The organism is Legionella micdadei (assembly GCF_000953635.1).
GTDB lineage: Bacteria > Pseudomonadota > Gammaproteobacteria > Legionellales > Legionellaceae > Tatlockia > Tatlockia micdadei.
This window is the reverse complement of the sequence record NZ_LN614830.1, coordinates 346,028-403,698: the sequence shown is the minus strand read 5'-3', so window position 1 is coordinate 403,698 and position 57,671 is coordinate 346,028. Positions and strand designations below refer to the sequence as shown.

The following is a 57,671-nucleotide window of genomic DNA, read 5'->3' as shown; positions in this document are numbered from 1 at the left end:
TACCTGATTAGGGTAATCACTTCGTCCAGTTGCAATGATTAGATCATCACGAACACGGCGGGCAACCTCAGGTCTTATTTCCGGATCGGGATTAGATAAAGCGAAAATGATGGGTCTAGGTGCCATCAATTGCAAAAGGTCAGCGTTTAGTAAATCGGGTTTTGCCACCCCAATGAAGACATCAGCATCCACTAGCGCATCTGCAAGCGTACGCTTATTTGTGGTTCGGGCAAATGCGAATTTATAGGCGTTTAAATCTTCTCGACCAGTATGGATAACCCCCTTTGTGTCCAGCAACAGCATTTTCTCTTTATCTGCTCCAAGCGCAACTAACAAGCGCATGGAAGCAATTCCTGCAGCTCCGGCGCCGATACAAACAATGTTGACGTCTGAGAGTCTTTTATCCTGTAAATCAAGCGCATTTAACAAGCCGGCAGCAACAACAATTGCTGTACCATGTTGATCGTCATGGAAGACAGGGATATTAAGCTGTTCAATCAAGGCCTGTTCTATCTCAAAACATTCTGGCGCTTTAATGTCTTCTAAATTAATACCACCGAAAGTAGGTGCAATTCGCTTGGCAGTGGCCACAAAAGCTTGGGGATCGTCAGCATCAATCTCGATATCAAAAACGTCAATGTCAGCAAACCGCTTGAATAATACCGCCTTTCCTTCCATTACTGGTTTACTTGCTAAAGGCCCAACATCTCCTAAACCAAGAACTGCTGTCCCGTTGGTCATCACCGCAACTAGATTGGCTTTAGCTGTGTATCGGAAAACATCATCCGGGTTTTCAGCAATAGCGAGCACTGGCTCAGCAACGCCTGGAGTATAAGCAAGGGATAAATCGTCTTGCGAATTTGTTGGTTTAGTTATTTGCACTGCAAGTTTTCCAGGAGCTGGAAACTCGTGATAGTACAGTGCACGTTGCTTTAATACATCTTTGTCCAAAGTGCTTACTCTCTTTTCAAACAACCCGGCGAAAAATCATATAGAAAAATGCCAGAGATGAACAGCCATTTTTAAAAAAATAGGCGCATGTTTATTGCGCCCACTGCTATTTCTTTACCTAAAAAGGTCAATTTTTATATTTCAGTCCGGCTCTGCCTAACAAGAGCAAAACTTAAAGGAGGGGTTTAAGCCATATTCGGCAGAAAAATAAGAACTAAGTGACGAATTAGGTCCTATTGATGATAATTCTTATTCGCCGCGTTTTTTATAACGGTCACGGAATCTTTGGACGCGGCCACCCGTATCGACTAGTTTTTGTTTTCCAGTATAGAAAGGATGACACTGGGAGCAAACTTCGATATTGAGATCTCTACCAAGGGTTGATCCTGTTTCGAAGGAATGACCACAACTGCAAGTAACATTGATTGTCTTGTATTCTGGATGTATTGAAGCTTTCATACCATTCTCTCTTTCAAAGCGAGTATCGCCACCTGATCCTGCGCCAGGCACCATACTCATTACTAAATGACGCGCCACATTAACAGAAAACGAATTATAGATCAATTTTTTCAGTTTGGCAGGAACAATTCACTCATTTCCAACCAGCATACTTGCATTTGACACAAAGTAGCTAATTTTTTAACTGCGGCAATACCTCAAGGTCTAATTCAACCCAAGCTGGTGCATGATCAGAAGGCCGCTCCCACTTTCTTGGAGCCTTATCAATCTGGGATTGATTACATAAATTAATTAAGTCCTTATTCAGGAGTACATGGTCAATCCGTAATCCCATATTGCGTCTAAATGCACCAGCGCGATAGTCCCACCAGCTAAATGTTTTTTCTTCCTGGAGAAAATGGCGAAAACTATCAACCAATCCCAGGGCGAGTAAATCATTAAATGCTTTGCGCTCAGCTGGGCTTACGAAAATACAATTTTGCCAAATCCCTGGATCGTGAACATCCCTATCGTCTGGGGCTATATTAAAATCACCAACTACAGCAACCTTTGGATGTAAACTAAGCTGCTGTTGGATATAAGCTGAAACTTTTTCTAACCACTTTAATTTATAATAATATTTTTCAGAATTTAATTCCGAGCCATTAGGTACATAGAGATTAATGAGTCGGATTCCTGCAGTTGTCGCTGCTAAAATTCGGCGTTGAGGATCTTCTAAATCAGGAATATCTGTTACCACATCCCTTATCGGATAACGACTAATTATCGCAACCCCATTATAAGTTTTTTGTCCAGCATAAGCAAAGTGGTAACCCTGCTCAACAAAAGCTTCTTCGGGAAAATTATCATCAACAATCTTTGTTTCTTGCAGGGCAAGAATATCAATTGCAGATGATTCCAACCAGGTTAAAACATGTTCGAGGCGTATTTTTAATGAGTTTACATTCCAACTAGCAAGTTTAAGCACACCAATCCCCCTCATACTCAATTATTAATGGGGCATGATCAGACCAACGGCCCTCTGTCGCAATGCTTACTTTCTTAACACTATCAATTAAGCCTGGGGTAATCACTTGATAATCAATTCGCCATCCGATATTTTTGTCTCGTGCGCTCGGGCTACGATACGTCCACCAAGTATATTGCCCTTCTTCTTGGTTAAGTAGACGAAAGGCATCGAAAAAGCCCATAGGACCGAAAAGTTTATCCATCCACGCACGTTCCTCAGGTAAAAACCCTGAATTCTTTTGGTTGCTTCGCCAATTTTTTAAATCAATTTGTTTATGAGCAATATTATAGTCACCGCAAAGGATTAACTCGCGCCCCTCATTCTTTAAACTTAGTAGATGCTTCTCAAAGCGCTCCAGAAAATCAAACTTTACCTGTTGTCTCACCTCTCCACTGGTGCCAGAAGGGAGATAAACGGAGACCACGCTTAATTTAGGGTAATCGAATTGCAAATATCGACCCTCATTATCACAAGAATCGAACCCTAATCCTTTGATAACCTTTTTTGGTGGTTGACGAGCATAAATTGCTACTCCGCTATACCCCTTCTTCTGTGCATGATAGTATTCGCAAAAATATCCTGCAGGATAAAAGACTTCGTTTAGGGTTAACTGCGAATCCTGAACTTTTGTTTCCTGAAGACAGACAAAATCTGCATTTTGCTCCTTTAGCCAATCATAAAAGCCATTACGCGAAGCGGAGCGTACGCCATTGGCATTAAAACTAATTATTTTCACAACATTTCTCATTATAAAATTCTGACCTTATCCTACTCTTAGGTAATGCTTAGGAAAATTACTAAAGATGAAAAGCTGGTTGGCCTTCTGAGAATAACTCTAAGACTTTCCTTTGGCTAGAGAAACAGCGATATCTCCTAATCGTTTTCCTAAATATTTCGCCAAAGCGATTTCGTCCATACTTAATGGATTATCATTTGCAGCACCGTCTACATGCGTGACACCGTATGGTGTTCCTCCGCTGATTGTGCTGGTTAACAATGGCTCAGTGTAAGGCAATCCGAGAATAAGCATGCCATGATGAAGTAAGGGCAACATCATACTAACCAATGTGGTTTCTTGTCCTCCATGCATTGATGAGGAAGAAGAAAAAACACAAGCAGGTTTATTGACTAAATCACCAGCCAACCACAATGGTGTGGTGTTATCTAAAAAATATTTCAGCGGAGAAGCCATATTGCCAAAGCGGGTTGGACTTCCTAACGCAAGACCATAACAATAACGCAAATCGTCTAAAGTGGCATAGGGAGCACCACTTTCTGGAATAGGCTTATCCACTGCTTCGCAAGTTGCTGACACCGGAGGAACTGTTCTTATCCTTGCTTCTATACCAGTAACAGATTCCACTCCGCGAGCAATATATTGAGCCAATTGTGCGGTCTTTCCACTTCTAGAATAATACAAAACTAAAACATAAGGTTTATCGATCATTGATTAACTCCAGGACTCTTTCTGGCGGACGCGCAATAAGCATTTGTTCACCGGAAACAACAATGGGCCTCTGTAAAAGTTGAGGATGTTTGATAATTGCTTCTAATAGGGTTTCATCATCCGCATCAGTTAATTGCAACTCCTTATAGACTGCCTCATTATGACGGACTATTGCATTAATCCCCAAGCGCTTAGCAAAATTGTGTACACACTCAAGGGAGAGAGGTTGGCGCAAATAATCAATAATTTCTACCGACGCCCCCTTCTCTTGTAATAATTGCAAGCACGCCCGGGATTTTGAGCAGCGGGGATTATGATAAATGGTTACCATGGCTGTTATTCCTAATCGAATTCGAAAAAGTTAAGTATAACTAAAAGTTTACTCTTGCACACAGGTCTTAGGCTGCCTATGCTTTCTATAAACAGTGAAAACACTATGAATAATCCAAATGTAGGTAATCACATCTTCATGAATTTGAAAGAAAAGATAATTTATAAGTTTTATGAGGGAGCGCGCTTTATTCGCTTTGTTGCAGTACATTTTATTAATGATGACTGCACGTACCGTGCGTCTGCACTTGCGTTTACAAGCTTACTCGCTGTCATTCCGCTTATGACTGTTGGATTAGCAATTCTCTCCTCTTACCCTGTTTTTCAAAATTTATCAGGGCCTGTGCAAGATTTTATTTTTGAAAATTTTGTTCCAGCTACCGGTAAAGCAGTCCAAAATTATTTGCGTCAATTTGCTTCACAAGTTTCCAACCTTTCCGTTTGGGGGGTTGCAATTTTATTCTTTACCGCACTGCTTGTTATGGTGACCATTGAACGAGCCATGAACCGAATTTGGCGAGCCCCTTCTTCACGACATGGCGTTTCGGCTTTTTTGCTCTATTGGGCTATCCTTTCGTTAGGACCAGTATTTCTTGGTTTAAGTTTAGCTGCCAGTTCTTATTTGTTCTCGATGCCATTCATCAAAGATTACCCATCACCCTCTCTTTTACTAAGCCTTACTCCCTTTATTTTATCACTGGTGGGTTTCACCTTTTTATATGTTGTCGTGCCGAATTGCCCGGTGAAAATTTCCCACGGCTTATGGGGGGGGCTGATTGCCGCAATACTTTTTGAAACAGCAAAACAAGCGTTTGCTTATTATTTAACTCAATACAACAGTTACCGCTTACTCTACGGAGCATTCGCTACTATTCCCATTTTCTTTGTTTGGGTCTACTGGCTTTGGGTTATAACGCTTTTAGGCGCTGAAATAAGCTACGCGTTCTCAGTACATCACCAGCGCCGTGTAGGCAAGCCTCTCGATGGTTTTTCCCATGCATTACTCTGGCTACAAAAGCTTTGGCAAAGCCAAAAGGAAGGGAATGGACTTAGCTTGGATGCTCTCATCAGCTCGACAACGCATCCATTCGCCATCGATATCAATGATATGATTAATACACTGAGGCGCTTAGGTTATATTCACTCCACCAGTGATGGCTTATTCATGTTAAGTAAAGATTTAAGGGAAGTAACTCTGTACTCGTTAAGTCAACATTTACCCTATCATCTCCCTACCCACAGCGATTTAGAACAACTGAATTGTCCACCACTGGATCATTGGCGATCTGTCTTTATAAGGAATGATAGGGAATTGAGGAAAACCCTATCCATTGACTTACATGAGTTATTTAGTCAAGACAACTCTGGTATCGAAAAATGAGGTCGGGACAATCCACTAGATTGCTGGGTGCAAACCGCTAATGCCTGCGATAAATTAGAGAAAACATTCTCTTCTCCAACTAACCGAATAATACCCGCCTTCTCTAACTTAGCCTTCACACGTGCATTTGCTCCAGCCAACATGACTCGCACCTGATGTTTGTGTCGCTTAATGATAAACTCTTCTAAAGCTTGTAACCCTGTGACATCGATAAACGGAACCCAACCTAACTTTATAATCAACATGTTTGGTTCAGCAGGGGTATTTGCAAGGGCTTGCTCAAAATTTTCAACAGCCCCAAAGAAAAAAGGCCCTTCCATTTTGAAAACCTGAACATTAGCTGGAACAGCATCTATTCCTAATGTTCTAAATTCATGATGCAACTCTTGATGATCAACCTGGAGCACTTCAACACTGGAAGCCATCCGCCGCAGAAAAAGCAGAGTTGCCAAAATAACACCTACATTTACTGCAACAACCAAATCAACAAATACAGTCAAACCAAATGTGATCAGTAAGACGAGTACATCTGCGCGCGGGGCACATTTGAGCATCTTCACGAAATGGCGGGCTTCGCTCATATTCCAGGCCACAACAAATAATATCGCAGCGAGAGCGGCCAACGGCACATAGACTGCTAAGGGCGCTAGGAAGATAATGATGACCAACAAAGTCAACGCATGTATTATTCCTGCAAGGGGACTAGTTCCTCCATTGCGAATGTTGGTGGCAGTGCGTGCAATAGCGCCAGTGGCAGCAAATCCCCCGAACAAAGGTGCCGCAATATTGGCAAGACCTTGACCAATTAATTCTTGATTGGAATTATGTTCTGTACCTGCCATACCATCGGCAACTACTGCTGAAAGCAAAGATTCGATTGCTCCAAGCATTGCAACAGCAAAGGCGGGGCCAATTAATTCAGTAATACGAGTGAAACTGAGTTCGGGCAATTGGAATGAGGGCAAACCTTGCGGGATACCACCAAAAGTACTCCCAATAGTTGCTACTCCATCAAACTGAAAATAAGCTTCCAAGCCTGTTGCCACGACTAAAGCCACTAAAGGTCCAGGTACACGTTTCATCCCTGGCAATCTGTGAGAAAAAACAACTAACAACAATGACAAGGCAGCTAGCGCTGTGGTGGTAGGGTTCCACTGCGGAAATACCTGTAATAAAGACCATAGCTTTTGATGAAAGTGCTCTCCTGATACTGCCGGTAACCCGAAGAAATCTTTCCATTGGCCGACCCAAATAATGATTGCAATACCCGATGTAAAACCAATGATTACCGGTGCAGGGATAAATTTAATGACCGCACCAAATCGAGCAAGCCCCAATAGAAATAGAATCACGCCAGCCATTAATGTCGCAATTTGTAATCCATCTACTCCATATTTGGCTGTGATGCCGGCAAGTAGAACAATAAAAGCCCCTGTTGGACCCGCAATCTGCAGCCGACTGCCCCCAAAAACAGACACTAAAAAACCGGCCACGATTGCTGTATAAATACCTTGCTCAGGCTTAGCTCCAGAAGCGATAGCAAATGCCATGGCTAGGGGTAGAGCCACGACCCCGACGATAACGCCAGAAACAATATTAGGTAACCAATTTTGCCGTTTTAATAGACCGACTCGATAAGCTTCAAGCAAAGCTATCATGTTTTCACCGCTTCTTAATTATTATAAGAACCCCTATTATATCCGGATAACTCCCAATAAATACACAATAACCAATAATTTTAGTCATAGTGTCTAAACTACCGTACTAGAACTGAGGTTATTTCGTGTAGACCTTAGCCTCTGGGATTCGTAATGTTAGGCCCACCAAGACCAAATTCGCATTGGGCTTATAATGTCCTTTTACACTCTCATTAGATACCGGCTCCACATTACTCCAGGTTGCATTTTGGTATTGGGTATACTGATAAGTAATTGAGAGTTCTGTATTCTCAGTGAAGCTTACCGCAGCTCCTATTTTTACTCCGCCTCCTGCTAGCCACTTATGGAAATTTCCTGTCACCCCCACATTCCCTGCGGTATTATTTGTTTTAGTAGCAAACCGATTATAGGAAACTCCAGGACCGATAAAGAAGCGAAGATTAGGATTATATTGATACCCGGGAAGTAGAAAAATCGCAAAACCATTTTCTAATTTTTCTTTAGCCCCAACCCCTTCAGATAGGAACCAATTATTGATTCTATATTGAGCTCTTCCGGTAAAAAAATCGATATCTCCTTCAATCGCTGCAGTCATTCTATCTGTAAAATGGACATCATACCCGGCAAGTAATTGGCCATGAAAACCCATATATCCACTGCGATAAGTTGCAAATGCAGGCGTTACGCTTTCCAAAGGATACAGCAACTTTTTTTTTGTATTGACTAAATTTACCCCAAGGTTAAGTCCACCATACAGAGAGGCATTTGCTGCGCACGATAATAGACAAAGAACTGACAGTAAAAGGCGTTTATTCATATCTGACCTCATTTATAAAATACCTGGAATGACAATTAGATTCGATGTTTGGGTAAGGTTTCCACGAGTTACGGTAATAGAAACAACCACCGGCTGAGGTATAGTTATATTTGAAACAATAAAGCGCCCCAATGCCCTATCCAAAGTTACAATTGCACCCGGGAAACCATTCACGGTATAGGTATCGTTAAACACAGCATTATCTAATCCTGCGTAATAGATAAATGCCGTAGTAGGATTTAACCGATTCCGTTCTGCCCTAAATAACACTGGTGCTGTTGGCGCTGTTGCCATTATCGTGAAATTATTTGCAGAAGTTGTAAAAAACGTACCACTTGCAACTTTTAAAGACGCGCCATTTGCAGCTCTAATCATGAGTCGAGCAGCCCCAGCATTAATATTGGGAACGGTAACAACGGCAGACCCGACATTAGGGACATGGGCAAGCAATACTTGAGGATAAGATAACCCACCATCCATTGATAAGAGAATATCAACAAAACCTGCACCTACCGGAGGCAGATTTGTACGAGCCACATTCCAAGTCACAGGCAATTGAGCCCCTCCTAACCACACAATACTTGGCGCTGTAGGATAAGTTAATGAAAAGGGGCCGGATGATGCGTCAGTGGTTAAAAAAGTATCAGTGTAGGTATTACAAGACCCCCCTGGGATATTTGCGCGTACGGTTGTTCTAAAATGCAGTGTTCGACTCACGGAGGGTAACACTTCCCAAGTAAATGGCCCATTATTCGCAAGCGCCGATAAACTTGGAAAGAATCGTGTGGAGGATTGAGAGGGAACAACACTTCTAAAATTAGGACCACCAAACGAATAACTCACAGGCGGTTGCTGTGAGATTTCATTATCCATCTGTTCCCATGTATAAGTGAGTATATTATTACCCCCATTATTTGTTGCAAAAGTAGTCAACGCAAAAGGGGTATTTGCCGGTATGACAGCAAATCCAGTTGTTCCAAGAATGGTTGGGGCAGAAGGGATAAGCGACTTCTCCGCGCAAACACCCCCTTCCTCCGATACAAAAAGTCCCATCTCCTGCAAACTAATCCCATGGAAGTAAGAATTAGAGTTAGGCTGAACATTTGGAGGGCAAATGCCTGCATAGCTCATAATAGTACTGCCGCTTCCCGGTTCAACAGCAGTTGGAGGATTCCTTTCACAGTTATTGTTTTGAGTGTGATTAGCATTGAACTGATGGCCCATTTCATGGGAAACAAAATCAACATCAAAGGGATCACCAATTGGACTATCGCTTCCTGTTACGCCTTGTGCTTTTTTTTCATCGTCACAAACACAACCAAGTGTAGCAAGACCACTACCTGCAGCATCAACGACATGGCCTATATCGTAATTATTTGTGCCAATCACCGCATCAATGTTGGATTGATTTTCTCCCAACATTAAACGGGGGTTTCCGCTTGTGTAAGGTTCAGTGTTGGGATCGGTATAGATGATTGCATCATCATTGGGGATTAACTCCATCGTTATTGCCATATCGGTTTCATAGATCCCATTTACGCGATTCATAGTCGTCACTATCGCTGCAAGAGCCAGTGGAACAGTTCCGCCATGAAACTGAGTGTACTCAGCTGTGGCTGCCATAGCTAGACGGTATTTTTTAAGCTCGCAAGCATTAAAATTAGCAAAATGCTTAAACTGGTAAAGTTTTTTAATTGGTTTGCCTTGGCTCGTAACTTCACATTTTATTTTTTGTGTACTGATAAAATTCCTTTGCTTATAGACGAGATAATATTGCGCATTATCTTTTTCTAAAGGATCAATAAACACAGTATCTTTCCCAGGATTCAAAATCATGGCGTGGAATCCTTGTGGAGTGATATCGAATTTCACAAATTCATTTGATTTACCTGTACCATACCCATCATAAGTTCGAATTTCCGGGTATTTTTCTGCTAGAGTTGGATGCATCGTGCTGTTCTCAACGACACGAAATTGATGCAGGGTTCCGTCTGGCAATGGAAGCTCAATGAAAACGGGGGTACCGGCTCTTAAACCCGCACGATGAGGCACATTCTCCAATGCTTGAGAAAGTCGATTGATATTAATCTCGACAGTACGATAATGCTTCGCTTGAATTAGGCGCTTTCCTCCTGATGGAACTGATTCACGCTTAACATCTTTAATAATATTGCTAATGACTTTGTAGTTTTGAGCAGCAGCCAAAGAGGAAAAAGCTAATATAAAGACAACAATAAACATCCTTATCATATTTTCTGTTGTTCCCTCAAAAAACGAAGCCGTCACTTTAACAAGTTCATTGAGTATTTGGCAATATCAAAACTAACTAAGCAGAAACAAATCTATTCAATTTGTTAAGCTCAGTGATTACGTAATATTTGCTTAACCTTCGATTGATATAATTTGTTCATATTGCAATCTATTCGGATTTATTATGATCACACTTGAAGAGCAACTTCAGCATTTGGCCCGCCTACAAGCCCTAATGGATAAAAGCTCAGAAACTAATCGAGCTATTCTAGTTGCTGATGAAGCAGAAAAAATCGAACAACAGTTGTCTTCTTTTAGCCGCTATCCTGAAATAGAGCTACGCTGGCTAAATTTCCATCTTAAAAATCTTGAGGTAGACGACTCTGGAAAAGCTGCATACGAGGAAAGAGAAGCAAAAATTGAACATGAAGGCTATGCTCTTTTTGCTCTTCGATGCGAGGATTGTATAAAGAAGTTTGTGGATGAACATAAGCAACAAATTAAAGAAAAAGCTGAATTAAACAAGTTAATTAAAGATCAACAACAATCTATTTTTAGCCAATGCCTAACCAAAGCAACTCAAAATTACCTTCATAGGTATAAGAGCAATCCTGGCAAGCCCTTTTCTACACAAGATATCTTATCTCAGGCAATGGCCATCTATCAGCAAAAAATGTATAAAGAAGCACTGATAGAATTTGAGGTGATAAGCTTTATTCAATGTTATGCCCGCTTTAAAGGTTTCCCAGGCCAATACATTAGTGAACAACAAGAGATAGAAGATATTTTAAATATGCATGAGGCATTTCTTGGAAACGGGTATGTTCTAACAACAAAAAAACAGAAAATACCTTATGATCTCACTCAATTTAGAACGAGAAAATTTGCTAATTTTTATGATTCACTTGGTGAGCTGGATGAGTTAACACCAGAGATTTTTAAAAATAAAGCATCCGAATTTATACAAGCAAATAGCAGTTTCAAAAGCAATGATACAATTACCAGCATCATGTATTTTCATTTCAAAGGTGAATTCGGTTTATTTACCACCCATATGGCTCCTGTATTTGCCGCAACAAACCAATTTGCTGAATTGTCTTTGCCGGCAATTTCAACTGTTCCTACCACAGATAAGAAGATTATCCGCTTGAGGCAAATTGTAGAAGAATATCAGCGAGACCTAACCAATCTTGAAGAAGAAGAAAGAACAACTTACCCTGATAGAAAACCTGAGGCTATTATAAAACGAAGAGATGCCTTAGAGACAATTGTTGCCTTTGCCAATCAACACGAAAAGCTTTCACCATTAATGATCTCCGTCATAAGAAATGCAGTCGATGAAATTGAAAGAAACGAGCCAACATGGTTCGAAAAATCACGATGTGAGCAAATATTGGATATATGTACTTTGGGTTTTTCTCTATTCTTAAGGTGGTGCTTTACCTCCCAGCAGAATTCAGCGAGAGAGCGGTTGCATCAAGTAGCTAAAGGTGAAATACCCGAAGATGAAAATCCAGAGGATGGCAGCCCAGACAAGAAGGATGCCCCGGGTAATTGAGCCTAGGGTTGCTCTGTTAAGTTCTCCTTACCTCCGAATAACCAAATAAATTAGGCTCAGAAGAATAAGTGCAATGAAGCTTCGTATATAGGGAGCTGTTGTTTTATCTTTATAAAGTACGGTGAAGTAAGCTATTGGATGACGATAGAGAATACTACGGATAATTTTTTTACTCGCATGAACAGCTTTCCCTTCCAATGGGTATTCATGTATTCGCACGCTGGGCCCATCGTTTGCTTCGATGATTACGCCATGTGATTTTTCAATCGGTATATTAATATCGACGCATTGCACATCAAACCCAACCAATTTTAGGCCTAACTCTGCAGCCGCGCGTATAAATAGCTTCCTATTCTCCTTACATATATTTTTGTCTATTGACTTATAAGTACCACCCCGTGTTGCATTACAAGTGTAACACAAGCTAACACACTCCTCTTTTTTCGGAATGTAGTTTAGATCGAGGCCAAGCTCGGCGAGCTTAATTTGGCATTCTTCATCGATGCCGATTGGACCTAGTGTATTGCTTATTTTAGGACGTTGAATATTAGCTAAATCAATAAGCTCTTGCAGAGTATGTACACCATCACCCATCACATGCGCCGGATACCGTTGAATGACACCGAGGATACGCCCGTTGAAGACCAAAACTCGATAAGAATTCAGATTACCATGGAATTCTTCAATCGATATGAATTCATAATCAGCAATATTATCATCGATGTATTTTTTTAATTGCGCTAGTGTTTGGATGTTACATAATACATCTTGGCCTAATTTACCTGCTTGGGGCTTAGCAACCAAGGGGAAATTTAACTGGGCTATTTTTTCTTCGAGCAATCCGTCTTGGTATTCCGAAATGTGAATAAAGGTGGCTTTAGGGACAGGGAATCCGCCTTTTTCAAGCAACTTATTCATCGTGTACTTATTTCTAGATACATGGATACAACTGCAATCGTTTAGTGGCGTTCCGCTACCACAAAAGTAATAATTTTGCTTTCCAAGTTTTATCCTAAACCCTTCGATTTGAGCTATTCCTTCTACCGGTATATGGAATTTTTTGGCGCTTTCGTAATAGCATCGTGCATTTTTATTCATTTGATCGTTATTCAAGAAAAAACTCCCCATGCGTTCTGGAAAGATATAGATATTCTAAATAAATTTTTGCGTATAATTTGCTGATATCGAAAATTGTCACTGCGTACTAGGGTTTTCTCGCAATAATAGCCACTCCTTCTCGGCCATCATATTGGGCTTTTTCAGGTAAATCTTTGCGCGCGTACAATTCAGCTTTTTCAACTATAAAACCAACGCGCTCGACTTCTCTGGATAAAATTTTATCATCTAAAAAATGGAGTCTATCTGGAACATAACGATTAATGGGTTCTTCGACAAGCGTTTTTAGGTTAGTAAAATAACCTGGCCATTGCTCATTATCTTTAATTCTTTGTTCGTAGATTGGAATAATTGATTTGTACAGCGCTCGATAAGGAGGTGAGGCGAGAATAAACAATTTCGCGCCTGATTTAAGCCAAAGAAATAATTTCTGAATCCCTTCCTGTAATGCAGGAGGTTCCAAATAACCAAGCATACGGGAGACGTAACAACCAGCGATACTTTCAGGAGCCAAATTTAACTCATAGGGAAATTCCCCGGGGAGTAAAGTTAGGCGCCCGCGGCAATCCTCTGGTGTACGGTTGTATAAAATTTGTAGATGGCGGGGTTCAATATCATTTGCAATGATTGTAGCCCCTGCTTTTAAAGCAGCGATTGTAACAAAACCATAAGCAGCGCCAAGCTCGAGTATCGGTGATTTTTGTTGTACCGCAAATTCAATAAATTGTTTAGCGTAATCGTCAAGATAACTTGATACTGGTCCCCTTTTGTTTAAAGTCATTACCAAATGTTCAGAGATTGGGTCAGGCATTTTTAAATCATTGTTTTTTGATTTATCCATAATAATTTTCTGCCCTCTTTTTAAGGGTTCTCATTAAAGACTTAAAGATCTTCCTTCCCTGGAATAAGAAGGCCTACAGAATCTTAATTCAATATAGCTAATCGCTAACAGGCTCTCGATGATTTTATAAAATATAACGTGCCCAATCCTCATCATCTGCCAATTTTCCTAAGTGAGTATCGACATAAGACGCATCCACATGTACTGTTTGACCCGCTTTATCTGTGGCTTCGAAAGAGATGACTTCTAACAAACGCTCCATCACAGTATAGAGACGGCGGGCACCAATATTTTCAGTACGCTCGTTCACTTTCCACGCAACTTCTGCAATGCGCCTAATACCTGTCTCAGCAAAGGTTAAATGTAAACCCTCAGTTGCCATTAACGCCGCGTATTGTTCAGTCAATGAAGCACTCGGTTCAGTTAGTATACGCACAAAATCTTCGACACTTAGTGCAGATAATTCAACACGAATCGGTAATCGCCCTTGCAACTCAGCAATCAAATCAGATGGTTTAGCAACATGGAATGCTCCCGAGGCGATAAATAGAATATGATCTGTCTTAATCATGCCGTATTTGGTTGAAACTGTAGTCCCTTCAACCAACGGTAAGAGATCCCGCTGTACACCCTCACGGGAAACGTCGCCACCACCCCCAGTCTCGGCGCGTTTAGCCACTTTATCCAACTCATCAATAAAAACTATCCCGTTTTGTTCAATGTTTTCAATAGCGCGAAGCTTAGTGTCTTCTTCATTAATTAACTTGGCAGCTTCTTCTTCACGTAGAATTTTCATCGCTTTAGCAACAGTTAATCGACGAGTCTTAGTCCGTCCGCTGCCAACTTGCTGAAACATTGCCTGCAACTGGCTAGTCATTTCTTCCATGCCAGGAGGTGCCATAATTTCTACACCCACTGCATTTGCAGCAACCTCAATTTCGATTTCATTATCATTTAGCGCTCCTTCCCGCAACTGCTTGCGGAAAACCTGGCGTGTCGAGCTTTCTTTCTCACTGGGCGTTAAGCTGCCTCTTGCTGGTGGCAATAAGGCATCTAAAACACGCTCTTCAGCAGCATCTTCAGCCAAATTGGCAACTTTCTTCATTGCGCGTTCACGCTCTTGCTTGACAGCAATATCAGCGAGATCACGGATTATTGAATCCACATCACGCCCGACGTAGCCTACCTCAGTAAACTTAGTGGCTTCCACTTTAACAAAGGGGGCTTGAGCGAGCTTTGCCAATCTTCTAGCGATCTCGGTTTTACCGACTCCTGTCGGCCCAATCATTAAAATATTTTTGGGCATAATTTCGTTGCGAAGTGCAGAATCTTTAATTTGCATTCGCCGCCAACGGTTACGCAAAGCAATAGCAACCGCACGTTTAGCATCGTCCTGACCAATAATGTGCTTATCCAATTCTTGCACGATCTCTCTTGGAGTCATCATTGTATTATTCACTGTCAGTATCCAATTCTTCGATAGTTAAATTATGGTTTGTATAAATACAGATGTCAGCAGCAATATTCAAACTTTTGCGCACAACATCATGGGCGGAGAGGTCAGTATTTTCCACTAAGGCGCGGGCTGCAGACTGAGCAAAAGGACCTCCAGAACCAATGGCAATTAATCCTTCCTCAGGCTCAATTACATCGCCATTTCCCGTAATAATAAGCGAAGCTTTACGATCGGCCACTGCTAAAAGTGCTTCTAAGCGCCGTAAGATTTTATCCGTGCGCCAATCTTTGGCTAATTCCACCGCTGCACGCACTAAATGGCCTTGGTGCATTTCTAGCTTCTTTTCAAATCGTTCAAATAATGTGAACGCATCCGCTGTGCCCCCAGCAAAACCAGCAATGACATTGTCTTTATACAGGCGTCTAACTTTGCGCGCATTACTTTTCATCACTGTGTTACCCATGCTGACTTGTCCGTCACCACCGATAACCACCTTATTCCCCCGTCTTACAGACAAGATAGTTGTACCTCGATATTGTTCCAAAGTGCATCCCCATTACAGATTGAGATTCTTAGATGGGGGTAAGAAAAAAAAAATCAATGGATGGGCAAAATTATTTTAGCAGGGCGCTCAAGCTCTGGAGCAAGTGTAGCCTCAACCTGCAGTACCTGAAGGAGTTATCCAATTTATGAAACAGGTTGGCATTTATTACAAATTCCTCTTAACTCAATAGCTCCCTGCCCAAGATGAAATTGATTCTCCTGTGATATTTTCTGCACTAAATCATGCATGGTTTGATCATATAATTCATTAACCTGATGACAATCATTGCAAACCATCAGCACTTCGGAGGAATGATGCTTTTCAGGCTCGTGACAAAGTGTATAGGATTGGATAGACTCAATTTTATGGACCACTCCATAATCAACAAAATAATCGAGTACACGATAAACAGTTGGCGGTTTGGCATTTTGCTTAATTTGCAATAACCTATCTAAAATCTCATACGCTTTAAGCGGTTTTGCTGTACTCCATAAAATATATAAAACGCTTCTGCGCAAAGAAGTTAGCCTAAGATCGATAGCCAAACAATAATTCAAAAATAAGGTTGGATAGTTCATTTTTGATGCTGACTAAGTGTTATATTCACTCATAAATGCCACTCCATGCAATAAGGGAGTAATTTTTAGATATTCTGCCAAACTTTGGCCAATATCAGCGAAGCTATCACGGCGACCAATAAAACGGCTATTGATTTTAGGTCCAAAAACAAGAACGGGCACGTGCTCTCGAGTATGATCTGTTCCCGAAAAAGTGGGATCACAGCCGTGATCTGCAGTAATAACCACTATATCATCCGGTTGAAGAAGTTCAAATAATTCGGGGAGACGGCGGTCAAACTGTTCGAGTGCATGAGCATAACCAACAACATCACGACGATGTCCGTAAGAAGAATCAAAATCAACAAAATTAGTGAAAATTAAGCTTCCTTCAGGGGCGGTGTTCAACGCTTTTAATGTTGCATCAAACAAGGCATGGTTTCCGTCTGCCTTAATTGTTTGAGTAACCCCTTGATGAGCGAAGATATCCGCAATTTTACCTATCGCGATAACTTCACGGCCTGCTTCTTTTAGTAAATCTAATAAAGTCGGAGCAGGTGGTAGAGTAGCATAGTCTCGACGATTACCCGTGCGTTTAAAACTGCCTGGCTTACCAATAAAAGGTCTCGCTATAACCCGACCAATTTGGTACTCATCCACCAACTTGCGGGCAATCTCACAGATTTCATAGAGCCGGTTTAAACCAAAACTTTCTTCATGCGCAGCAATCTGGAACACACTGTCTGCCGAGGTATAAACAATAGGTTTTCCTGATTTAATATGTTCTTCACCCAGTTCCTCAATAATTGTTGTTCCAGAAGCATGCTTTTCGCCTAACACACCAGGTAAATTTGCTTGCTTAATGAACGTATCAATTAATTTTTTGGGAAAACAATTCGCTTGATCGGGGAAATATCCCCAATCAAAAGTTACAGGGACTCCCGCAAGTTCCCAATGGCCACTGGGAGTATCTTTACCTAAACTTTGCTCAACAGCATAACCATAATAACCACTCGGCTCTTCAATTGTAGATAAATCCACCAATCGAACGCCTGAGCTTGCAAGAGCAGTATGATATAATCCTAATCGGGTTAGGTTTGGAATGTTTAAAGGCCCCTCACGCAAGCCTTCTTTATTGGCTAATCCATCGCTGCAAGCTTGATGGATGTGAGCAAAGGTATCGGCGCCCTCGTCACCATAACGATATGCATCAAGACTAGCTCCAATCCCCATGGAATCCATCACTAAAATACAAACCCTTCCTAACATTCTTTCTTCATTCCTCTGCTTGTGCATGGCGGCAATAGGTCTCTCTTAAACCAAACAATACCAATAAAGCAACAATTAATCCGATAGGAAAAATTAAAGCGGCATACTGATAATCGCCTAAAGAATACACCGGCACACCACCTAACATTCTCATTTCGCCGTGCTGCATTAACAAGAAACTAAATAAAACTTGATAAACCACACAACCACCTTGAGTCAAAATCGATACGACGCTCACAGCAGATGCAGTCATCATTGGTGAACTGCTTTCTGCGACTAAAGCATAGCTAATCACTTGGGCTGCAGTAAAAAAACCTAAGAGAAAGAATAAAACCTTCATAACCGGTAAGGAAACAGGAACAAATAAGATTGACAACATTGTTAGTAAGGAAGCCAAAACTCCTACCTTCATAGGCAGAATGCGTAACCCTAGTTTATCTGAGCACCAACCAATAATTGGTCCACCGATGATTGCCCCCAAAAATAACATTGAATTGACTACTGCAGCATCTTCCTTTGACACTCCCATTTTCTGCATTAAATAGAGTGATCCCATCATCGCACCGTATACAGCGATCGCCATGTTCATTAGGCTTGTATAAAGTGCTGCTCGTAAAGTTTGAGGATTTAAATACGCTTTTTTGGCTGTAGCCAGCAAACTTATCCTTTTTACTGCGCTTTGATTTTTGCCCTGCGCCCGGTCAATGATGCCAAAATACATCACAACCAACATGATTGTCCCAAGCCAACCCACTTGCACTAAAGCTTCACGCCAACCGATTTGTGCAACTAATTTGGTTAAAGGATACTGCGCTATCATACCGCCTGTCATAGCTATTGTCACAATCACTCCAGTGACCAATGCCATGCGTTGGGGAGGGAACCACCGAGAAGCAAGGCGAATAGGGCCAAGAAAACAAAAAGCGCTGCCGATACCTGTCATAAAACGGCAGAATAAAGCTAAATAGAACGATTGTGCCTGTGCCAATATAAAAGTGCTTAACACACAGAGCAGCATGGCTATTAGAATTGTTTTTTTAGCAGAAAACCGATCAAGGACAAAGCCGGCAACAAAAAGAAAAATAACATTAGAGACATAATAAATGCTTGACAAATAAGCCATTTTGTCAGCCTGCACGTGAAAATCTTGCATAATATTATCGGCAATTGATGCAAACATATTGCCTTGGATAAACTCATAAAAGAAAAATAACGATGCACTAAAACAAACCAACCACGGCAATAAAAAATTCTCAACCTGTTCGCTCGTTTTATATTCTTCCACCATCCGCATAAAGGCCCCTCAGTACAAACGTTTGCAGTAAGTCTCACGTGTTAATAAAACCGCTAGCAATGCTGCTACAGCGGCCAAAGGAAAAATCCACATCGCATATTGAAAATCAGTTACCGTATAGTTTTGAGATATAACCCCTGCATGTTGCTGCATTAACAAACCGAAGAGCACCTGTCCTATACCTCCTCCTCCCATAATTAGTACGGAGGCCATGCCTGTGGCGGCTCCTGTATTGTCTGATGAATTACTTTCTGCAATTAACGGGTAACTTATTACTTGTGTACTAGTAAAAAATCCAAGAGCAAAGAAAAGGACACTTAACTGAGTTTGTGACAAATCAAGATCCATAAACAATGGAATGACAGTGGCTAAGGTAGCAATAGCGCCCAAGATCATTAAAGGCTTACGCCGCCCTTGAGCATCAGATAACCACCCCACTAAGGGACAACCAATAATGCTACCAATGAAAATCAAGCTTACAACATTGCTTGCGATCATTTCGGGAAGATGATGGACAACTTGCAAATAACTCGCCCCCCATAGTGCGCAAAGCACCATAATGGGCAAATTTAATAAAGAGGTATAAAAACCTGCAAGCCAGTTTTGTGGATTGGCAAGGGATTGCAAAAAACTTGCAAGTACAGCTGGTTGAGCGGAGCTTTCCTTTGTTAATGCATGACTTGGCTTATCCTGGACAACCCAATAAATCCAAATTAATAAAACAGTACCAACAGCACCATCAATAAGCAAAGATCTACGCCAACCATAATATTCATTAAGATGGGCAAACGGAGTATGTGCCATCATACCCCCCAGAAAAGCCATCGTTACGAGTAAACCAATTACTAAAGCCTGACGGCGAGGAGGAAACCACCGCGAAACCAAGACAACGCAAGAGAGAAAACAAAATGCATTACCAATACCCGAAAGAAAATGAAAAAAGCAAGCTAAAGCAAACGAGTTGGTCAGACCAAACCCTATTGTGCCAACAACACAAACAAACATCGCTGTAAGAATGACTTTTCGTGTTGAAAACCGATCAAGGATAATTCCTGCAGGCAAAAGGAACAGGATATCGGCCCATAAGTAAGTGCTCGACATCCAGCTTAGTTGTGCTGCGTCTAAATGAAAGTCCTCACGTAAGGGTTGATTAATTACATCAAAAATATTGAGTTGAAAAAATTCATAGAAGAAAAACAACCCAGCAGACAAACAAACTACCCATGCCATTAAATCACCTCGAGGCAAAATTGAGCTCGAATCCATCGCGAGAGAGTCTGACAAGATAGCTCCTTAGCACAGGGTTGTGAAAATTGCGGCGCATTGTATCAAAATTCACATTCAATTGGTATCTTAATTGAACAATTACTTCACATTTAATATCCTGAACTTTTTCACTATCAGATAGCATCAAAATGGGAACACTCACACTTTGTAACTGGACAAATTGTTTGAAAGTAAGTCAACAAATTGAAATATATTACCTCTTCCCCATAGAAATCACGTCAACACCTACACAAGCAGAAAACTCACTTAGCACTCGCTCGTCTTTTGATCTGAGTAGCTATAAAGTAATGCGCTATCCCAAATATCTGGTACACCTTTTAGCATGTATTCTGCTGAAAGATTTAAATAAAGCTTAGTCACTTTATCGAAAGGGTTTTTTTCCAATACTGATTTAAATTTAACGCATGCTTCAGCAAATTTCTTACCTTGAAATAATTCTATCCCGTGCTCAAAATCTTGTTTCATTGATAGCTTCATCTCGCTATTAGGATCAGTTGCCGCAACCATTACTTCAGAGATGGAGATATTTTGCTTTTTTCCTTTCAGATATACCCCGCCTAAAAAGCGCCTATTCTCAAGGACGAAATCTTTATCCTTTAATGTATTAATAAATTCTTCGCTGGCGACAATCCTCAGATCATATATCCCTGCAAGATCTTGTAAACGTGATGCAACATTTACGGCATCCGAAATAACAGTCCCCTGCATGCGATTTTCGACACCGACAATACCTAACATTAACATGCCAACGTGCAAACCAACTCCAGTAACCACCGGGTAATATTTCTCACTTTTGTGATCTTCGTTGAATTTAGCAACAGCCAATTGCATGTCTAAAGCAGCGTGTAAAGCATCATCAGCCGTTTGGAACAAGGCAATTACTGCATCACCTATATATTTATCAATAAAACCATTATTGCTTTGAATAGTTGGCTCAACATAGTTTAAGTATTCATTGATAAAGTTGTAATTCTCTTCCGGGCTAAAGCTTTCAGAAATGGTTGTAAAATTGCGAATGTCAACAAATAATATACTCATTTCGCGCTCAATATGGTCACCCAACTGAACCTCTGAAATTTCCTTTTTGGATAAGCACTGTAAAAATTGCTTTGGAACAAACTTTTCAAAAACTTCGGCTTGCTTTAAAGTGCATTCCAATAAGTTGTATTCCTGCAAGCCTTTAGCAACAGTCAATAAAAAATCACTTTCACTCCAAGGTTTTGTAATATATCGATATAAATTAGCCTTATTTATTGCTCTAATTGCTGATTCAAGCGACGCCTGACCCGTTAACAGAATTTTGATGATTTTTGGATGGGATTCTTGTACTTCCACTAAAAACTGATCCCCTGACATACCAGGCATTATTTGATCCGATATCACCATAATGACACTATAACCCTCAGCATTTAGCTGATTGATTAATTCAAGTGCTTCATCGGCACTTTCACAAAACTCGTATTCGTACTGATCGCCAAAATGGCGTTGCAGCTGACGATTGAGTGAATCAAGAATAATTTTTTCATCATCAACACAAATAATTACAGGTTTTTTAAAGGAAGTATTATTCATTTTTCATGCGTTCCTTTTATAGGCAAAATAATTCGAAATAAGGTTCCTGTTTCTTGTGTATCTACTTCTATTCTCCCGCTGTGCTTTGTCACTATTTCATTCGATATATATAAACCAAGTCCTGTTCCTTCCCCTTTTGGTTTTGTTGTGTAATAGGCTTCAAAAATTCGCGGTAATACATCAGCTTGTATACCAGGACCATTATCTTCAAATTCGACTTTGACGTGATTCTCATCAAATAATTTTAAACGGATAATAATCTGCCCTTTACCTTTCATCGCTTCAATTGCGTTATTAACCATATTTAACCACACTTGATTAAGCCGTTCAGCAACACACTCGATAGATGGGATTGGATCAAATTCTTTAATAATGGTAATACCGTGTTTAAGCCGATTGTTAAGAATAATTAAAGTAGTCGTGATATCTTCTTCTAAATTTGTCTTGACGAATTCGCCCTGATCAGAGCGTGAAAACAATTTGAGCGCCTTGACTAAGTGCAGAATTTTTTGAATGGCAATTTTAATATCCCGAGTATGAATTCGCGTCATACCTAACATAAACAATGAATCAAAAATAACAGGGCTTATCGATGATTTTAATAATGGGATAACTTTTTCAATCTGATCACTTTTAAATCCAATTGTTGCCAAGTTCTTACTTGTCATCCTCGCGTTTGCGATATCGTTTTCCATCAAGATTTTTTCTATCCCAGAGGCAATATTTCGAATTTCCATAGTACCGTATTCGTGTGGAATTTCGGGAATACTACTGCAAACCTCAAAATAATTTGTCCTTAAATCGACTTCAATTGAATCGACAATCTTGATTAATGTGTTTAATAGTTGGAGGTAATCGGTATTAATCTCCTCAATTGCGCTTGCAATAGCACCTGCCGGAGTGTTTATTTCATGACTTATTCCTGCAATCAATTGGCCAATTCCTGCCATTTTCTCTGATTGAACCAATTGCGCTTTTGAACGTTGTAGTTGAACAAGCGATTCTTCCAGTTCCTGGTTGACTGATTTCAACTTCTCACGCATCAACTTTGTCATTTTGGCGCGATAATATGTCATATAACCCATCACATTCGAAAATACCAAAATTGTCATTGCACTTAAAACATTTGGTATAAGACCTGTTCCTAAATTAACATGAAAACCAAATAACATGCTCCCAGTAAGTGCCCCTAAAACATTCGCTATAAAACTCTGCAGCCCAAGCCAAAGACCTCGCACACTCAGGTTTGCCATCATTGTCATACTGACCGCAGTAAAAGAAGGCCAAAAAGCGTAATCGAGGTAAGCAATCCATAAGCCGAGAAGGTAGGAATCAATAAATAACATTCTCAGTTCTAGTGGTTTAGGCCGCTTACTGCGCATGGACATAAATAAGGCAAAATGAGGCCAAATAATTCCCTCCAAAGCAGCGAATATCAGTGGGATACTGATTGGCCTTCCTCGTTCAATCAGGGTAGTGATAAAAGTAATACAGGCGAAAAAATGCCCAGAAAAACGAGGGACATAATTTAGCATTACAATAGGATGCAGTTTTTTTGTTTTCTCAATTTCCACCATGATATTTTCTAGATCCCGCAACCTTCATTAATAATCGGTTTAAGACAACCTATGATTTTAAGTTACATGGTCTTATTATTATAGTTGAAGTAGAGAAAGTGATTATCGAGCTTTTATATGCTCTAAATCAAAGACCTAATAACAATCAAGGATAACGACATGATTCCTGTAAAAGGATATGCAGCTGAAGCAGCCAAATCCCCTTTAAAACCTTACTCTTTCGCACGTCGGGATATAGGTGAATACGATGTCCTCATTGATATTAAATACTGTGGAATTTGCCATTCTGACATTCATCAAGTAAGGGATGAATGGGGCGGGTCACTTTTCCCAATGGTTCCTGGGCATGAAATTGTTGGTATAGTCGATAAAGTTGGGCACAAAGTGACCCAATTCAAAACTGGTGATAAAGTAGGAGTAGGGTGTTTTGTCGATTCTTGCCGTCGCTGTATCAATTGTAAGGCAGATCTCGAGCAATATTGTGATGAAGGTGCGACATTAACTTACAATTGCATGGAACGTGACGGCACTCGCCTTACTCAAGGAGGCTATTCCACTAAAATCGTCGTTGATGAAAACTACGTGCTTCGCCTTCCTGGAAATTTGCCTTTGGATGCCAGTGCTCCTTTATTGTGTGCCGGAATTACTCTTTATTCCCCGCTAAAGCATTGGCACGTGGGCCCTGGTAAAAAAATTGCCATTGTCGGTTTAGGCGGCTTAGGGCATATGGGCGTTAAAATTGCTCATGCTATGAAGGCGGATGTAACGGTACTAAGTCACTCCCTGAAAAAAGAAGCCGATGCGAAGCGCATGGGGGCTAATCATTTTTATGCAACTTCCGACAGTAACACATTTACTCAACTCGCCCGAACCTTTGATTTAATTATTTGTACCGTTTCCTCTGGCATCGATTGGAACCAATACCTTAGTTTATTAAAACGTGATGGAACGATGGTGGTAGTAGGGATCCCTGAAGATAATGTGCCAATCAATGCTTTTTCTTTGATTAAAAATCGTCTTAGTATTGGCGGTTCGCTGATCGGCGGCATAAAAGAAACCCAAGAAATGCTCGATTTTTGCGGTAAACATGATATTGCTGCTGATATTGAGCTTATCCCCATTCAGAAAGTAAATGAAGCCTATGAACGCGTGTTAAAAAGCGACGTGCGCTATCGCTTTGTGATTGATATTGCTTCCTTGTAGGGGTTTGTCCTTCAACTGCCCGATATTCCCCACACAATTTTTATGCTATAAAATTCGCATTTAAATTTTAAGGATAGTCGGGGATGAAATATCGTCCAGACGTTGATGGCTTACGGGCAGTTGCTATTCTATTTGTTTTATTTTTCCACAGCGGTCTGAAGCTATTCCCCTCTGGTTTCGTTGGCGTTGATTTATTTTTTGTTATTTCTGGATTTTTAATCACCAGCATTATTCATGAGTCTATTCAAAACAACCATTTTTCATTCATCGAGTTTTATAACCGACGGTTATGGCGTCTACAACCAGTTTTTATTTGTTTATTAGTGGTTGTCACCCTTCTCGCTTTACTTTTCTATTTACCTGATGATTTAGTGCAATACGCTAAGAGTGCGCGAAAAACGTCAATTTTCACCTCGAACAGTTATTTTTCCCGGGTTACCACTGGTTATTTTGCAGCAGACAGCAATCAATTGCCTTTATTGCATACTTGGTCTTTATCGATTGAGTGGCAATGTTATTTCATTTTGCCCGTGGTTATTTATTTACTCAATAAGGGAGTTGCGAAACGCCACTTAAGCAAAATCATTTTTGGGCTTACACTGCTTTTTTTAGCCCTGGCCCTTTATTTCTCTGCTCACAATGCCGCTAAAACGTACTATCAATTTTCAAGCCGTATTTTTGAATTCTTGATAGGTTCTTGCGTAGCTTTAATACCACGACAAATCCCCTTAAACAAAATCGTCTTAAATTTAATTAATCTGCTTGCACTGCTAGCCTTATTTTATGTCGCAACACGCACTCATATCAGTTTTGGTTTCCCCAATGGGTATGCCCTGCTTCTTTGTGTCGCTGCTGGTACCTTAATTGCAACAGGCAACCATCCCCAGTCCCTCGTGACTAAATGCCTTGCCACTAAGCCTCTCGTCTTTATAGGTTTAATATCTTATTCCCTCTACATTTGGCATTGGCCTGTTTTTGCTTTTATTCATTATTTAGTCATAGGCAATACGAATTTAATCATTTTTTCGGCCTTTTGTATCAGCTTTATTTTGGCTTACCTTTCTTGGCGATTTATTGAAAAACCAGCCCGTAAATTTAAGCATCTTAAATTTCGATATAGTCTTATCTATTTATTATTATTGCCGATTGTGCTGATTCATGGGGCTGCTCATCTCATCAAAAAAAATGCGGGGCTTCCCGAGCGATTTAATGAGGAAGTGGTAAGAATTTATGAACAACTGAATCAATCTAATAGTGTTCAACGACCCTTATGTATTGGCAAACATAATATTGATATCAATTCCCAGTGCATTCTCGGTGCAAAAAATATTGACAGTAAAAAAGGCTTTATGATTGGGGATTCTTATTCGAATCATTATTGGGGATTCATGGATACTTTAGCAAAAGACGCTAATCTTTCGATTCTTGCCCAAGCCACCTCTTCGTGTCTTACGTTGCCTGGAATCTTTCTCTATGATTGGTGGTCATTTAAAAATGACGTATATCAGGAATGCTATGAACAAACGACACGGTATTATGACATGATTAAAGCCAATCATTACGATTTTGTGATCATAGGCCAAACCTGGAAAAATTATTTAGGTCATAACATCATTAATCAATTGCGTGATAACTCTTCACCTGAATTAACAAAAAAGCGAATCACCGCTGCATTAGATAATGCTTTGCAAATCATCACGAACTCCGGCGCTAAGCCTGTTTTGATTAAAGCAACCGCTTCAACCACTGAGAACCTTCGCGATTGTTTTTTCCAACACGTTAAGCAACGAAAAGCCTATGATCCAAACCAATGCGATTTTAATTTACAAATTAATGCCGAATTATGGCTCAACGATTTGTTCGAGGAAATGCAGAAGAAATATCCGCAATTGATCGTTATTGATCCTAAAATAATACAGTGTGCACAAGGCCGCTGTAAAGCTGATATCAATGGAGTGCCTGTATTTCGCGACATCGGTCATATTACTGATTATGCTTCTTATCAACTCGGAAAACTTTATTTGCAACGGTACGAAAATCCGCTTACAAATAAGGGTTAGTTGAAATCAATTCCTCAACTAACCCTTGCATGCATGGTTAATCCTCATCGTGACATTTTTTATATTTCTCAGACATCTTTTCTTCAAAGTCTTGTATCTTCTTTTGCAATTGGGCTTTTTGCGTGTCGTTTAGAATGCCCATAATTTGATTTGTGGCTGCAATTTTGGCTTTCATTATGTCACCAATCAGCTTTGTTTTTTGATCAACTAGGTTATCAACGGTGGATTGGTCCATGTTACCAGACGTAACTTGCTGGCTAATTTGCTTCCTTAAGCTATCCATTTGCCCGGCTTTATCAGACACCGTTGATTTTAGTTGATCCAAAATAGGTTTGATTTTTGCCTTTTGTGAATCATCAAGATTTAATGATTCAACTAAGTCTTTAATTCCTTTTCCACAATCTGAAGAATCGGCAAAAGAAATTTGCCCAAGCACTAAAGCAAAGAAAAAGACAATCATCCCTAAAATTTTCTTATTCATGATAAACCTTCCTTAGTTAATTTGGTCCGTAGCTAAGTATAGACAATAAATTAACGTGCAGAAGGAATTATTTTAAATTGATTAGACGGGATTTTAAGAAGGCATAAAATTTCAAGCAAAGGATAAACTCTGCTAGGCAGTATGAATTTTTAAGGACAGGAACTGAACATCCTTTATTTCTTTTTAGATGCAAATTTTCGTGATTTATTGCTTTCGCTCACAGTTGTTCTTGGATGAGTTTTTGCATATTTTTCAGTAACATATCTTCCTGTACCTGCATCACGATATCTAGTCATCGCTCTCTCCTTCTATACACCCTAAAGTATAGCACTTGTCTTCTTACCGCGTTTGCTAGCCTTTTCGGTACAAACCAATCAATTCTGTACTGCCTAGGATATGTCCTTTCATTGCTTGCATTACTGCCTGTTTGCCAACACCACTGGGTAAATTTAAAGTACTGTCTAGGGCATATAATTTAAAGTGATAATGATGCACTCCACTCGGCGGACAGGGTCCACGATAACCCAAACTACCCCAACTATTTTTACCATCAAGCGCGCCCTCAGGTTTGACACTTCCTTCAGGTAACTGCTTCACTGCTGCGGGAATATTAAATAGTACCCAGTGATCCCAGGTTCCACCAGGTGCATCAGGATCGTCCACAATTAAAACATAAGAGCGAGTTTGTGCGGATGAGTCTTGCCATGCTAAAGGGGGGGAGCTATCAAGACCATCACAAGTGTATTGGCTAGGAATCATGGTATTTGAAATAAAAGCAGTGCTTTCTAATGACAAACTCATAGCAAACTCCTTCTCGCCTATGGGTTATTTTAGAATTATTATAGTACACTAAGATTAATTCATCGTCTTATTGCCAACCTAAGCGAACTCCAAAAAATTTATTCCTCGTTAATAACGATGTATTCTATAAAGAATTGGGAAAAAACTCATATTAGGAGAGAGCAAATGGAATTTTTAAACCGGAAAAGCTTATTGCTCTTGATAGTAATCATCCTAATTTGCCTATACTTGATTTTAACTCCAAAAAGATTATCCAATGAAACTAAGTTCCTCCCAAAAACCATGCCCCCAATCGAAGCCAAATTGCCTGCTCCTGTTTATTCCAGTCAGACTTCAATTGAAGATGCCCTAAAAAAACGGCGTTCGATAAGGACATACAAAAATCAAGCAATAACATTATCGCAGGTTGCCCAGTTACTTTGGGCTGCACAAGGAATAACCTCTGATAATGGATTCCGCACTACCCCTTCAGCAGGAGCACTCTACCCGTTAGAAGTCTATCTTGTGGCAAGGGACGTAAACGATTTGTCACCGGGTGTCTACCATTATTTGCCGACCAAGCATGCATTACTAAAAATTAAAAACGGAGATATTTCTGATCAATTAACCAAAGCAGCATTAGAGCAGGAAGCAATAAAATCTGGCGCAGCTAATATTGTCATTACGGCTGTATTTTCTCGAACAACAAAAAAGTATGGCGAAAAGGGGAAAAGTTTTGTTTTTATGGAGGCAGGACATGCAGCGCAAAATATTTACCTTCAAACGGTGTCTTTAAATCTCGGTACAGTCACAATCGGCGCTTTCGATGAACCTCAAGTTAGACAAGCTTTAAATACTCCTGAAGACGAAATACCTCTATATATTTTACCTATCGGAGGGCTTTAAGAGACATTTTTCCATCTCCTGATATAAATGAGAATCCTGCCAGATCGATGCAGCATCTCATCCCGAAATTTCACAATAGAGTAAATTCTCTAACTCACTAAGCGCACATTTATCCTGTATTTTAAAAGGGAATACCCAAGTTGCTTACCCCATTTTATTGTGCGCCTAGTCATTACAACTAAGGTTTAAATTTTCGTTTTGATAGAATGTCCAGACTATGAAGATCTTTCGTTCGGGTTTGCGCTGCTGCAGCGAAATCTGCACCAATGCCAAACTCATCTCTAGTCAAAATCGTTTGCTGGGTTGTGTCATAGGTAGGTAAAACCCAAAACGGATCGTCAAAAGCACGAACTGTCGCACCCATTAATTTTGCAAATTTTTTCCCAAATGCATCACTAACCACATCTGAACAAGTATAAAGCCAAATTTCCGTAATTGGGCTCCAAGCTTTTTTCAGGCTCGCTAAAGTGGCTTTGTCTGCAGCATTTTTACTAATGGTGGTGATAAGTGCGGAATCAAGACCAGCGGCATTTATATCTGCATTTTGACCAATCACAGCGCCCCATTTACCGTTAGTAGTTAACGTTCCCATAAAACCAAAATTGCCGCTTTGTGCATATAAAAACAGATTAAGCCTGACTACACGTGAAGGGTAACTTTTTCCAAAACCAGGTACTTTAGGCGCAAAATAAGTCACAGAACTAATGAGGTCAGCAAGCGAATTGATGACTTGACCATAAGGTTTTGTGGCTTGATTATTCGCCGATGATGCAGCAGGACTGATAATATCAAAATCCTCAGCAGCAGGTAACCAAACATTGTTCACTATCCCTTGAATTTCAGACGCCTCATCAGGCCAAGGCCTCGGGAAATTAGCGTAGCAGGCAATTTCGTAACTAATCACAACCCCCGTTGCTTTACCTGTACCGGTGCTCTGTCCCCCTCCATACACAGCCGGAATAATTGAAGCACCAGATTCCCCCAAATTACCCCAATTCATTTTTGACAAAACTTCATCAGCACGGCTATTTCCATTAAAAAGATTCTGCAGATCATTTGGAACGCCAGGCATAGTCGCCCCAGCCACGCCATCGATTCCGTTGTCTCCCGGTCCAGTTGATGTTGAAATCCCATTATTAGCTACTCCTGACTCGGTAGATGCACCATTAACTCTGGGTGACTGCTTATCCATCTCGGTTGCGGTATTCAATAAGGCTCCAGATTCTGAAATATTCTTGGCTGAACCTGCGTTCGCAGAAGGTAATCCCATAGCAGCTAATGCCAACTGCGCTGCTATTTTTTTCTCTTCTATATCTTTCTGGGCAGCCACAGCTAAGTTTGCTGCCGCTTGCTTGCCTGCTTCCGTACTTGCGCTAGTTGCATTACTTGCTAATGCTTGCGCTAATGAAGCAGTAGAAGCAATGCCTGACATATCTCGAAACATATTGCCATTTTGAATTGCGTTCAGAATGGAGCCAACTCCAGTTGGATCAGGTAGAGTAGTCGGATTCATGATATTTAAAACCGGCGCACCCAATTGGCCTGGTGTTGCATCAACAGGTTGCGCACGCGACTCCATTTGTATAGCAGCAATTTCGGGTGGCTGTAAAGGAATCGGCGAATCTTGCCAGTTCCAAAAACGAGTAGCATCCAATCGTTCTGCTGAGTTAGAACGGCCAAGTACTGCTTCTGCAAATACACCACCGGTAGGAATTGGGATAAGTTGTTCCATTGCTGTACTTGCGCCTAAAATCAGACCTCGTTCTTTTAACCATGAAGCCCAATTTTTATGGGATTCATCCTCGCTCGATTCTGATTGAATCCCCACTGCTTCAATAAAACTTGGCATGCGGAATACCAAATAGTTACTCGCGACCATCACAGGATTAGGATCAATCAAATCCGCAATGGGTTTACCTTCAAAAGTATAAGCAGACAAAAGAAGAGCTATCTGCGAAGGATCAAGTGAGCGCCAAACCGCTTGGCTATAATGCAAGCGATTTTGTTCAAGATGAATTTTAAGCTCCGTTTCACTTTGATTGGCAATAAACTGGCAAAGTTGTAATTCAACTGCATTTGGAGTGATTTCAATAGGAAAACTAATTGGAAATTTGGCGCTACCATAACTTAATTGCATAGTTAGCTTTCCGCTTAAATAACTTGAGCTTGTGGATGTAATTTTAATTGCAGCGATTTCCTGGATAGGGGTCGGATCACTGATACTCCATTCAAGAATACTAATACTGCTTAAATTAATCGTGTTACCTGATTGTAATACCAGTTTTAAACCAGTAATCGAAATGGCAGAATTATTTTGGGAACTGAGCGTCAAAGAAATACCACAAAGCTCTGTCCCACCTGGCAAATAAATATCACTTGTTCCTGGTTTGGTAATACTAGCAAGAGTAATCCGAGAAGCCCTTATCAATTCATCATTTACCCAATAGGGCTGTACTGATGCTGCTAGCCGACTCACAGAACTAGTTGGTTCTGGGCTTGCTGTGGGGGTTGAGGGGGTACTTTCTTGTGAATCCGTTGCAGGACTAGTCGTCGAGATAGACGCTTCTCTCGCGGCTATTCTATCCACCATTGCCACTCCATCAAAAATTGAGCGGGTTGGTCTAAGCGGTACACTAGGCCGAATTGTAACTGCGCCAAATTCTCCATTTAACAATTCTTTTGCACGCTGAGTGAGTGCTGCATTGGCTAATACACCTTGATATCGCTCAATCGTTGCCTTGTCAAAATTGACCAATTTCATAGGCACGAAAAGGCAACGTTCCACTTGTTGCAATTGCACATTAACACGGTAAATTTCAATGACTTCATAATATTGAACAGTAAGCGCGTGCATGTGGTTGTAGTTTGCAATTATTCTTGTCGAAACCGATTGATGCTCTGCTTCAGAAACTTCCTTCACAATAGAAGCTCTTCGATCCCGAACCGAAGAAGCGGCTTGCTGTGTGGCATCGGAGACACGCTGGTTCATGGTTGCCGCTAAATTTCGAGTACCTGAAGAAGAGGTAAAGCTCTCTGCATTAGAACTTGTTGTAGCCGAAGATCCGCTTCCACCAAGGGTTAAAGGACCTAAACTCAGACCCAAACCACCCCCTCCAGCAGAGGTTGTCGAACTACCGCTACTCCTTGAAAAACCGGATTGAACTTCTGATGCCACTGCCTCTTGCACTTCAGAGATGGCTCGATTATGAGTACTGGTGTTGGTTAATTTTTCAGACTCGGAAATCATTTCCTCACCCGATGCACTCGTTTGTCTTGTCCAATCCATGACTGCGATACGAGTACTTTCTCCTGGAGCCAGAGCAACACTATGCAACAAATTACCCAAAGTGACACCTTGGGCAAACCATGATTGGGCAAAAGTCAACATTGCACCAACAGCGGGGGCTTTGAAACCAAAATCTGACGAAACGGTCGGTGCGATATCAATAGGGCCAGCAGCACTCAAATCAGTCGTTTCTCCTGGAGTAACTTGATCAATAACTATACTGCGATAATAATGACGTTCCGTCGGATACTCACCAAGCCGAGGGACTAATTCGCTCCCATCTTCCTGGGCTAGGCTAGGTATTGCAGCATCTAATACTACCTGAGCAGCACAAAATGGCGGCCATCGACCTAAATCACCTACTGTTTCTACCTGTAAATTGTCTTTTATTTCAGTTGCAAGGCTAGTATCAATTTCTCTTAGCAAACTGACATCAGCTTCAACCAAAGCAGCTGGAGTTGCGGGGTGAATCCGAATCAATAAAACTCGACGATATTCTACCTGATCGCGCTATAATCGAATTGCCTTCACCGTTTGCAGCATTAGCAATATCTCGCGCCGTCTGAAATAAAGAGGAAGTTGCCAAATCATAGATTTTTTTAATCCCTAGTTTATTTAAGGTTTGCTCAGAAGGGTTGGTCACCCCTAACAAAGAAGAAACAGGCTGACTTAGAACAGTCAACGCATCCATTTTGGTATATTGGAACTTTATACCATCCCTGTATCCCATTTTTAAACTCCTTTTTCCCCTATTTTTAAATTTATACCTCATTCAAATTATTGCAAGTTTTCACGCTAATTTTTTTATTTATTCTGCATAAATTTTCCAAAAATTTTATGAATTTATTGGAAAATTTATTTATTTTATTCCATTAATTTTTTTATTATCTTTAAATATAATATATAAAAAATATGAAAATATGTGACTTTTTTACGTATGCATAAAAATGAAATAATTTGATATTTTTAATAATGTTCTTGCACCCAAGATAAAGCAGATTTTAATCCAAGGTGAAGAGAAATACGGAGCAGACTACCTCTAACCCGGTATAATTTTACTGAAAAATGAAAGGGCTCTTTCTCAAAAACGGGGGCACTTTAATCGAGTTAGTATAGACTAACCCTTTGATTTGACGGTCAAAAGGAGATTAAAGTGCCGAAGAATGATCTTATCCTAAATTTACCTGGATTTACCATCAAAAAAGTAAGTGGTTATCAACCCTTAATTTTGGAGTTATCTTATAATCGCAAAGCGCGTTGTGGCCATTGCGCTAGCAAAGAGGTTCGTAAAAAAGCGTCGTATATGCGACGGGTGGCGCATGAATTAATTGGCCACCGACGAAGCGAGTTACACTTTAAGGCTTATAAGCTGTATTGCAATAGCTGTAAGCGTTATGGGAATCAACAGTTTCCTGGGATTAATAAGTATCAACGTTCAACTTGGCGTTTGCAGGCAGCTGTTTTCCATGACCATACCCGTGGCATATCGCAAAAAGACCTTGCTAAGCAATATAGCAAAGGCAAAGCAACCATTGAGCGCTGGTATCAGCAGCACTATCGAGAACAAGAACGAGAACTAAAGAATGCACCTTGTCCAGCTGTTCTTGGAATAGATGAACATTCCTTTAGCCGTAAACAACGATATGCAACTACACTTTGCGACCTTAGAAAACATAAAGTATTTGATATTGTTAAAGGTCGTTCTTCAGCTGATTTAAAAGACTATTTTAAAAACTTGGAGGGTAAAGAGCGGGTGAAAGTCGTTTGTATTGATTTAAGCACGAGTTACCGAGCACTGGTGAAACAGCACTTTCCTAACGCGCAAATCGTGGCTGACAGATTCCATGTTATAAGACTTATTAATCAGCTCACCTTACAAACCTTTCATCAAATTGACCCAACCATCAAGTATCAGCGAGGTTTATTAGCAGCGCTTAAAACCAACCCGGAAAACTTAACAACTAAGAGGCTCTCTCTTCGTAATCACTATCTTGAACAACAGCCGGCCATTGCTGCCATTTATGATTTTAAGCAAGAACTACATCAATTACTCACTAAAAAGCATTGCACCGCTAAAGAGTGCAAACGCTTATTACCCCGTTTCTTAGAAATGATAAACGAACTTAGACACAGTCCTTTTCAACCTTTGAAAACCTTAGGAAATACCTTATTTAGATGGAAAGATGAAGTCGCAAGAATGCTCCGATTCACTAAGAACAACGGGATAACCGAAGGCTTTCATCGAAAAATGAAACTCATTCAGCGTAGAGCTTATGGGTTTAAAAACTTTGAAAATTATAGAACGCGTGTTAGGGTGCTCTGTTGCTAACGATTAGTGCCCCCGTAATTGGGAAAGACCCATTTTTGTTTGTATGCCGCTATAACCATAAAAACTTTAATTTTTCTAGCGCAACCTATTAGCAGCCCCCGCAGTTCATTGAGTCGTATTTCATGCTCCTGACGAGATGCTTTTATTTTCTGTAGGTCTAGGTTTTCTATATTAGCAAATATGTCGTTCATAACTATCTTGAGTCGATAACGTTAAATCAAAGGAAGTCACTTTCAAATAAGTGTACCCCAAAGTGTACCCTGGAAAAATAAAATTAGAGAATGAGCTTGAAGTATTAGATGCAATTTGTTGATTTAAAAGGGATTTTTTGGTCGGGACGGAAGGATTTGAACCTTCGACCACTAGCACCCCATGCTAGTACGCTACCAGGCTGCGCTACGCCCCGATTTGGATGGGCATAATAACTTGTCTATTGATAAAAGACAAGGTGGCTTTGTAAATTATGGTCAAAAAAATTACATAATTTTTCCCTTTATGGTATAATTTGCTTGGCTATGAAAGGTAGGAAAACGCATGAGATATTATTATTGCAAACAATTAAATCATTATTACAAAATTGGAAATGAAGGCGCAAAGAAAAGGATATATACATTTGATTCAGAAAGAGCAACATGGATAGAGATCCCTATTATCAAATCGGGAAAAGGGCAAGGCGTCTATGAATATACCCTTAATATTGGCGTAGAGAATTCCCGGGTAATCCTTAGAGAGCCTGATATAAACACTAGAGCTGATTATCTCATGTTAGAGCTTTCCATCGGAGGAAATACTCAATTTCTGAAATTGGACCCAGTTCCATCTGAGCTTTTAAAAGCGGCAAAGCCTGAGTTGTTGGATGAACCAGCCCCTGTTAGGACTTCTCCGCAACATCGCCAAGTTTCAAGCCACACTAAAACCTTTTTTTCTGAGAATAACCAATATAGAAAATATGATTTGTCTCTCGGTCAACGTCAGGCTTTGGAAGCACATCGAGAATCATTAAGAAACCGCTTGACAGAATATCATCTCCTAAGTTACCTCTTTTTTTGCTTTAGTCAGGGTTATTCCAGAACTGAAAAAATTGAGGAAATCACCCGGCTATTAGAGACTGGGGAAGCAAAAGCTGAAGTTGTGGAGCAAGGGCATACCGGCAGTATTGTATTAGGTATGCGTTAATGTGTTGCAATAGAGAAGCGGCTTAAAAATTAAACCGCTTCTTAAAACACTATAGTCAGTTAAATGCATTAATACCGGTAATATGGCGCCCTAACACTAGAGTATGCACATTATCCGTACCTTCATAAGTAAATACTGACTCAAGATTAAGCATATGACGAATGACATGATATTCAAGGCTGATGCCATTTCCACCGAGTAAATTTCGACAAGCCCGGGCAATTTTTAATGCTTCTCTACACGCATTTCCTTTGGCCAAGGAAATCATCGTCGGCGTTTCCCTTTTCTGATCTTTTAGCCTGCCTATTTGTAAATTCATCCATTGAGCCTTGATAATTTCGGTATACATCTGTGCTAAATCCTTTTGTACCAGTTGAAATGACGCCAGGGGCTTACCGAATTGTTTGCGCTCAAGCAAGTAATCTCGAGCAATATCAAAGCAAGCCATGGCCGCCCCCATTGCTCCCCACGCAATGCCATATCGTGCTTGACTCAAACAACTTAGTGCAGCGCCTAACCCTTTATCCGTTTTAGGTAATAAATTTGCCTCTGGCACAAAAACATCTTCAAAGACGAGCTCGCCAGTCAGCGAGGCACGTAATGACATTTTTTGCTTGATTTCCGGACTGCTAAACCCTTTAAAATCTCTCTCGACAATAAAACCACGAATTCCCTCATCAGTTTTAGCCCAGACTATCGCAATATCAGCGATTGGTGCATTGGTAATCCACATTTTTGCGCCATTTAAAAGCCAGCCTCCGTCCACCTTTTTCGCATAGGTCCGCATACTGGCAGGATCAGAGCCCGAATCAGGTTCGGTAAGGCCAAAGCAACCAATGATCTCACCTGCAGCCATAGCAGGTAAAAACCGCATTTTCTGCTCCTCAGTGCCATAACGAAAAATAGGGTACATGCACAGTGAACTTTGTACAGAGACAAAGCTGCGTAAGCCACTATCCCCTCGTTCTAATTCTTGACAGACCAAACCATAAGCCACATAGGAAGCCTCTGACCCACCGTATTGCGCAGGCAAAGTAAGACCCAATAAACCCAGCTCTGCTGATTTTTTTATTAGCTGTTTTGGGAATTGGGCATGTTCAAATGATTCAGCCATTAATGGTATAACTTCCTGGCTAACAAAACGTGCAACGCTATCGCGGATCATACGTTCATCAGCGTGTAATTGTTCATCAAGAAATAACAAGTCGTCCACGATCTTTCTCCCTTTTAACTGAATTTAAGGCCAAAACGGCCTCCACAATAGAATCACGGCTGGGCAACAGATATTGCCAGGCGGTACCTAATGGAATGAAACAGTCCTCACCCGTAATACGTTTTATTTTCAAGCGATGGACTGTCTGTTCAACTAACATCGTGATTAACCCTTCACTCACCGAGCCGCTTTGGCGTCCTTCGTCAACAATTAAAACGCGTTTTGCTTTACTCACTTCTTTTAAAATTGCTTCAGTGGGTAATGGGCTTAACCAGCGTAAATCAATAAGTTTTACCGCAATACCATGTTCTTGCTCAAGGATTTTTACGGCTTGCCTAGACAAATAATAACCATTTGCATAGGTAAGTATCACTGTCTCACCTTCGCCATAAACACCAACCTCACCGGGTTCAATCATTTCATCGACAGGTGGGTAATCAAAAAGCCAACCATTGTCCCCTGCCTCATGCAAATCTTTAGTCATATATAAGGCGATGGGTTCGAGAAATACTACGATACGACCTTCTTCATGCGCCAATCTCATGCACGAGCGCAACATCTTGGCTGCATCTGGGCCGTTTGAGGGACAAGCAACAACGACTCCTGGCAAATCGCGCAATACCGCAATTGAATTATCATTGTGAAAATGGCCGCCAAAGCCTTTCTGATACGCTAAAGAAGCAATACGGATAACCATCGGATTTTGATACTGGCCATTAGAAAAGAAGGACAAAGTCGACGCTTCGCCACGCAACTGATCTTCTGCATTATGTAAATACGCTAAAAATTGAATCTCAGGTACAGGTATAAACCCGTTATGAGCAAGCCCGATTGCCGTACCCAAAATGGTCGTCTCATCGAGCAATGAATCAAAAACTCTACGCTGACCAAAGCGAGCTTGCAAATCTGCAGTTACCCGGTAAACTCCGCCTTTTTTGCCAACATCCTCACCAAAAATCAGCATATTAGGGTACTGCATCATGAGATCAGTAAGAGCAAAATTGATGTGTTGGCAAAGGTTGCGTTTTAAATTTAATTGGCTATATGCATTACCAAAAACTTCAGCCCGACGGGCATTGTCGGGCGGTAGATATATCCGCTTATTGCGTGTCTTGGGTAACAGGGAAGACATCACCTCTTGAGCACTGTTCATTTTCGGCAACCGGATCGCTTCCACCGCTTTAGCTTCAATAAGCGTTTTATTGTCTTGATATAGCGTTAGTATTGTTTTGGCTGTCATCCATCCTTCTTGACATAATAGTCTTGCTGTGTGCAATAAGGGGTCATTTGCTTCACGTTGCTCAATCTCGGATTGTGAATTATATTGAAACTCAATATCAGAACCGGCATGACCTAACAATCGCACGCATTTCATGTGAAGGAAAACAGGCTGCTTCTTAGCTCTTGCGATAGATTCCGCTTGTTTAGCTTTTAAATAAACATCAGCCAGATTTAAACCATCGCAGGCAATGTAGTGCAACCCTGGCCTTTGTTTCACCGAAGATTCGATCCAATTACTGGGTGTTGGTACTGAGATACCGATGCCGTTATCTTCACAAATAAAAATTAACGGCAAGGGGTATTGCTGAGTAGCAATCCAAGAACAAGCATTTAAAGTCGTTTGTGCTGAGGCATGGTTCGTTGAAGCATCACCAAATGAGCAAAGGATGATTGAATCAGCCGGTAATTTTGAATAAATTGCTAGCTCCCTTGCACGAGTAATCGAAATTGCAGCGCCAAGGGCTTTGGGCAAATGTGAGGCAATTGTTGAAGTTTGTGGCGGAATAGTTAGGGCTACGCTACCAAAGACTTTGTGGCGCCCACCTGCAATAGGATCGGCTGCTGCAGCAACAAGCGATAATAGAATATCCTGAACACCATCGCAACTGGGCAGTTGCTTGGCGCGTTGTAAGTAAAACGCGCCGCTCCGATAATGCAAAAAAGCCATATCACTGACGCGAAATACTTTCCCAAATGCTGCATTGCCTTCATGACCGCTGCTACCAATTGTGTAATAGGACAATCCTTTTTCTTTTAACTGACGAGCAATAAGGTCAAGTAGACGTGATTTAATTTGTGAATCAAAGAGTTCGATCGCAATTTTTTTGTCCATACCAGCCTGTGCTAAGCGGGTTGGACTTATTGCAGGAGGGAAATTTGCTTGAGTGACACGGTTAACAAATTGTTCGTCGACGACGCTAGCTCTATCTAACATTGTTGTACACCCTGTTTATGGAGAGCCTTCTTCTAAAAAACAGGCTCTAAGTCCTTTTTTATAGCGATAGGTTAAGTAAATTACTCTATCAGCCGATATAATCGGCATCAGTATAGTGAAATGAATTTGTGGATGACAAGCAAATTAAGGGAATAATGTATGCCTGTTGATCTTTCGAACACGCCAAGTATCCGACTAAATCCAACCCAAGAACTCAAACTGACTAAACCAGATACCGAGCTCTACGTCGGCCAGATTCTAAAAGCCGTGGTGGTTAAGTCGCTTACCGAAAACCAAGTCCTGATTAACATTGACGGTGAAAATATCAATGCGCAAACCTCGCAGCATTTAGAGCCTGGCGATTTACTTCAGCTTAAGGTCATAAAAACAGAGGATGGGACGATTGTTTTGCAAGTTTTGCGCGAGCCCCCACCCTTAACCCCTATGGAAGCTGCTTTAGCAAAAACACTACCCAAACAAGCGCCGGCAACACATTTATTTGCCACTCTAGCTGCCCTCGATACTATTCATTTGCCCGACTCTATCAGGCAACAGATTAATGAATTGCTCATAAGTATTAGCTCGATCACGCAATTGCCTCAGCAACTTAGTCAAGCGATTGCTAACTGTGGGCTTTTTTGGGAAGCAAATTTATTCAATTGGCGACGAAACGGCACTGGTGATTTACAGAACGACTTTAAAAGGCAGTGCTTACGATTACTGCATGCTTTGATGAATGAAGGAGTGAAATCAACCACTCCTGGGATAAATTCAGCTCCTAATTTACCTCAACGCGAATCTTTACCATTACCTGGAGCTATTCCACAGCCCATGCATCAATTGCTTGCCCCATCTTTTACTGGAAAACCGATAAGTACGCTCTTAGAGCTCCTGTATGAGCAAACCGATCAGGTTTTAGCGAGAATCAAAACCGCCCAATTGACTAATTTGCTTCAACCTACCGATCAAGCCCTCAACCTCATGCTCGATCTCCCCTTAAAGACACCCACTGGAATTGATGTCATTCCCATCCAAATTAAAGAGCACCGTCAAGAGACACCCTCTTTGGCCTCGAGTTGGTCGATTAGCTTTGCAGTGAATTTACCAGGCTTAGGCGATATACAAGCAAGGGTAAAAATGCAGGATATGGCTATTGATATTCAAATCAATGCAGAACAACAAAATACCGTAGCGCTTTTAAATTCTCATCAGCAAGCTTTCGATAATCTTTTAAGCTCTGTGGGATTAACCCTACGCTTATGGAATCTGCATTTAGGTTTAGAAGATCATGAGGTAGACATTCGTGATTTACGTTTATTGGATATACACATATGAACAAAGATAAATTACAGGCAATTGCGCTGCACTATGATGGTACATCGGCTCCCAAAGTCACCGCTAAAGGAGAAGGTATTATTGCAGAACAAATCATTAGTGCCGCCAAAAAACATGGTGTCCCTTTACAAAAAAATGAGGAGTTGACAGCCCTGCTTGCTGAGGTGAATTTAAGCTCAGAAATACCCCCTAAGCTTTATCTGGCAGTCGCCCAGCTTCTAGTTTTCCTCTATTACTTAAGTGCCGCTCCGCCGTCTGAAACAGAATGATTTATCGATGTAAATTCAATTTAACCCCTTTTAAGTTAAATCGCATCTCAATATTTTGATCTTACTTAAATCGATATTGTGTCATGAGCAATTTTATTTTTTTCTTATCTGTTTCATTTAGTTGGGATTAAACTGGAGAATATTGTTCAAGTAATCTACAATTTGACCTGAGAATAACACTTTTGAGGTTAATCATGAAATGGATAGCGCTAGCCCCAATGATTGTTCTTCTGGCAGCCTGTGGGTGTTGCACAAGTCCTGGAGTTTTAGAATATCGCTCTGTGACATATACGCCCACTATAACCACGACTCGAGTGGTGCCAGCCCCCGAAGCAGTGGTTGTAAGACCGATCTATTATGATCCAGTTACCATAATTGATACAGATCCGATTGATGTCACCACCACGACTATCGATTATTACTAGTCCATTTGGTTAATCAGATTAAAATAGAGTTCTCTTTACAAAGAGAACTCTGCTTCATACCCTTTTGCACACTACTAGAATAGTAGTAAAATAGGAAGCATTGCTTTAACAATCAACACAGCCCATTTAAAACTGGCAGAATAGATCCTAGTAAGAATAGACTGTATCAATTAGGTAAAAAAATGAAATCGTATGTAGTTATGACTTTTTATAAATTTGTTTCTCTTAACAATTATGAGTCAATGAGAGAACCCATCCTAAAAGTAATGAAGGAAAATCAAGTTAAAGGAACTATCATTTTAGCAAGCGAAGGAATCAACGGTACTTTCTGTGGCCAAAAAGAAGAAATTGAGCCACTCATAGCCTTTCTAAAAAGTTATTCAGGTTTAGAGGATCTAGCCTTCAGACCGACCTATAACGAGTTTAACCCGTTCGCCAAAGCTAAGGTCAAATTACGTAAGGAAATTGTCACGTTGGGTGTAGACGGCGTTGACCCACTCGAGCTCTCCGGAACTCACTTAAATCCTGCGGAATGGAACGAATTAATTTCAGACCCGGAAGTTGTTCTTATCGATACCCGAAATGACTATGAAGTAAAACTGGGTACTTTTAAAAACGCAATTAACCCAAATACAGAGAATTTTAGAGACTTTCCAGAATACGTTGAAACCCATCTTTTAGAGAAAAAGGACAAAAAGATTGCTATGTTTTGTACTGGTGGTATTCGCTGCGAAAAATCCACTTCTTATCTAAAAAAACTGGGCTTTGAGGAAGTTTATCAATTAAAAGGCGGGATATTAAATTACTTAGAATCCATGCCAGCAGAAGATTCGCTATGGGAGGGAACCTGTTTTGTATTTGATGACCGCGTTGCCCTTAATCATCAATTAACCGGCTTTGAAAAGGGTGCAATTGATACTGAATGGAAAAATAAGCATAGAAAAAAACAACAACCTGAGGAAATAAAGAGTTAAATCATTAATGTTGATTTTTTTGCTACTGTTTCTTCCGATTACTGGGGCAAAGGATCTGCCTCCATCAATTTTTCGTTACCTACTAGGTACCCCCGCTTTTATTCCTTTTCAAAAGGCATATCTTCAATGCTCTCTTGTGAACCATAGCTAAGCAAGTGAGTTATTAGGAACTAGAAAAGTAAACCGCTTGAGCTTGGCCTACTAATCCAGAAATACTTCTTTCATAAAAAAGAGATATTATTAATCCACTATCTCTTCAGATTCAGTGTGCTGCCCTATTCCTTTAGCAATTCTACGTAACACCTTCATACGTAATGAAATTACGGTTAATTGAAAGAACTTGTGAGATCAGTATTTTGCCTATCTTTTTCCTCTGGATTCTCGATCGCGGACTTTGATTCTTCTTTAACATAGAAAAGGGATTGCTTGAATTGACTTACCGATTTAGCCAGCCCTTTTTCTCTTCCAAGATAAAACATACCGGTTCCAACAAAACCAACTGCCCCAACACCAGCTCCTACGCCAACAGAAGCAGTTAATCCGATGGCGCCAACTGCAGAGAGCAATAAGCTTGTTCCTCCACTTGGAATAGCAGCTAAAATTCCAACAACAACTAAAGAAGCACAAGCAAAAATCATTAATGCAACACCTAGCGCTTGCCATTTTGGTGAAGCTTTACCCGATACATTATTTGCTAGCGCTGCAAGCCGTTTGCTATTTTCTTGAGTTTTTTGTGGATCGTCTAACTCTCTCATGGCTTTGTTGGCTGCAAATAATACCAGAGACAAATCACTAAGAGAGCGCGAGTTCAAATTTTCTGGGTTCCTTCCCGCAATGATCTTCTTAACTTGCTTTATTACTTCGTTTCCTTTACAAATCATCAACGGTTCTGTGGAATTTCTCAAATTCTCTTCAAATTGACGGAAATAATCCTCGTATTCATCTTTGGCAAATCTACATGGTCTCTTTAGAAAATCAACCTCGTCAACTTCGTTTAGCTTATTGGTTTTTGCACTTTTGAGATAAAACTCACGCTGGGCCTCTGGAGAGAATGTTGCCTCCCCGAGTAGATCATTAGCAATGGAATCGCTTTTCATCCCAGTAGACCCATGCACATGGTGAGAGGCAATTTCGGCGGCATTTCCACCTGCTGCGCGTACAGATTCGATATTTCTAGTGCTTAATCCCTTGCTTTTGTATCTCTTCTTCATCCAATCTTGAGTCGACTTTTCAACTGCAGTTCCCGTTCTATCCTGGCCACTTGCACAATGAATAACACTAATGGTGTCTTCCGTATTACTTGCGGCTAAAATAACCTTACTTACGCTTTTGAGGCGCTTCGCTTTTTGGAAAGGAGCAATTCCATGTGGCGGCTCTTCTTCCCCAAAATTTAATCCTTCAGCAATATCCAAAGCTCGAAGAGTCCCTTCAGGATTGGTTGCCATGTAAGACATCTTGTCCGATTTTTCTTCTCGTCCTCTTGTTGCTTGAGACACGTGCTTAATTATAGTGGATTGATTTTCACTAAACGTGTAAGTATTCAATGTGGTAACATGAAGATTCAATGTGTCAACATCGCCACCCATTCTTGCTGCGGCAGCAGCACGCACTTGTTCCAAATTTTCGCGTGTATGTATTTGAATTACTTCACTTTTTTCACCTTCACCAATAAAAGCCGGTGAACCCATTCGAGCTAACCAAAGCACATCTTCATCTTGAGCCTCTAACCCATCAACATCAGGAGGGAGCTCATCAACGATTTGAATTAATTCATTTTTAACAATAAACGCATTTTTCGCACCAACCAGATGCGTTTTACGTGCCTGGGCTGGTAAAGCAGTATCTGGTTTAGCAATCAACTCAGCAAACAAATAATCTGCTTCTTGTGTTGCAAGATTACGAATTGTGTGAGCGTTTTTCTCATCCTCAAATGGATACGGGATTAGTGTTTCAAGTTGTTGAAGGGCTTCTATCTGGACTGGTGTTTTTTCGGTAACAGGATATTGTGTCTCCCGTTGCAAAATATGTGCAGACTCATCATAGGTCAAAGTAACCATCGTGCGGGCAGGAGAAAGTACGCTAGATAGATCACGGTAATAAGCCAATAATTTTTCAGCGTCCTTTTTACTTTCACACCCCCTAGTCAAGTTAGCCTCATGAAGTTGCTTCACCAAAAAGGTGTTAAATGCTTTTTCTTTTTGGGTAATGAGCGCATTCTTCTGGGAATTAGAACCTTCTCCCTGTGCAATTTCTAGAATTTCCCTGCACAATGAGCCAAATTCAGTTTTGATCTCGTCACGAAGCTCCCGCCCATGAGCGCCATGTTTTTTATCAATCGCAAAGTCGATGGGGCGTAACCGGGACAGGCAACGTAACAAAGCATTATTAGCCTCAATCACAGGTGCATCATGGGACATCCGCTGGCCAAGAGGGGTAGCACGAGTCGCATCCCTCAACCACGTATTTGTGCCATTATCAAGGGTAGAGACAATACCAAATTGCGCATCATTTACCTCGCGCAATAAATCACTCATTGCCCCATAATTAATTTCGCCTTCAAGTAGACTCTCTTCAACCAGCTCTGGGTTAAGACAAAATTCGTGTCCAACTTGTTGAGTTAAGCCTTTAAAAAGTTCGCTGTGTTCTCTGGGCATGGCAAACTCTATTTTTAAAATGTAATTTTAATTATATTAAGGGAAAGTTAAGATAATATTAACTGTATTGTGGGGCTAACATGCAACGTATGCTGCTTACTCTCTTTCTTTATGCCTTGAGTCAAACAGTCTGGGGCCTCCCTAAAGGATTTGTTTATTTACGAGATATTGAGCCAAGCATTATCCAAGATATACGTTATGCTACAAGTTATAATTTTATTGGCCGTCCGATCCCTGGATATCAATCTGGCCGCTGTATTCTCACTCGTGAGGCAGCCGAACATTTAGCCAAAGTACAAGTAGCTGCGAATAAATTAGGCTATACCCTTAAAGTTTATGACTGTTATCGACCTCAAACTGCAGTGGAAGCTTTTTACCAGTGGAGCCTCGATCCTGACGATACTCGCATGAAAACTTCCTTTTATCCGCGCGAAGACAAAAAGGATTTATTTACCAAAGGCTATATCGCTAAAGGATCCGGCCATACCCGAGGAAGCACCATCGATTTGACTTTAGTCAAAATCGGGACAAAATATCCTGTTGTTAATTCGGCCATTACTCGTTGCTTTGATAAAACTAACCACTATCTCAATGATGATTCCATAGACACGGGCACTCGGTTTGATTGCATGGATCCAAGCGCTGCCATTTTTTATTCTGATTTAAATAAGAAACAAAAAGCCAACCGGGCATTGCTTCGTAATCTGATGACAGAAAATGGGTTTAGATCCTATCCTCAAGAGTGGTGGCATTTCACCCTTAATAATGAACCCTATCCAAAGACCTATTTTAATTTTCCTGTAAAATAGCGTTTTGAAGTTATAACTGGTCACTAAGATCCTTGAATACTTGTTAAAGGTGGCCTACCTTTACTCTGGGAGGCCAAAATGTGGTTAACTTACGCCATTATTGCTGCTATTTTATGGGGATTTAATTATGCTCTGGCTGAAAAAATACTACAGAGTATATCCCCCGTTAGTTTATTGGCTTTAGAAATGCTTTTCGGAGCCATTTTTTTTACGATCGTTTCCTATTTCACAACCATGAAGAAAGATTTTCACCTATTACTCATCGATCCTAATGTTCGCTGGCTAACGATCATCGAAATTATCGTCGTTCTGCTCGCCAGTTTTTTCATTGTGGCTTCTATTCACATGAAGAATGCCACTGTAGCGGGGATTATTGAATTAATTTATCCCCTATTCACTATCTTTTTTACCTGGTTTTTATTTCATGAATTGCATGTAAACCTTGCCGTTATCATCGGAGGCATTTTTATTTTTGCAGGTGTTGTTATCATAAGCCTTGCCTAATGACGTAGACGTACTTCTGCTTGACATTGGAATTAATTTAAATACATACTGTACACAATTTATATTAATTTAAAGTATTCCCTCGTTCATAAAATGAAGCTACCTGATTTACGAAATCGAATGATGCGCCGCCTGGGCACTGTTGTCCAGGTTGGGCAGGTTTATTTGTGAATCAGCGTTAAACAAATGATCTTCTCAATACCAGTGCCCAGGATACCTCAGTTCCTTTTTCCAAAAAGGAACCCACTTAAAACGCGATCACTACTTAATTTCAGCATAAAACAAACCTGCTGAATTTAAATTTAAGTTCGAGGTATTTATGGCTAGTACAGCAAAAGACATACAAGCTTCTCTTGTGCATATTCCTTTTATACTAAAATCCTACATCCAAGAAAACATCAAACCGATATCCGCAAAATATTCATATCCAAATGAAAGAGGGATAAACCCAGCCTTTCAATCCCTTGCTGAAGTAAAGTCTCGATTACAACTAAACGAAAAACGGATTTTTGTACTTCGCAGCGATTTTATTATTGCGACCGGCGTTAAAAACGCTTACCAGGAATACCATTACCATGGTTTGGAGGATGTCATTGACCCTGCACTCCATCAATATATCGATTGGACCGACCGTTATGGACACCCGTCACTTACTCAACCCGATGGAAAATATAATGGCCAGGTCTATTACGCTGGTTTTGTTTGCCAACGACGAGATCACCTGGAAGTATTCCTGTCCTCAGGCCGGTTTAACCGGTCTGATAGGGTTGAAGAAGGTATCTTTCCTTTGTCAGAAGAGCAAACTCACATTATTGAATCTTACCTCGTTTTAAACTTCAGTAAGTCCTATGGGGAACAAGACGTCGTTTTTTATGATACGCAGCCTGGCAAACAAGACGATGAAGATTCTGCGTTGTTTTTTACCGATACTCCTTTCCCTGTCGTTAAGCAATACAGGCGGTATTCTCAAGAATCCCTTGCCAAAGCTGCGGCTTGTGCTGAGGCAGCGTTAAATTATGCCAAGGCACGAAAGTATATCCGTTTAAACATAGCCCCTGTTAAGCCTAAGTATTCTTATCCAGGAGAAGATAATATCAACCCAGCTTTCGAGAATATTGAGCAAGTCTCGTACCCATTACAGCACCTTGAAAAACGAATCTGGGTTTTAAGGTCAGACTTTCTTTTAGCTACAGGTGTCAAAAATGCGTATGAAAAAGAATATAATTATCGTGGAATCGCAGACACGTTCAGTGAAGCAAGTTTTAAATTTATTAATTGGGACGACCGCTACGGCCATCCTTCACTCACTATTCCTGAAGGTAATTATGATGGATCAGCTTTTTATGCGGGCTATCTTTGTCAGCGTAAAGGGTATTTGCAAGTTTATTTAGCCTCAGGACGATTTGATCGGAATGATTTGGATGAAAATCAAGTTGCTATCTTGGAGGCTTATATCGCAGCTCAATTTCAAACTGCATATGGTCAACAAGAGATTGTTTTTGATTATGCCAATCCCGATAACTCTTATTACCATACTACCTTTTTTGGTCATGGCATTTTTTCAAAAGATAATCCCCAGCGCCGTTATGATGCCGCAAAAATAAGGGAAATTTTGACAAACATCCCAGCAAAAGAATCAATTAAGGAAATCTCGCAAACATCGCACTGTAATATAATCTTGAGATAGTAAGCCTACTGGCTTACTATCTCAAGCAACTGCTTCGCGAATAATCCAAATCCGTTGGGCGGGTCCAAGTGAGTCAACGGATTGGGTCCATAACACCAATGGTTTGTCTCCTGTTCCAGAGGGCATTGATTGAGAGAATAGAACAACAGCAAAAGAATATTTTTTCCGCAATGCCTGTAATGTATTCAACACCCGGGCTGCATCAGCTTGATTATCTTTAAGTACAAGCTCGTTACCGCGATAAATAACTGCAACAGACTGTCCTTTGAGTGACTGCTTCACGACAGTTTCAAGGCGTCGCCATCTCGCCTGCCTACCGCGTTGTAGTTCTGCTTGAGTAGGGTTTTGCTGATACTTAATTCGATTATTTGATGAGAACACCCTAGATAAAATATTGTTGCCTGGTTTTTGCTGCAAAAAATAGGTGCATAACGAATCCACTAAAGAGCGGTAACGCCCTGAAATGGAAGGACTGGTGCCTGGACGATTGTTAATAAAAATAGCAAAAGCCAGGGTATGCGCATTGGCCGTGTACAAATAGCCGGAAAGACTAACGACACCAGTCATTGTTCCTGTTTTTGCACGCACCATATCTTGCTGATTAGGCTTTTTGAATCGCCGTTGCAGTGTGCCATCTCGTCCTGAAACAGGCAAAGCGGCAATATACTCATAGGTGAGAGGGAATCGCTCATATAAAAAGCGAAGTAAACTCGCTGTCTGGTTTGGTGTTAGTAAATCATGCCGAGATAAGCCCGAACCATCCGTTAACACCGCATTTCCGAGCTCAATGCCCGTTTGTTGTTGAATGAATTTTTTTACAATGAATTGCGCTTCACTCCAATCAACAGGGGAACCATTTAATTTCTCTGCGGCATGCAAAAACAGACTATCCGCATACAAATTATCAGATGGTTTTAATGTATCTGCCATCAACTGTGAGATAGGTTTTGAGTTCTCGCTTGCGATTAATAATGATCCAGATGGCGCTTTACCGAGCAAAACATCCCCCTCAAATGCAATGTTTGCTTCACTGAGTTGCCGTTTAATTAGCCCTTGGGCATAAGTAAGAGGATTCCGGATTGCCATCTTCTGCATAACTGCCCATTGACCAACCCCCACACAACCGCGCACAGTTAGGTGGTTATCCTTATCCATTGAGAAATCGACCCCGCAATGTGCTGAAGTTGCCTTGGTCTTCACTTGGTTATTGATAGCAATACTTCCACTCGCGTCATCGGTTTCTATTATCGCTGGTTCCCCTGGTTTATCGGCAGGATTAACAGTGACCATTAAGCGATTAGTATCAATCATTAAGGGAGCTGCAGGTGCCCCATAGCTGTAGACTAAATCTGTCGCCATCCATCCTGGCGGATAAGGATTTGCTACAGCATGACTACTGTCGATATAAACATTGCCTTGAATTCGATTAATGTGCCAAGCTTTTAATCCAGCTATCAGCGAAGCGAGACGGTCATGGCTAAAAGAAGGATCCCCCGACAAGTGCAAGTATAATGAACCTTTTAAAATGCCCTGTTGTAGTTGCGTCGCATTGGTACTCAACTGATTCCTAAACCGGTAATCAGGCCCTAAAACCATTAACGCTGCCGCATCCGAAAAGAGCTTCATGTTAGAGGCGGGAATGAATGTGCGCGACTGGTTACGGCTATAAAGCGTTGCCCCAGTAGTCAAATCAATCACCTCGATGCCGATATTCATTGTGGGGTCAATTTGATTAATCAATCGATCTGCGCCACTCTGAATACTGGCATAAGGAGATGCCGATAAAAAAGCACATAACAGTCCCGACAACATCCTTTTCATCAATTTAGATTCCTTGGTTGAAAAGTGTTAATAAAGAAATTCGGTCAATCTTTGCTGCATCAATTCATGACTTGCGCGAAAGGATAGGGAACCGAGCTTGGTTGCTTAATCATAACGCAACCCCATTCGCTCCAAAAGCCCTGCTAGGGTGTCATTATCAAAAAATTTTACTTGCAACCAACCCCCATCACCATTGTCATTCGTGATCTGTACGGGTGCGCCGATTTGCTCGGCAAGTCTTGTCTGTAGACGCTCGATATCTCGATCTTTCTTAGGATTAACATGAGTACACTCATTCGATTTAAGTTCCCTCACTTTTTTTTCGAGTTGCCTTACTGACCAATCGTGAACATCAATTTGCTCAGCTAATGAAATTTGCTGGGTCGAAGACAATCCAACGAGCATCCGTGCATGTCCAAGCGAAAGCTGACCGGCTCTAAGTCGGTGTTGCACTGGTTCACAGAGCGTGAGTAACCGCAAAATATTGGCAATGTGGCTGCGTGACTTGCCCACCAAACTTGCTACTTCCTCTTGTTGGAAATGAAATTCATCGAGCAAGCGTCGGTACCCATTGGCTTCCTCAATTAAATTCAAATCCTGCCGCTGGATATTTTCAATTAAAGTGACTGCTGCTGCTTGGCTATCGCTATAGTCGCCAATTAAGCAAGGCAATTCTGCTAATCCCGCAATCATCGCTGCACGCCATCGCCGCTCGCCCGCTATGATTTCGTAACGCTCTTTAGCCAGCTCTCTCACGACTAATGGTTCGATTAAACCTTGGGTTGCAATGGATTGCGCCAATTCTTGAAGGGCTTTCTCTTCGAAATTCATTCTTGGCTGGTATTGTCCACGCTGTAACCATTCGATTGGAATAAGTTTAAATTGTGTTTTCATAACAACAGAGGATACAAAAGAGTGGTTTATTTTTTCATAACCACTTCTTGCTAGGCAAATAAAACTTGCTGCCCGGGATAAAAATAACCAGCAGCATCAACGATTATGCTGCAGGTGCGACCGAATTTTGCACTTCGTATTGCTCCCTTTCCAAAGGCCTGGTTTCGCGAGCAAAAAGGCTGAACGCAGACTTACCAATTCCTTTAGCCATCTGACGCTGGACTTCCGCACCCAGCAAACGATTGTTTTCCATTAATGCTTTCGCTTCGGTTTTTATATAACTGTCATCAGACGCTAAAATTTTAACCAGGTATTGGGCTGCCTTCTGGATCCCTGATATTTTTCCACTTTCCGCATAATCTTGGCTTAAAGCCAACATAGCATTGGTAAGGCCTTGATCCGCAGAGGCTTTCATCCAAGTTAAATATAGATGAGAATTTTTAGGATAAAGTTGTGCCAGTTGATATTGCGCCATTTTATTACCGTCAACTGCCAATACTTTAACTTGTTTCATCAAAGCTAGCGCCTCAGCTTTAGCATAATAATTGTCAGGATTTGCAGTTACTGCTTTAGCTAAATGACCTAATTCATTAATTGAAAGGATAGATGACATCGTTTTACGGTTTAAAAATTTTATTAAGGTTAAACGATATCTGAATAAAATTAACTCAATATTAAGTGCCTAAGCGTTTACAAAATTTTTACACTTTATCGTAAAGCGACCAGCCTAGATGAAATAACATATGAGCAATAATGGCAGCCAATAGTCCGTACTGCCAGAACAACCAACCGAAAAGAAGAGCCTGCCCAAGGTTTAATAAAAGCACGGCATAGATAAAACGGCGCCTTGGCTGACAGCCTGCAGCTAAGTATGCAGGCAGTTGACCAAACGCAAAGAAGAGTCCGCTCAGAAAAATGGAGCCCCAAATTATCAGAGGGGTATTACGGCCGGAAAATAGAATAGAAAAAAATGCAATCACATTCATCAATCCCCAACGCGCAAGCACTTCCTCGACAACACCCCCATAAAGAATACACCCGTCAGGCCGCAATGCTGCACGAATTTTTTTCATAATTTCTAATGTTGCCTCATCAAGAATACTTCCAACCACGGCGTAATATAAGACAAAGAAAACGAGCAACCCGCCTAACGTGTAAAGTAAAACAGGGAGGATTAAGTTTTGAAGTACACCCAAGACGGGTTGCCCAAGCAATAAGGCATCTAGTACAGGCGCATTGAGCCCTGTACGCAATGACAAGACAGCACCTGCAAAACTCATTAAAAAAACCATTAGTAATGTTTGGGCGACAGCGAGGCGGCTGATCCGTGTCCTTAATTCTTCGCTGTTATCAGGCAATAACAAATAAATCAGGCGCGGAATGGCAATAAATGTCCCTGGAAGTGAAAGAAAAAATAATACAGTAATCAGTGGCCAATTGATTTGCATCAGTTCCTCTTAGGCAGTATCGCTATTAGCAAGTGCGGAAAGGCTATAATTTATGTAATACACTATAAAAAAATCCATCTCCGTTCGCTTCAGCAGGGAAAATTTGCCAACCATGGCCTGTCGACCGCCCCCAGGGCATATTTTCTGCCACGAATTGACAATCCGATGTACTGGCAACAAAACGCGCTATCTGCTGCTCATTTTCTTCTTTCATCACTGAACAAGTCGCATACACGAGTAAACCTTTTGGCGCCAATAAAGCCCATAGAGATTGCAATAAGCGGTATTGTAAATCAACTACCTTATTAATCTCTTCTTCGGTGCGCAATAATTTTATATCAGGATGACGCCTAATCACTCCCGTCGCCGAACAAGGCGCATCAAGAAGGATGCGATCAAATTGCTTACCATCCCACCAATTGTTTGGCTGCAGCGCATTACCCTGTAGTATGTTTGCTTTTAAACCTAAACGGGATAAATTTTCAGCAACTCGCCGTAAGCGTTTTTCGTCTACATCAAGGGCAACGCACTCAGCCAACCTTGGTTCAGTTTCTAAAATGTGGCAAGTCTTGCCTCCTGGGGCACAACAAGCGTCAAGCACGCGAAGTCCCGGTTGCAAATTCAAAAGGGATGCTGCGATTTGTGCTGATTCATCTTGCACTGAGACATCACCATCAGCAAACCCCGGTAAATCCTGAACATCGCAAGGTGTTTCCAAAGTTAACCCCACAGCAGAATAGGGTTGTAGCCTTGCCCTTATAGAGCATTGTGCTAAGCGTTCCGCGTATTGATCTCTTTGGGTACGCCGGGTATTTATACGCAAACCCATAGGCGGATGACTATCGTTTGCTTTTAATATATCTTGCCAATCCTGTGGCCAATCAGCTTGCAATCGCTGCATAAACCAATCAGGATGGCCATAAACAAAATCCTTATTTGCTTTTAAACGGGCCAAGATTGTCTGCTGATCCCGACAGAAAGTTCTTAAGACTGCATTGACCAAACCTTTGGCCCAGCTTTTTTTTAATTGCTCTAGTAAAGCCACTGTTTCTTTCACCACAGCATAATCTGGCTTTTGCATATAATGCAATTGGTATAAGCCCATGAGCAAGACAAGCCAAATCTCCAGCACCTTTGGGCGTTTATTTACCAGACAGTCTGCTAATGCTTGTAAGCGATAATACTGTCGACAAACACCAAAACAAATTTCTTTTGTCATGGGAGACAGGTCATTTCCGGCATTTAACAGGTGTGATAAAGGAATTTTCTCTTGCAACAGTTTTAGTAGGATGCGCAGTGCCTGTAAGCGCTCATTTTTTTTCATCGTAAAACCAAATTGACATGAAGCTGGGAACGACCAGCATTCAACCACTCGCCTACCGTCATTGCCTTGCCACCGGGAAATTGGATTACCTCGATCATTAATGCTTGCTCGGCTGTTGCCACTAGCATCCCTTTTTTATCGAGAGCAAGAATAGTTCCTGGTACCGCGTTATGGGAGATATTAACAGCATGTGCCCGATGAACACGCAACACTTCTTCGTTTACCTTGGTATGAGCAATAGGCCAAGGGTTAAAAGCTCGAATTTGTCGATCGATTTCCACCGAAGTCCTTTGCCAATCGATCGCTGCATCTTCTTTTTTGATTTTTGCAGCATAAGTTGCCAGGGTATTATCTTGTGGTTTTGGCTTTGCCACCCCAGCCGCCAGCGCATCTATTGTGCTTAATAAGGGGGTGATAGCCAAATGCGCCAGTTTATCATGGAGAGTCCCCGCTGTGTCATCCGGAGAAATTGGACAACTTACTTCCTCTAATTTATCCCCAGTATCCATCCCTGCATCCATTTGCATAATGGTTACCCCTGTCTCTTGGTCACCGTGCAATATTGCTTGCTGAATAGGTGAAGCCCCACGCCAGCGCGGAAGTAAAGAAGCATGGACATTGATGCAACCTAAGCGAGGCAAAGATAAAATTTTTTGCGGTAAAATAAGCCCGTAAGCAATGACAACCATGAGGTCGGGTTTAAGTGCAGCTAACTCATCGAAAGCCTCTTCATTTTTAAAATTTAGCGGTTGATAAACAGGGATTTGATGCGCTAAAGCCCAATTTTTAGCTGCCGAAGGTTGCAGCGTCATTCCCCGCCCTGCTGGCCTATCAGGCTGTGTATATACAGCTAATAATTGATGATGTGATGCGGCTAAAGCACCAAGGCACGGGAGTGTGAACTCCGGTGTGCCAGCAAAAACAATCCCTAATTTATTCATGGCTTACGTGCATGCAAACGTTTGAATTTGTCAAGCTTCCTACGCGCCATTGCTCGCTTTAGTGGCGAAAGCAAATCAACAAATAACTTGCCATTCAGGTGGTCAATTTCATGCTGGAAACATTCTCCTAAAACACCCTCACCACTCATTTCATATTCCTTGCCAAAGCGATCGAGCGCACGAATGGTTACTTTTTCTGCACGAACCACTTTGTCATAAGCACCGGGTACAGATAAACAACCTTCCTCGTATTCAACTTCACCTTCCTTGGCAATGATTTCTGGATTAATTAAAACTAATTGCTCTTTTTTATCGCCAGCAATATCAATCACTGATAAGCGTAGACTCACTCCGATTTGGGGTGCAGCAAGTCCTACCCCCCTTGCGTGGTACATCGTTTCAAACATGTCGTCAATTAATGTTTGCAAAGCATCATCAAAATGTTCGACCGGTTTTGCAATTTGCCTTAATCGCTCATCCGGCAAATAAAGAATTTTACGAATTGCCATAAATGTCTATTTCATTGCGAATAATGCGTGATATTATCGCTAATACCTCGCAAAGCTGCAAGACGGACACTCTTGCAAAAACGGATATTGATTTATGGATAACAAATATTATTTGCTCGCCCTTAACAGAATCCAACAAATCGGCCCAAGGACAATTCTAAAGCTGCTAACCTATTGGCCTAAGCTCGAAGAAATGTTTCGATTAACCTCCGAGCAATTGCAAACAGCCGGACTCACACCACAACTTGCCGAGTCAATTTGCCAGTTTGATTTTAGCGAAGTCGATGTAGATTTACGTTGGGAAGAAGAAACCAATCACCATTTATTGACTTGGGATGATCCTAATTACCCGTTGTTACTTAAAGAAATTCATGATCCGCCACCTGTTTTGTATTTACAAGGCAACGCTTCAAGCCTCCATCAAGCGTCAATTGCGATTGTCGGTAGTCGTAAACCATCAATAACTGGTGCAGAAACCGCTAAGCGTTTTTCTTTTGAATTAGCTTTAAGCCAACTAACGGTTATCAGCGGCCTCGCTTTAGGCATCGATGCCCAAGCTCATCAAGGATGCATAGAGGCTAATGGTCTAACCATCGCCATTTTAGGAACAGGAATCGACTGCGTTTACCCACGACAACATGGCCAACTCGCACAAAAAATTTGCGAGAAAGGTTTATTGGTGAGTGAATTTCCCTTAAAGGTAGGTCCCAAAGCTGGACATTTCCCTCGTAGAAATCGTATAATAAGCGGTTTGGCATTAGCTACGTTAGTGGTTGAAGCAACCATTCGGAGCGGCTCATTGATTACAGCGCGCCTCGCTTTGGAACAAAATCGCGACGTATTAGCCATACCAGGCTCTATTTACAACCCGCAAGCGCGCGGCTGTCATCATCTACTGCAACAAGGAGCAAAATTAGTTACATCAAGTCAAGAAGTAATTGAAGAGCTAGGACTGGATAACCTAGTTATAAAGCAAAGTAATACGACGCAATCCCTTGCCAGAGATAACAAAAACCTAGTAAAGTGCATTGGCTTTGAAATTACGACTGTTGATCAAATTGTTAGGCGAAGCAGTTTAAGTGTTGAAGAGGTAGCTTGTGGTCTAGCCACACTGGAAATACAGGGTATCATTAAAGCCGTACCCGGGGGTTATATGAGGTGTTCATATGAAAGATAGCTTGTTTGAGATGTTAATGAGTTTTTTTGAAAGAAGTTTATCTCAATTAAAAGAAAGCAACAACGCTAACAATGGCGAAGAGGAGCCTGAGCTTTTCGATGCCTCAACATTAGAAAAACGTACCGTAATAATAAAATCCCCACAACAAACCGCGATGCGTGTTTTTACCGATGATGAAAAACAGAAATTCACTAAAGCAAGTTATCAATTTTTAATCCGGCTAATGCTCTGGGATATTATCGCTCCAGAAACCTTAGAGCTTATTATAAATCAGCTGTTATTCTCAGAATCGCGATATGTTACTTTGCAAGAAACCAAGTGGACTATTCGTAATACGCTTGCAGAAAGTCTCGATGCAGCTCAGTTAGCTTTTCTTGATCTTGTGCTATATCAAAAAGAAGATAAATTGCCATTGCATTAATGGTCACAAAGAGAAAAGGTTAATTTCTTATGAGCAAACATTTGGTTGTCGTGGAATCACCCGCGAAAGCTAAAACGATACAAAAGTACTTAGGGGAAGATTACGATGTTCTCGCCTCTTACGGCCATGTACGCGATCTTCCTCCGCGCAAGGGTTCGGTTAACCCTGATAAGCAATTTGCAATGACTTATACTCCCATAGAGAAGAATGTTCGTCATATTGAATCCATTGCTAAGGCTTTAAAAAAATCTGATTCGCTTTTATTAGCCACCGACCCTGACCGCGAAGGTGAGGCCATTTCTTGGCATGTGTATGAGCTCATGAAAGAGCGCAATTTGCTCAAAGACAAGACAGTACACCGTATTTTTTTTAATGAAATCACCAAATCGGCAATTAAGGAAGCCCTGAACAACCCTCGTTCTATCTCGATGGATCTAGTCAACGCACAGCAAGCAAGACGTGCTTTGGATTACCTTGTCGGTTTTAATCTTTCACCTCTTTTATGGAAAAAAATTCGCAGAGGACTCTCAGCTGGCCGAGTGCAAAGCCCTGCATTACGACTTATTGTCGAACGCGAGGAAGAAATTGAGCGTTTTGTTGCTCAAGAGTACTGGCGAATCGTTGCTCAATGTGAGCATAACAATACTCCCTTTGAAGCCAGGTTGACTTATTTTGATCAAGAAAAATTGCAGCAATTTTCTGTCACTAAGTCAGAGCATGCCCACCACATCAGGGATAATTTGATCAAGCAAGCTCAAGGCATCTTACTAGTCAAAAATATTGAAAAGAAACAGCGCAAGCGTAAGCCCGCGGCTCCTTTTATCACCTCTACTTTACAACAAGAAGCAGCACGCAAATTGGGCTTCACTGCTCGTAAAACCATGATGGTCGCCCAGCAATTATATGAAGGGATCGACATTGGATCTGGTGCAGTGGGTTTAATCACCTATATGCGTACCGATTCAGTTAATTTAGCAAATGAAGCAATTGAGGAAATTCGTTCTTATATTCATCAGCGCTATGGGGAAGACAATTGCCCAAAAGCCCCTCGCATTTTTAAAACTAAATCAAAGAATGCACAAGAAGCCCATGAGGCAATTCGCCCCACTTCAATCAAACGTACGCCTGAAATAGTGCAACAAGCACTTACCACTGATCAATTCAAACTTTATAACCTCATTTGGAAACGTACTATTTCCTGCCAAATGGCTGATGCTGAGGTGGATACGGTTGCTATTGATTTAGCTTGCGGCGAAGGGAATTTATTTCGTGCAAATGGCTCAACCATTACCTTCCCGGGCTTCCTCACTGTCTACGAAGAAGGTCGCGATGATTCTCAAGATGAAGAAGGCTCAAGTTTATTACCCGCATTTAAAATAGGCGAAAAAGTGAGATTGCAAGACATTCTTGCAAGCCAACATTTTACAGAACCGCCACCACGTTATTCCGAAGCATCG

51 protein-coding genes and 1 tRNA gene (2 of these 52 running past the window's edge) are annotated in these 57,671 nt (G+C 41.1%); 17 read left to right on the top strand and 35 right to left on the bottom strand.

Annotation, left to right across the window (positions count from 1 at the left end):
* From LMI_RS01835 to arsC, 6 genes are all read right to left on the bottom strand, one after another.
* On the bottom strand, window positions 1-951 hold the 5' portion of the coding sequence (locus LMI_RS01835; protein WP_045098284.1) for a malic enzyme-like NAD(P)-binding protein. Its footprint begins 282 nt before the window's first position; 951 of the gene's 1,233 nt are visible here — the first part of the coding sequence; it begins with the start codon at window positions 949-951; its stop codon lies beyond the left edge, outside the window.
* A 249-nt stretch (window positions 952-1,200) separates the two neighbouring features.
* Window positions 1,201-1,410, bottom strand: coding sequence for a 50S ribosomal protein L31 (gene rpmE / locus LMI_RS01830; RefSeq protein WP_045100505.1), 210 nt, complete (start codon window positions 1,408-1,410; stop codon window positions 1,201-1,203).
* Window positions 1,411-1,582: 172 nt separating this feature from the next.
* Window positions 1,583-2,377 carry an exodeoxyribonuclease III gene (gene xth / locus LMI_RS01825; RefSeq protein WP_045098283.1) on the bottom strand — a complete coding sequence of 265 codons (795 nt, stop codon included), beginning with the start codon at window positions 2,375-2,377 and terminating at the stop codon, window positions 1,583-1,585.
* Window positions 2,370-3,155, bottom strand: a complete 786-nt coding sequence (locus LMI_RS01820; protein ID WP_045100504.1) for an exodeoxyribonuclease III — start codon at window positions 3,153-3,155, stop codon at window positions 2,370-2,372. The genes xth and LMI_RS01820 overlap by 8 nt, the downstream gene beginning before the upstream one ends.
* A gap of 99 nt (window positions 3,156-3,254) precedes the next feature.
* Window positions 3,255-3,863 (bottom strand): NAD(P)H:quinone oxidoreductase, encoded by a 609-nt coding sequence (gene wrbA / locus LMI_RS01815; RefSeq protein ID WP_102010574.1) that lies wholly within the window; start codon window positions 3,861-3,863, stop codon window positions 3,255-3,257.
* Entirely contained in the window at window positions 3,856-4,197 is a 342-nt protein-coding gene (gene arsC, locus LMI_RS01810) for an arsenate reductase (glutaredoxin) (RefSeq protein ID WP_052679410.1), read from the bottom strand. The genes wrbA and arsC overlap by 8 nt, the downstream gene beginning before the upstream one ends.
* A gap of 138 nt (window positions 4,198-4,335) precedes the next feature.
* Here arsC and LMI_RS01805 point away from each other — a divergent pair, with 138 nt between their 5' ends.
* Window positions 4,336-5,577, top strand: coding sequence for a YihY family inner membrane protein (locus LMI_RS01805; protein WP_045100503.1), 1,242 nt, complete (start codon window positions 4,336-4,338; stop codon window positions 5,575-5,577).
* Here LMI_RS01805 and LMI_RS01800 read toward each other — a convergent pair.
* The 3 genes from LMI_RS01800 to LMI_RS01790 form a co-directional block, all read right to left on the bottom strand.
* A complete protein-coding gene (locus LMI_RS01800; protein WP_045098280.1) occupies window positions 5,550-7,235 on the bottom strand; it encodes a SulP family inorganic anion transporter in 1,686 nt (561 codons plus the stop codon). The genes LMI_RS01805 and LMI_RS01800 overlap by 28 nt on opposite strands.
* A gap of 118 nt (window positions 7,236-7,353) precedes the next feature.
* Window positions 7,354-8,052 (bottom strand): outer membrane protein, encoded by a 699-nt coding sequence (locus LMI_RS01795; RefSeq protein WP_045098279.1) that lies wholly within the window; start codon window positions 8,050-8,052, stop codon window positions 7,354-7,356.
* Window positions 8,053-8,064: 12 nt separating this feature from the next.
* Window positions 8,065-10,302: a reprolysin-like metallopeptidase gene (locus LMI_RS01790; RefSeq protein ID WP_045098278.1), complete on the bottom strand. Its 2,238-nt coding sequence runs from the start codon at window positions 10,300-10,302 to the stop codon at window positions 8,065-8,067.
* A 184-nt stretch (window positions 10,303-10,486) separates the two neighbouring features.
* Between LMI_RS01790 and LMI_RS01785 the strand changes: the two genes are divergently transcribed.
* Window positions 10,487-11,860, top strand: a complete 1,374-nt coding sequence (locus LMI_RS01785) for a hypothetical protein (protein ID WP_045098277.1) — start codon at window positions 10,487-10,489, stop codon at window positions 11,858-11,860.
* A gap of 27 nt (window positions 11,861-11,887) precedes the next feature.
* On the opposite strand, the gene LMI_RS01780 is transcribed toward LMI_RS01785, so the two are convergent.
* From LMI_RS01780 to LMI_RS01735, 10 genes are all read right to left on the bottom strand, one after another.
* Window positions 11,888-12,973, bottom strand: coding sequence for a UDP-N-acetylmuramyl peptide synthase (locus LMI_RS01780; protein ID WP_231852201.1), 1,086 nt, complete (start codon window positions 12,971-12,973; stop codon window positions 11,888-11,890).
* 91 nt (window positions 12,974-13,064) lie between these two features.
* The gene (locus LMI_RS01775; RefSeq protein WP_045098276.1) at window positions 13,065-13,817 is read right to left on the bottom strand and encodes a class I SAM-dependent methyltransferase; all 753 of its coding nucleotides are present in this window, start codon (window positions 13,815-13,817) and stop codon (window positions 13,065-13,067) included.
* A 124-nt stretch (window positions 13,818-13,941) separates the two neighbouring features.
* Window positions 13,942-15,264 (bottom strand): ATP-dependent protease ATPase subunit HslU, encoded by a 1,323-nt coding sequence (gene hslU, locus LMI_RS01770; protein WP_231852198.1) that lies wholly within the window; start codon window positions 15,262-15,264, stop codon window positions 13,942-13,944.
* 4 nt (window positions 15,265-15,268) lie between these two features.
* A complete protein-coding gene (gene hslV, locus LMI_RS01765; RefSeq protein WP_045098275.1) occupies window positions 15,269-15,817 on the bottom strand; it encodes an ATP-dependent protease subunit HslV in 549 nt (182 codons plus the stop codon).
* A gap of 143 nt (window positions 15,818-15,960) precedes the next feature.
* Window positions 15,961-16,395, bottom strand: coding sequence for a Fur family transcriptional regulator (locus LMI_RS01760; RefSeq protein ID WP_045098274.1), 435 nt, complete (start codon window positions 16,393-16,395; stop codon window positions 15,961-15,963).
* 12 nt (window positions 16,396-16,407) lie between these two features.
* Complete coding sequence (locus tag LMI_RS01755; protein ID WP_045098273.1) at window positions 16,408-17,643, bottom strand: phosphopentomutase; 1,236 nt, start codon at window positions 17,641-17,643, stop codon at window positions 16,408-16,410.
* 7 nt (window positions 17,644-17,650) lie between these two features.
* Entirely contained in the window at window positions 17,651-18,937 is a 1,287-nt protein-coding gene (locus LMI_RS01750; protein ID WP_045098272.1) for an MFS transporter, read from the bottom strand.
* A 9-nt stretch (window positions 18,938-18,946) separates the two neighbouring features.
* Window positions 18,947-20,221 (bottom strand): MFS transporter, encoded by a 1,275-nt coding sequence (locus tag LMI_RS01745; RefSeq protein WP_045098271.1) that lies wholly within the window; start codon window positions 20,219-20,221, stop codon window positions 18,947-18,949.
* Window positions 20,222-20,470: 249 nt separating this feature from the next.
* Complete coding sequence (locus LMI_RS01740; protein ID WP_045098270.1) at window positions 20,471-21,796, bottom strand: adenylate/guanylate cyclase domain-containing protein; 1,326 nt, start codon at window positions 21,794-21,796, stop codon at window positions 20,471-20,473.
* Window positions 21,793-23,373: an ATP-binding protein gene (locus tag LMI_RS01735; RefSeq protein ID WP_045098269.1), complete on the bottom strand. Its 1,581-nt coding sequence runs from the start codon at window positions 23,371-23,373 to the stop codon at window positions 21,793-21,795. Before LMI_RS01735 ends, LMI_RS01740 begins: the two co-directional genes overlap by 4 nt.
* Before the next feature lie 159 nt (window positions 23,374-23,532).
* Here LMI_RS01735 and LMI_RS01730 point away from each other — a divergent pair, with 159 nt between their 5' ends.
* Together LMI_RS01730 and LMI_RS01725 are read left to right on the top strand one after the other, a co-directional pair.
* A complete protein-coding gene (locus tag LMI_RS01730) occupies window positions 23,533-24,576 on the top strand; it encodes an NAD(P)-dependent alcohol dehydrogenase (protein WP_045098268.1) in 1,044 nt (347 codons plus the stop codon).
* Window positions 24,577-24,659: 83 nt separating this feature from the next.
* Window positions 24,660-26,636: an acyltransferase family protein gene (locus tag LMI_RS01725; protein ID WP_045098267.1), complete on the top strand. Its 1,977-nt coding sequence runs from the start codon at window positions 24,660-24,662 to the stop codon at window positions 26,634-26,636.
* A gap of 37 nt (window positions 26,637-26,673) precedes the next feature.
* Here LMI_RS01725 and LMI_RS01720 read toward each other — a convergent pair whose 3' ends face one another.
* The 3 genes from LMI_RS01720 to LMI_RS01710 form a co-directional block, all read right to left on the bottom strand.
* Window positions 26,674-27,117: a Spy/CpxP family protein refolding chaperone gene (locus LMI_RS01720; RefSeq protein WP_045098266.1), complete on the bottom strand. Its 444-nt coding sequence runs from the start codon at window positions 27,115-27,117 to the stop codon at window positions 26,674-26,676.
* Between the two features lie 173 nt (window positions 27,118-27,290).
* Window positions 27,291-27,413 carry a hypothetical protein gene (locus LMI_RS01715; RefSeq protein ID WP_045098265.1) on the bottom strand — a complete coding sequence of 41 codons (123 nt, stop codon included), beginning with the start codon at window positions 27,411-27,413 and terminating at the stop codon, window positions 27,291-27,293.
* A gap of 55 nt (window positions 27,414-27,468) precedes the next feature.
* Window positions 27,469-27,918, bottom strand: coding sequence for a YbhB/YbcL family Raf kinase inhibitor-like protein (locus tag LMI_RS01710; protein ID WP_082050685.1), 450 nt, complete (start codon window positions 27,916-27,918; stop codon window positions 27,469-27,471).
* A gap of 165 nt (window positions 27,919-28,083) precedes the next feature.
* Between LMI_RS01710 and LMI_RS01705 the strand changes: the two genes are divergently transcribed.
* A complete protein-coding gene (locus LMI_RS01705; RefSeq protein WP_045098263.1) occupies window positions 28,084-28,803 on the top strand; it encodes a SagB/ThcOx family dehydrogenase in 720 nt (239 codons plus the stop codon).
* 178 nt (window positions 28,804-28,981) lie between these two features.
* Here the strand turns inward: LMI_RS01705 and LMI_RS01700 are convergent, their stop codons facing one another.
* Window positions 28,982-32,569: a hypothetical protein gene (locus LMI_RS01700; protein WP_231852197.1), complete on the bottom strand. Its 3,588-nt coding sequence runs from the start codon at window positions 32,567-32,569 to the stop codon at window positions 28,982-28,984.
* The gene (locus LMI_RS15560; RefSeq protein WP_231852196.1) at window positions 32,529-32,819 is read right to left on the bottom strand and encodes a hypothetical protein; all 291 of its coding nucleotides are present in this window, start codon (window positions 32,817-32,819) and stop codon (window positions 32,529-32,531) included. The genes LMI_RS01700 and LMI_RS15560 overlap by 41 nt, the downstream gene beginning before the upstream one ends.
* Before the next feature lie 423 nt (window positions 32,820-33,242).
* Between LMI_RS15560 and LMI_RS01695 the strand changes: the two genes are divergently transcribed.
* Window positions 33,243-34,418: an ISL3 family transposase gene (locus LMI_RS01695; RefSeq protein WP_045098007.1), complete on the top strand. Its 1,176-nt coding sequence runs from the start codon at window positions 33,243-33,245 to the stop codon at window positions 34,416-34,418.
* 329 nt (window positions 34,419-34,747) lie between these two features.
* Here LMI_RS01695 and LMI_RS01685 read toward each other — a convergent pair.
* Window positions 34,748-34,824: transfer RNA gene (locus tag LMI_RS01685), tRNA-Pro, on the bottom strand.
* 128 nt (window positions 34,825-34,952) lie between these two features.
* On the opposite strand from LMI_RS01685, the gene LMI_RS01680 reads away from it, so the two are divergent.
* A complete protein-coding gene (locus tag LMI_RS01680) occupies window positions 34,953-35,594 on the top strand; it encodes a hypothetical protein (protein ID WP_045098261.1) in 642 nt (213 codons plus the stop codon).
* Window positions 35,595-35,649: 55 nt separating this feature from the next.
* On the opposite strand, the gene LMI_RS01675 is transcribed toward LMI_RS01680, so the two are convergent.
* Both LMI_RS01675 and LMI_RS01670 read right to left on the bottom strand, forming a co-directional pair.
* Complete coding sequence (locus LMI_RS01675) at window positions 35,650-36,807, bottom strand: acyl-CoA dehydrogenase family protein (RefSeq protein ID WP_045098260.1); 1,158 nt, start codon at window positions 36,805-36,807, stop codon at window positions 35,650-35,652.
* Window positions 36,785-39,022, bottom strand: coding sequence for a thiamine pyrophosphate-dependent enzyme (locus LMI_RS01670; protein ID WP_045098259.1), 2,238 nt, complete (start codon window positions 39,020-39,022; stop codon window positions 36,785-36,787). Before LMI_RS01670 ends, LMI_RS01675 begins: the two co-directional genes overlap by 23 nt.
* 159 nt (window positions 39,023-39,181) lie before the next feature.
* On the opposite strand from LMI_RS01670, the gene fliK reads away from it, so the two are divergent.
* The 4 genes from fliK to trhO all read left to right on the top strand — a co-directional run bounded on the left by fliK (window position 39,182) and on the right by trhO (window position 42,025).
* Window positions 39,182-40,357, top strand: a complete 1,176-nt coding sequence (gene fliK, locus LMI_RS01665; RefSeq protein ID WP_045098258.1) for a flagellar hook-length control protein FliK — start codon at window positions 39,182-39,184, stop codon at window positions 40,355-40,357.
* Window positions 40,354-40,626: an EscU/YscU/HrcU family type III secretion system export apparatus switch protein gene (locus LMI_RS01660; RefSeq protein WP_045098257.1), complete on the top strand. Its 273-nt coding sequence runs from the start codon at window positions 40,354-40,356 to the stop codon at window positions 40,624-40,626. Before fliK ends, LMI_RS01660 begins: the two co-directional genes overlap by 4 nt.
* Before the next feature lie 194 nt (window positions 40,627-40,820).
* Window positions 40,821-41,051, top strand: coding sequence for a hypothetical protein (locus LMI_RS15025; protein WP_058393254.1), 231 nt, complete (start codon window positions 40,821-40,823; stop codon window positions 41,049-41,051).
* A 182-nt stretch (window positions 41,052-41,233) separates the two neighbouring features.
* Window positions 41,234-42,025: an oxygen-dependent tRNA uridine(34) hydroxylase TrhO gene (trhO, locus tag LMI_RS01655; protein ID WP_064103007.1), complete on the top strand. Its 792-nt coding sequence runs from the start codon at window positions 41,234-41,236 to the stop codon at window positions 42,023-42,025.
* A 326-nt stretch (window positions 42,026-42,351) separates the two neighbouring features.
* Here the strand turns inward: trhO and LMI_RS15490 are convergent, their stop codons facing one another.
* Window positions 42,352-44,679: a hypothetical protein gene (locus tag LMI_RS15490; protein ID WP_064103006.1), complete on the bottom strand. Its 2,328-nt coding sequence runs from the start codon at window positions 44,677-44,679 to the stop codon at window positions 42,352-42,354.
* An 80-nt stretch (window positions 44,680-44,759) separates the two neighbouring features.
* Here LMI_RS15490 and LMI_RS01640 point away from each other — a divergent pair, with 80 nt between their 5' ends.
* From LMI_RS01640 to LMI_RS01630, 3 genes are all read left to right on the top strand, one after another.
* Window positions 44,760-45,488: a M15 family metallopeptidase gene (locus LMI_RS01640; RefSeq protein WP_045098256.1), complete on the top strand. Its 729-nt coding sequence runs from the start codon at window positions 44,760-44,762 to the stop codon at window positions 45,486-45,488.
* A gap of 78 nt (window positions 45,489-45,566) precedes the next feature.
* A complete protein-coding gene (locus LMI_RS01635; protein ID WP_045098255.1) occupies window positions 45,567-45,992 on the top strand; it encodes a DMT family transporter in 426 nt (141 codons plus the stop codon).
* Between the two features lie 319 nt (window positions 45,993-46,311).
* Window positions 46,312-47,679, top strand: a complete 1,368-nt coding sequence (locus LMI_RS01630; protein ID WP_045098254.1) for a hypothetical protein — start codon at window positions 46,312-46,314, stop codon at window positions 47,677-47,679.
* 21 nt (window positions 47,680-47,700) lie between these two features.
* Here the strand turns inward: LMI_RS01630 and dacB are convergent, their stop codons facing one another.
* The 7 genes from dacB to def form a co-directional block, all read right to left on the bottom strand.
* Window positions 47,701-49,500, bottom strand: coding sequence for a D-alanyl-D-alanine carboxypeptidase/D-alanyl-D-alanine endopeptidase (dacB, locus tag LMI_RS01625; RefSeq protein ID WP_045098253.1), 1,800 nt, complete (start codon window positions 49,498-49,500; stop codon window positions 47,701-47,703).
* 105 nt (window positions 49,501-49,605) lie between these two features.
* Complete coding sequence (locus LMI_RS01620; protein ID WP_045098252.1) at window positions 49,606-50,394, bottom strand: ParB/RepB/Spo0J family partition protein; 789 nt, start codon at window positions 50,392-50,394, stop codon at window positions 49,606-49,608.
* A gap of 103 nt (window positions 50,395-50,497) precedes the next feature.
* Window positions 50,498-51,007: a hypothetical protein gene (locus tag LMI_RS01615; protein WP_045098251.1), complete on the bottom strand. Its 510-nt coding sequence runs from the start codon at window positions 51,005-51,007 to the stop codon at window positions 50,498-50,500.
* Window positions 51,008-51,095: 88 nt separating this feature from the next.
* Entirely contained in the window at window positions 51,096-51,842 is a 747-nt protein-coding gene (locus tag LMI_RS01610) for a CPBP family glutamic-type intramembrane protease (protein ID WP_045098250.1), read from the bottom strand.
* Between the two features lie 43 nt (window positions 51,843-51,885).
* Entirely contained in the window at window positions 51,886-53,166 is a 1,281-nt protein-coding gene (rsmB, locus tag LMI_RS01605; protein WP_045098249.1) for a 16S rRNA (cytosine(967)-C(5))-methyltransferase RsmB, read from the bottom strand.
* Entirely contained in the window at window positions 53,163-54,107 is a 945-nt protein-coding gene (gene fmt, locus LMI_RS01600) for a methionyl-tRNA formyltransferase (RefSeq protein ID WP_045098248.1), read from the bottom strand. Before fmt ends, rsmB begins: the two co-directional genes overlap by 4 nt.
* Window positions 54,104-54,616 carry a peptide deformylase gene (def, locus tag LMI_RS01595; protein ID WP_045098247.1) on the bottom strand — a complete coding sequence of 171 codons (513 nt, stop codon included), beginning with the start codon at window positions 54,614-54,616 and terminating at the stop codon, window positions 54,104-54,106. Before def ends, fmt begins: the two co-directional genes overlap by 4 nt.
* 94 nt (window positions 54,617-54,710) lie before the next feature.
* On the opposite strand from def, the gene dprA reads away from it, so the two are divergent.
* The 3 genes in view from dprA to topA are tightly spaced (at most 29 nt apart) and all read left to right on the top strand, a layout consistent with a single transcriptional unit that may run on beyond the window.
* Entirely contained in the window at window positions 54,711-55,793 is a 1,083-nt protein-coding gene (dprA, locus tag LMI_RS01590; RefSeq protein WP_045098246.1) for a DNA-processing protein DprA, read from the top strand.
* Complete coding sequence (locus LMI_RS01585) at window positions 55,783-56,214, top strand: DUF494 family protein (protein ID WP_045098245.1); 432 nt, start codon at window positions 55,783-55,785, stop codon at window positions 56,212-56,214. The genes dprA and LMI_RS01585 overlap by 11 nt, the downstream gene beginning before the upstream one ends.
* A 29-nt stretch (window positions 56,215-56,243) precedes the next feature.
* On the top strand, window positions 56,244-57,671 hold the 5' portion of the coding sequence (gene topA, locus LMI_RS01580; RefSeq protein WP_045098244.1) for a type I DNA topoisomerase. Its footprint extends 852 nt past the window's final position; 1,428 of the gene's 2,280 nt are visible here — the first part of the coding sequence; the start codon lies at window positions 56,244-56,246; its stop codon lies beyond the right edge, outside the window.

Bases quoted from the DNA above. Each gene is read 5' to 3' on its own strand.
- LMI_RS01750 (WP_045098272.1), bottom strand. From the start codon at position 18,937: ATGCGGATGGTGGAAGAATATAAAACGAGCGAACAGGTTGAGAATTTT.
- LMI_RS01725 (WP_045098267.1), top strand. From the start codon at position 24,660: ATGAAATATCGTCCAGACGTTGATGGCTTACGGGCAGTTGCTATTCTA.
- LMI_RS01620 (WP_045098252.1), bottom strand. From the start codon at position 50,394: ATGAAAACACAATTTAAACTTATTCCAATCGAATGGTTACAGCGTGGA.
- LMI_RS01585 (WP_045098245.1), top strand. From the start codon at position 55,783: ATGAAAGATAGCTTGTTTGAGATGTTAATGAGTTTTTTTGAAAGAAGT.
- dprA (WP_045098246.1), top strand. From the start codon at position 54,711: ATGGATAACAAATATTATTTGCTCGCCCTTAACAGAATCCAACAAATC.
- LMI_RS01730 (WP_045098268.1), top strand. From the start codon at position 23,533: ATGATTCCTGTAAAAGGATATGCAGCTGAAGCAGCCAAATCCCCTTTA.
- LMI_RS01795 (WP_045098279.1), bottom strand. From the start codon at position 8,052: ATGAATAAACGCCTTTTACTGTCAGTTCTTTGTCTATTATCGTGCGCA.
- fmt (WP_045098248.1), bottom strand. From the start codon at position 54,107: ATGAATAAATTAGGGATTGTTTTTGCTGGCACACCGGAGTTCACACTC.
- LMI_RS01775 (WP_045098276.1), bottom strand. From the start codon at position 13,817: ATGGATAAATCAAAAAACAATGATTTAAAAATGCCTGACCCAATCTCT.
- LMI_RS01785 (WP_045098277.1), top strand. From the start codon at position 10,487: ATGATCACACTTGAAGAGCAACTTCAGCATTTGGCCCGCCTACAAGCC.
- LMI_RS01720 (WP_045098266.1), bottom strand. From the start codon at position 27,117: ATGAATAAGAAAATTTTAGGGATGATTGTCTTTTTCTTTGCTTTAGTG.
- LMI_RS01805 (WP_045100503.1), top strand. From the start codon at position 4,336: ATGAATTTGAAAGAAAAGATAATTTATAAGTTTTATGAGGGAGCGCGC.
- LMI_RS01660 (WP_045098257.1), top strand. From the start codon at position 40,354: ATGAACAAAGATAAATTACAGGCAATTGCGCTGCACTATGATGGTACA.
- arsC (WP_052679410.1), bottom strand. From the start codon at position 4,197: ATGGTAACCATTTATCATAATCCCCGCTGCTCAAAATCCCGGGCGTGC.
- LMI_RS01760 (WP_045098274.1), bottom strand. From the start codon at position 16,395: ATGAACTATCCAACCTTATTTTTGAATTATTGTTTGGCTATCGATCTT.
- LMI_RS01705 (WP_045098263.1), top strand. From the start codon at position 28,084: ATGGAATTTTTAAACCGGAAAAGCTTATTGCTCTTGATAGTAATCATC.
- LMI_RS15560 (WP_231852196.1), bottom strand. From the start codon at position 32,819: ATGGGATACAGGGATGGTATAAAGTTCCAATATACCAAAATGGATGCG.
- LMI_RS01670 (WP_045098259.1), bottom strand. From the start codon at position 39,022: ATGTTAGATAGAGCTAGCGTCGTCGACGAACAATTTGTTAACCGTGTC.
- LMI_RS01635 (WP_045098255.1), top strand. From the start codon at position 45,567: ATGTGGTTAACTTACGCCATTATTGCTGCTATTTTATGGGGATTTAAT.
- LMI_RS01640 (WP_045098256.1), top strand. From the start codon at position 44,760: ATGCAACGTATGCTGCTTACTCTCTTTCTTTATGCCTTGAGTCAAACA.
- LMI_RS15490 (WP_064103006.1), bottom strand. From the start codon at position 44,679: ATGCCCAGAGAACACAGCGAACTTTTTAAAGGCTTAACTCAACAAGTT.
- LMI_RS01630 (WP_045098254.1), top strand. From the start codon at position 46,312: ATGGCTAGTACAGCAAAAGACATACAAGCTTCTCTTGTGCATATTCCT.
- LMI_RS01715 (WP_045098265.1), bottom strand. From the start codon at position 27,413: ATGACTAGATATCGTGATGCAGGTACAGGAAGATATGTTACTGAAAAA.
- LMI_RS15025 (WP_058393254.1), top strand. From the start codon at position 40,821: ATGAAATGGATAGCGCTAGCCCCAATGATTGTTCTTCTGGCAGCCTGT.
- trhO (WP_064103007.1), top strand. From the start codon at position 41,234: ATGAAATCGTATGTAGTTATGACTTTTTATAAATTTGTTTCTCTTAAC.
- dacB (WP_045098253.1), bottom strand. From the start codon at position 49,500: ATGAAAAGGATGTTGTCGGGACTGTTATGTGCTTTTTTATCGGCATCT.
- LMI_RS01755 (WP_045098273.1), bottom strand. From the start codon at position 17,643: ATGTTAGGAAGGGTTTGTATTTTAGTGATGGATTCCATGGGGATTGGA.
- LMI_RS01735 (WP_045098269.1), bottom strand. From the start codon at position 23,373: ATGGTGGAAATTGAGAAAACAAAAAAACTGCATCCTATTGTAATGCTA.
- LMI_RS01800 (WP_045098280.1), bottom strand. From the start codon at position 7,235: ATGATAGCTTTGCTTGAAGCTTATCGAGTCGGTCTATTAAAACGGCAA.
- LMI_RS01680 (WP_045098261.1), top strand. From the start codon at position 34,953: ATGAGATATTATTATTGCAAACAATTAAATCATTATTACAAAATTGGA.
- LMI_RS01740 (WP_045098270.1), bottom strand. From the start codon at position 21,796: ATGAATAATACTTCCTTTAAAAAACCTGTAATTATTTGTGTTGATGAT.
- hslU (WP_231852198.1), bottom strand. From the start codon at position 15,264: ATGATGACTCCAAGAGAGATCGTGCAAGAATTGGATAAGCACATTATT.
- fliK (WP_045098258.1), top strand. From the start codon at position 39,182: ATGCCTGTTGATCTTTCGAACACGCCAAGTATCCGACTAAATCCAACC.
- LMI_RS01610 (WP_045098250.1), bottom strand. From the start codon at position 51,842: ATGCAAATCAATTGGCCACTGATTACTGTATTATTTTTTCTTTCACTT.
- rsmB (WP_045098249.1), bottom strand. From the start codon at position 53,166: ATGAAAAAAAATGAGCGCTTACAGGCACTGCGCATCCTACTAAAACTG.
- rpmE (WP_045100505.1), bottom strand. From the start codon at position 1,410: ATGAAAGCTTCAATACATCCAGAATACAAGACAATCAATGTTACTTGC.
- LMI_RS01790 (WP_045098278.1), bottom strand. From the start codon at position 10,302: ATGATAAGGATGTTTATTGTTGTCTTTATATTAGCTTTTTCCTCTTTG.
- def (WP_045098247.1), bottom strand. From the start codon at position 54,616: ATGGCAATTCGTAAAATTCTTTATTTGCCGGATGAGCGATTAAGGCAA.
- LMI_RS01615 (WP_045098251.1), bottom strand. From the start codon at position 51,007: ATGTCATCTATCCTTTCAATTAATGAATTAGGTCATTTAGCTAAAGCA.
- LMI_RS01710 (WP_082050685.1), bottom strand. From the start codon at position 27,918: ATGAGTTTGTCATTAGAAAGCACTGCTTTTATTTCAAATACCATGATT.